We start from the raw sequence: 57,671 nt of genomic DNA on the forward strand, positions 1-57,671 counted from the left end.
GGCACGTCCGCGGCCCTGATCGAGTTCCACACCTCGTCGAGTCCGAATATCTCGGTGGCGGCCGCGAACGCGCGAATGGCATCGGTGCCTGCCGCACCCGAATCCTCGGTCAATCTGTAGGGGAACGTGATGCCGCCGCAGTCGATGGCCTCGTTGGCCAGCGTCGTGGCCACCAGCTGCCGCCGGAGCGGATGTGCGGTGATCGCGTCGGCATACGGCTCGCGCAGCGGCTCGGGGAAGTACTTGGGTAGCCGCGGAGCGAAGACGTCGCTGTCGGGGAGTTCGCTGTCGAGCAACTCCGCTTCCAAAGCCAACTTCACGTGAGCCATCAACGTCGCCAGTTCCGGCGAGGTCAATCCTCGGCCGTCCTGCTTGCGACGCCGCAGGTCCGCCTCGGTCGGTAGCGCCTCGAGCTCTCGGTCGAGTCCGCGGCGCACTTCCAGATCCTCGATCACCCGACTGTGCACGGTGACCAGGCTCGGTGCGTCGAACCTCGATGTGCCGAGCAGCTCGTTCTGCATGATGTTGTCCCACAACACCAATCTGCCCACCTCGTCGGTCATGGACGCGAGCAGCTCGTCTCGATCCTCGCGCGCCAGGTTGCCGTTGGTGATGGCCGTTTCCAACAGGATCTTGATGTTGACCTCGTGATCGGAGCAGTCGACACCCGCCGAGTTGTCCACGGCGTCGGTATTGATCTTGCCTCCGGCAGCGGCGTATTCGATGCGGCCCAGGGCGGTGGCTCCGAGGTTGCCGCCCTCCCCCACCACTGCGGCGCGGACGTCGATTCCGTCGACCCTGACCATGTCGTTGGCCTTGTCGCCGACCTCGGCATTGGTCTCGGTCGATGCCTTGATGTACGTGCCGATTCCGCCGTTCCACAGCAGATCGGCCGGGGCCCGAAGGATTGCGTTCACCAGCTCCGGCGGAGACAGCGCGTCCACGGAATCGCCCAGCCCCAGGGCGGCACGTGCAGCCGCACTGATCGGGACGGACTTACGGGTCCGTTCCCACACTCCACCGCCCGCACTGATGAGCGAGGTGTCGTAGTCCGCCCACGACGACCGCGGCAGTGCGAACAACCGCTCCCGCTCGGCGAACGAGGACTCACGCTCGGGGTCGGGATCGAGAAAGATGTGCCGGTGATCGAACGCGGCGAGCAGGCGAATGTGCCGGCTGAGCAACATGCCGTTGCCGAACACGTCTCCGCTCATGTCGCCGACACCGACGACGGTGAAATCCTGGCTCTGCGTGTCGATTCCGAGCTCGCGGAAGTGGCGTTTGACGCTCTCCCACGCACCCTTGGCGGTGATGCCCATGGCTTTGTGGTCGTAGCCGGCCGAACCACCGGAGGCGAAGGCGTCGCCGAGCCAGAAGCCGTACTTCGCGGCCACGTCGTTGGCCATGTCGGAGAACGTCGCGGTGCCCTTGTCCGCGGCAACGACGAGGTAGGTGTCGTCTCCGTCGCGGCGTACGACGCCGGTGGGAACCGTCACCGTTCCGGTGGCACGGTCGAGATTGTCGGTGATGTCGAGCAACCCGGCGATGAACAGCCGGTAGCAGGCCTTGCCTTCCTCGGCATGGGCCTGACGATCTCGATCGGCGTCACCGGTCACGACGGGGGGCCGCTTGACGACGAATCCGCCTTTGGCTCCGACCGGCACGATGACGGCGTTCTTGACCATCTGGGCTTTGGCGAGTCCGAGGATCTCGGTCCGGAAGTCCTCACGTCGATCCGACCAGCGCAGTCCGCCGCGGGCCACGGCCCCGAACCGCAGGTGCACACCTTCGACGCGGGGTGAGTACACGAAGATCTCGAACTTCGGCTTCGGCTTGGGCAATTCGGCGATCGACTGCGGGTCGAACTTGAGCGAGAGGTACTCGCGATGTTCGCCGTCGACTCCCACCACGAAGTAGTTGGTTCGCAAGGTCGCGCGAATCAGCTCGAACATGCTGCGCAGGATTCGGTCGGCATCGAGGCTGACGACCTCGTCGATCAGCTCCCCCAGCTGGGTGCCGATCGACTGCGCGTTCTCCTCCGAGCTCGCCTCGGGATCGAACTGCGCCTCGAACAACCCGACCAACAGCCGAGCGGTGCGCGGATGCGTCAGCAGCACACCTTCGATGTTGAACTGACTGTAGGGAAAACCGGCCTGGCGCAGATACTTCGCGTAGGCGCGCAACACCACGGCCTGCCGCCAGTGCAGGCCCGCGCGCATGACCAGCTCGTTGAACCGGTCTGCCTCGGCAGCGCCGCTCCACACCGCCGCGAACGCGTCGGTGAACCGATGCTGCACTCGGCTCTCACGATCGGCGGTGCCTGCCTCGGACAATTCCGCATCGATGTCACCGTCGATTGCCGAGCGCAGCATCTCGCGCGAGGCGGAGAGCCCGAAATCGTATATCCAGCAAGACATTCCGTCCGGCCGAACCACGGGGTACGGTCGTTCGTCGTCGACCTCGACGCCGAGGCTCTGCAGAATGGGCAGCACCTGCGACAGCGAGACGCCCGCGCCGCCGATGTACAACGAGAACCGCCAACTGCCAACGGCGGACTGCTCGTTGCGGTAGAGCTGCATGTCGATCGACTCGGCACCGAGCCCTTCGAGGCGCGCGATGTCGGTGACCGCCCGAGCCGGACTGAAATCCTGCTTGTAGGCCTCGGGGAACGCCTCGGTGTACCGCTGAATCCGCAGCGGGTCGACCGTACGGTCGAGCGAGACTGCGTCGCCTAGGGAATCCTCCCAGGTTCTGGTGGTCTCGGTCAGCGCCGCCTCGATCCGGGTGATGTCCTCGGCGTCGAGCTCCGTCGACGCCGTTCCCGGTGCGCGACGGACGGTCACGTGCAACAGCGCCAGGTCCGATTCCGTCACGCGCGCTGTGTAGTCGAGAGAGGTACCGCCGAGTTCGCGGAGCAACCGATCCTGGATGGCGAGGCGCACACGGGTGGTGTAGCGATCGCGCGGCAGGTACACCAGGGCGGAGACGAAGGAGCCGCTGGCGTCGGGCCGGACGAACAGTTTGACCTTGCGCCGACGGCCAAGTGCCAGAACAGCACTCGCGGTCTCGAACAGCCAGGCCGCAGAGGTGGCGAACAGCTCCGAGCGCGGCATCGACTGCAGCACTTCGAGCATCGCCTGACCGGAGAACGACCCGAGATCGTGGCCTGCGCGGGCGATCACCGATCGAACCCGACGCTCGATCACCGGAATGTCGAGCACGTTCTCGTGCAGCGCCGTGACGGTGAAGACGCCGACGAAGCGGTGCTCGGCGGAGTTCTCGTTGTCGAGAACACTCACGAAGTAGGGGTAGACCGCGCGGTGCACCGTGGCCGGACTAGCTCCCTGCGTCAGGGTCACCAGATCGCGCTGACCGAGGGGTTCCGAGCCGTCCACGTCGTGCGCCGCGTCGCGCAGGACACCGAGACTGCTCGACTCGTCGCCGGTGGCCGTCCGTGCGCCGTCGACTCCGTCGATCCGGTAGCGGCGGTAGCCGAGGAGCGTGTAATGGCCGTCGCCCAGCCAGCGCAGCAACGCGGCGGCGTCGCGATGATCGACGGCGATGTCGGACTCCGGATCACCGGCCCGCTGGGCCGCTCCGTCGAGAAGATCGGCGACTTCGGCCTGCACCCGACGCATTCGATCGGTGTCGCCGACCACCTGACGCACGTCGGCCAACACCCGGCGCGCCTCCGACTCGACGCGGGCAAGCGCGTCCTCGGACGTGGCGGGATGCAGCTGAACGTGAATCCAGGATTCGCGTCGACCGTCGGCGGTCAGGCCCGTCAGCTTGCCGTCGGCGTCGCGGGCCACCGAGAGGATGGGATGAACCACGTCGGTGTACTCGATGCCGAGTCGGGAGAGCAGCGAGATGACCGATTCGACGAGGAGCGGCATGTCGTCGGTGACGATCTGCAGGTAGCTGCCCGCGGCCCGATGGGCGGCAGAACTCGACTCACTCGGTCGGTGAACCGCCACGTTCGCGGTCTCGGGACGCCGCTGCGCGGCCAACCGGACGTGCCGATGAAAGGACGTGGTGTCGGGGCTGTGCGCGGACGCTCCGACGGCCGTCGTGTCCACGTGCTCGAAGTACTCGGCACGCAGGGTCGCCAGCTCGGCCAGGAGTCGGTCGTCGAGCCCGTCGGCCCAATCGTTGTCGGGCAGGTCCAGCGAGCGTGGCATGGTGTTCGAGTACTCCCTCGTGAGGATTTTCCCGACGCCCGCCGATCGCCGGTCGTCGATGACTACTCGACCTTAGTGTCGAACACCCCGTTACCGCAGTGACCTCGCAGACCCGGCGCGTGGCGAACTGCGCGACGGCTCTATTCGACGTGCAGGTACTCGGTGAGCAGTCCCCGCTCGTGCTCGTCCAGAGGACGCGACGACGAGGTGGCGAGATCGAATGCGACCATCGTCGCCTCGGCATCCGCGCACACTTTTCCGTCGCGGTCGGTCACCACGTGCCGGACGCCGTAGGAGGTGGTCCCGATACGCGTGACCCACAGCTCGATCGTCAACGGTCCGGAGTCGTCGAGAATCGGGTGCAGAAAATCGGTGACGAGCTTTCGGACCACGGCCGCACCCCGTTGCTTCGAGCCTCCCAGGACCGCGTTCAGAAACTGAACGCGGCCTTCCTGGAGGTATTCGACGAAGCGGGTGTTGTTGACGTGGCCGAGGCGATCGGAATCTCCCCACCGCACCTGGAGCGTGCAGGTGAAGGTCTTTCCTGCCACGTCAGTCCCTGGTCAGCTTCCGGTGTGTGACGCGATGCGGACGGGCCGCGTCGGGTCCGAGGCGTTCGACCTTGTTGGCCTCGTAGCCCTCGAAGTTGCCCTCGTACCAGTACCACGCGGCTTCGTTGTCGCCGAAGCCACCTTCCCACGCCAGGATGTGTGTGCAGGTGCGGTCCAGGAACCACCGGTCGTGCGAGATGACCACGGCGCAACCGGGGAATTCCTCGAGCGCGTTCTCGAGCGATCCGAGTGTTTCGACGTCGAGGTCGTTGGTCGGTTCGTCGAGCAGGATCAGGTTGCCGCCCTGCTTGAGGGTCATCGCCAGGTTCAGACGGTTGCGCTCACCACCGGACAGAACTCCTGCAGGCTTCTGCTGATCGTGACCCTTGAACCCGAACGAACTGATGTACGCGCGGGACGGGAACTCGGAGTTGCCGACGGTGATGAAGTCGAGGCCGTCGGAGACCGTCTCCCACACCGTCTTCTTCGAGTCGATGCCCGACCGGTTCTGGTCGACGTAGCTGAGTTTGACCGTCTGTCCGATCTTGACCTCACCGCCGTCCGGCTCCTCGAGCCCGACGATCGTCTTGAACAGAGTCGTCTTACCGACACCGTTGGGGCCGATGACGCCGACGATGCCGTTGCGGGGCAACGTGAACGAGAGATCCTTGATCAGTACGCGGCCGTCGAAGCCCTTGTCCAGGCTCTTGACCTCCACCACGACGTCGCCGAGGCGCGGCGGGTTGGGGATCTGGATCTCGTCGAAGTCGAGCTTCCTGGTCTTCTCGGCCTCGGCCACCATCTCGTCGTAACGAGCCAGACGAGACTTGCTCTTGGCCTGACGCGCCTTGGCACCGGAGCGAACCCAGGCGAGTTCGTCCTTGAGGCGCTTCTGCAGCTTCTGGTCCTTCTTGCCCGATACCTCGAGGCGTTCGGCCTTCTTCTCCAGGTACGTGGAGTAGTTGCCCTCGTACGGGTACAGGTGTCCGCGGTCGACCTCGGCGATCCACTGCGCCACGTGGTCGAGGAAGTACCGGTCGTGTGTGACGGCGAGAATTGCACCCGAGTACGCGGCCAGGTGCTGCTCGAGCCAGAGCACGCTCTCGGCGTCGAGGTGGTTGGTCGGCTCGTCGAGCAGCAGCAGGTCCGGCTTGCTCAGCAGCAGCTTGCACAGCGCCACGCGACGCTTCTCACCACCGGAGAGGTTGGTGACGGGCGACTCGGGCGGCGGGCAGCGCAGCGCGTCCATCGCCTGTTCGAGCTGGGAGTCGATCTCCCAGGCATCGGCGTGGTCGAGCTTTTCCTGCAGCTCGCCCATCTCTTCCATCAGCTCGTCGGAGTAGTCGGTGGCCATCAGCTCGGCGATCTCGTTGTACCGCTTGAGCTGGACCATCGTCTCGCCGAGGCCGTCCTCGACGTTCTCACGAACGGTCTTGGTGTCGTCGAGGACCGGTTCCTGCATGAGGATGCCGACCGAGGCACCGGGAGCGAGGAACGCCTCACCGTTTCCGGGCTGATCGATTCCCGCCATGATCTTGAGGATGCTGGACTTACCGGCGCCGTTGGGGCCGACGACGCCGATCTTCGCTCCCGGATAGAAGCTCATCGTCACGTCGTCGAGGATGACTTTGTCGCCGTGCGCCTTGCGCACCTTCTTCATGGTGTAAATGAATTCAGCCATGACGCCCAGCTTATCGGTGCGAGCGAGTCTCCGGCACCACCGCCCGAGGGCGCAGCCGCCGTCCACACCCGATCGTAGGTTCCGATGCAGCGCGGACGGCGGGTCCCGGGAGTGCGTCAGGCCGGAACGGACTCGCGCACGTCGTCGTCGATGCGGTCGTGATCGCGATCCTCATCCGCGTCCACGGGTTCGGTCGCTCCCGGATCGCCGTCCGTCGCAGCGTCGGATGCCACCGCTCGCGTTCGGTGGATCGAGACGTTGCAGCGCGCGAGATCCGGTCCGACGGCACTGGCCCGCATCTCGAGATCCGCGCGTTCGACTCCGTCACGATTGGTGTACTCGTTGGTGCGTAGCTGTCCGTAGGCGATGATCGGGTCGCCCTTCATCAGCGACGCCCCGACGCCGCGCACCAGGCGACGCCAGCACGTGACCGTCAGGTAGAGGGTTCCACCGTCGGTCCATTCGCCGGTGTTGCGGTCCTGCCGTCGGGCGTTGCTGGCCATCCGGAAGCTGAGGACCTCGTCGCCGGTGGGCGTGGAGCGCTTGACGGGATTGGTGATGACTGTGCCGACCACGGCGCATTGTGCTTCGTACATGCTGTCTTCCCCTCGATCGATGTCGCGTGATTGCGATCGAGTTCGAGACTGCTACGCGGAGAACGTCCGTGGTGAACGAGTCGGCGAAATGTGGACAACTGCCCGGTCTGTGGATGAACGGCCGGAATCGGGGTCCGTGCGAGCCGAGAATGTCGGGGAGGTGTGCTAGTCGGGAATTTCGGCGTACGTGTGGCCGTCGAGCACGGGAACCACGCGGCCCGCAGTGAGCGAAGCTACAAGCGCCGCAGTCGAATCGGCGTCCGGCACCGCAACGGTCAGTACCGCGCACGCGCCGTAGGAGGTGCCGACCACCAGGACTCCGTGCCCCCGCAGTTCCGATTCCACCCGGCCGACCTCGGCGTGATCGAGTTCGAGCGTCATGATCTCGCGTCGCTCCCGGGTCAGGAACGTCGCTCCGGACAGGGCCTCGGTCACCGCGCCGCCGTAGGCACGCGCCAGTCCGCCGGTGCCCAGCTTGGTTCCGCCGAAGTATCTGCTGACGACCGCGACGACGTTGGTCAGGTGATGGCCGCGGAGCACGTCGAGCATCGGTGTACCTGCCGTGCCACCGGGTTCACCGTCGTCGTTGGACCGCTCGACTCGTTGTGCCTCTCCCGCGGTGTCGACGCGCAGGTCGGTGGACGACGCGTCGACGATGAACGCCGAACAATGATGTCCGGCAGCAGGATCGGCCTTGCGAGCTGCGGCGATCACCGCCCGCGCCTCCGCTTCGGTGCTCGCGCGATCGACGACGGCGACGAACCTGGACTTCTTGACGTCGGTCTCGCACTCGACGCGGCTCGCGATGGTGCGCAGTGGGGTCACCCGGTCACTCTCATGCAGCCACACTGTCCACGACATCGTCTGCGGCACGGACCAATTGGGCGTACATGCCGTCGTTCTCGAGCAGGGACTCGTGGGTTCCGACCTCGCGAACGACGCCGTGGTCGAGTACTGCGATGCGGTCCGCGGAGCGCACAGTGGACAGTCGATGCGCGATGAGGATGGTCGTTCGCCCCTCCATCAGGCCGTCGAGCGCGGTTTGCACTGCGCGTTCGGTGCGATTGTCCAGAGCACTGGTCGCTTCGTCGAGCACCAGGATCGGCGGGTTGCGCAGCACCGTTCTGGCGATCGCGATGCGCTGCTTCTCACCGCCCGAGAAGCGGTACCCGCGCTCGCCGACCATGGTGTCGTAGCCGTCGTCGAGGCCGTCGATGAAGTCGTGGATCTGCGCCGTGCGAGCCGCCGCGACGATCTCCTCGTCGGTGGCGTCGGGTTTGGCGAATCGCAGGTTCTCTCGAATGGTGGCGTGGAACAGGTACGTCTCCTGGGAGACGACGCCGACCAGGTCCGCGATCGTCTCCGACGCGAGCTCCCGCAGATCGATGCCGTCGATGGTCACCGTTCCGGCCGTCGGATCGTGCAGCCGCGCAACGAGATAGCCCAGGGTCGTCTTACCGGATCCGGTGGCACCGACCAGGGCGAGGGTGCTTCCGGCCGGGACCTCGAGGTCGATGTCGCTCAAGGTCGGAACCGTCGCCGCGGCGTAGGTGAAGTCGACACCGCGGAACGCGACGTCGCCGCGGACGGTCTCCCTGGGCAGTGCCACCGGGTGGGCGGGCTCGGCCACGTCGATCGGCAGATCGAGGTACTCGAACACGCGACCGAACAGGGCGAGCGAGGCCTGCACCTCGACACCGGTGTTGAGCAACTGCATGGTGGGCCGGAACAACTGGGTCTGCAGAGCGGTGAACGCGACGAGGGTGCCGATCGTCAGCGCGCTCCCCTGCCCGATGGTGATGCCGGCGAACCAGTACACCAGTGCAGGCATGACGGCGAAGCTGATCTGGATGGTGGCCATTCGCCATTTTCCGGCCATCATCGCCGCGAGTTCCACGCCCGCGACCTCGTGGGACCGGGCGGCGAACTTGTCGGTCAGAGCCCGGGCGGAACCGGTGGTCTTGCCCAGCAGAATGCCGCTGACCGACAGTGATTCCTCGATCTGCACCGACAGGTCGCCGAGCAACTTCTGTCGTTTCGTGGAGATCTTGCGCCGCTCGTCGCCGATGCGGCGGGCGACGCGGACGAAGACCGGCAGGATGATCAACGAGAACGTGGCGAGCTTCCAGTCCAGCAGGAAGAGTGCGACCACCGTCGCGGCAACGGTCGTGGCGTTCTGCGCGATGGACGTGGCGGTGTTGGTGACCACCGATTGCATGCCGCCGATGTCGTTGGCGATACGTGATTGGACCTCGCCGGTGCGGGTGCGCGCGAAGAACCCGAGGGATTGGCGTTGCAGGTGCGAGTAGACCTGGACGCGAAGATCGTGCATGAGTCGTTGACCGACGCCGTTGGACATCCAGGTCTGTACGACGCCGAGAGTGTTGGTGGCGACTGCAACTCCGATCATGCCGAGTGCGATGAAGCTGACGAGCGTGACGTCGCGGTCGGGTATCGCATGATCGAGGAGTTCGCGAAGAAGCAAGGGGGACGCGAGCGCGATGATCGCGCTGACGACGATGATCGCGCTGACGGCGGCGATCTTGCGGCGGTAGGGCGTGAACAGAGCCAGGACTCGGCGCACGGGTGCTGGATCGGACGCGAGGAGAGAACGTTCGGGTCGGCTTTCCAAGTAGACCTCCGTGGTAGCTGAAGTGCGGGGTCACCGAAGTGATATGCAGAGGCTACCTCACTATGAGGTAACCAGCAACCGTCGCTATGATCCGTTGCATGGAAACCGGACACTCGCCCAACCTGAGCGATTCGTTCATGGCCGTTGCGCGGCGCATCCGACGCAGCCACATGGCTGCGTTGGAACCGTTCGGCCTCAATCCTTCGCAGAGCCGAGCCCTGCACGTGTTGGCGCGCGAGCCCGAGTCCGTGCGACTACGCGATTTGGCCGAACACCTGCGGATCGTGGCGCGGTCGGCCACCGACATCGTCGACTCGCTCGAGGCGGCGCATCTGGTGACGCGGCAACAGGATCCGAGCGATCGGCGAGCCGTCCTGGTCGAGTTGACCGACACCGGCCGTGCGCTGCTGGACCGGATCGACGACGCACGCCGTCAGGTGTCCTCGGACATGTTCGACGGCCTGGAGCCTGCGGAACGCGTCGAGCTGAACCGACTGTTGAGCAAGATCGCCGAGACGGACTGACCCGAAGGCCGATCAGCGCTCGCCGGTTCGATCGCGTCGAGCGAGCTCGGCGAACATCGCATTGTGCGCGGCCAGATCGGCATCGTGATCGCGCTCGGCGGCGCGGTCACCACGCCTGGCATCCCGATCGTCGCTGCGGGACCACTGGATCAACAGCGCCAGCATGACGAGCACCAGCGGAACCTCGCCGGTGGCCCAGGCGATACCGCCGCCGAGCTTCTGATCCCCGAGTAGGTCGGAGTTCCAATCCAGCCCGAGCGTCCGGTAGAACCAGGCACCCATCACGGTGTTCATACTCATCAGTGCCACTCCGAAGAAGGCATGGAACGGCAGCGAACCGAACACGACTGCGAGTTTGGTGACCGGAGCGATCTTGCGCGGAGACGGATCGACGCCGATGACGGTCCAGTAGAACAGGTAGCCGCTGAGCACGAAGTGCAGGTTCATCAGCAGGTGCGCGCCGTGACTGTCCAGTACCGCTCCGAAGATGCCACCGAGGTAGAGCACGTAGAAGCCGCCGACGAAGATCAGCGAGGCGACGAGCGGATGGGTCAGGAACTGCGAGATTCGACTGTGCAGTCCGAGCAACAGCCATTCACGAATCCCGGGAACGCCGTCCTTGCCCGCCGCGGGCAGCACCCGCAATGCCAGCGTCAACGCACCACCGAGCGCGAGGAGGACCGGTGCCAGCATCGAGAGCATCATGTGACCGGTCATGTGCACGCTGAACACGGCCGTGGAGTAGCGACCGATTCCCGAGGACGTGCTGATCAGAAGCGTCAGGCAGCCCAGGACCCACGCCACGGTACGGCCGACGGGCCACGCGTCGCCGCGCAGCCGCAGTCGACGAACGCCGATCAGGTACACCACGGCCATGACGATGGCAGCGGTACCGAAGATCAGATCGAAGCGCCAGTCCAGCGCCATCCGCGCGAACGTCGGCGGGCCGCTGAGGTCGTATCCGAGTGCAGCCTCTGTCGGCGTGAGATCGGGGTCGATCTCGGCGGGAGGCGGTGTGCGGCCGAGCCCGACGGCCAGTCCGATGGTCGCCGCGAGGACCAGCACCTCGGCTCCGGCGAAACGAAGCAGCGGCCCGCGGGCCGAGGGATCGGCGACCAGGGCCGGTAGTGCGCGGCGACGCTGCATCCAGCCGAAACCGCCCAGCACGATCAGGGCCACGATCTTGCCCACGATCAGCAGGCCGTAGATGGTGGTGAACAGGTCGGAGATCGATACCCGAACCAACGCGTTGATGACGCCACTGATGCCCATCACCACGAAACAGACTCCGGCGATCGTAGAGAATCGGCGAGCCGCGACATCGGCATGCGCACCGTGCCTGCGAACGTGTGCCAGCAGCGCGAACAGTCCGCCCGCCCACAGCGACGCGGCTCCGAGGTGCAGGATCAAGCTGTTGGTGGCGATGTCGTGCGATCCGCCCGCCGAGGAGTGGCCGCTCAGCGCGATCGGAAGCAGCGTCGCCAGAGAGAACCCGAGCAGTGCGGGAGTCCAGGCCCACCGCAACACCGTGCGCGACGCGATGGCGAGCACAACGGCCATGATGGCGGTCCAACGCCAGGCGCTGGCGATCTCCACCTGGTCGAGTGCGACCCACAGGTTCGCCGGCTTGATGGCTTCGGTGAAGGGCTGCCCCGAGGTGTCGGAGAGTGTCAGCGGCACGAGGAGCAACGCGCAGACGGCCCAGACGATCGAGGCGACCGAACCGGTCCGCACGGCGCGGTACCCGTCGACGTCGAGCACGCCGTTCTTCTGCGGCGGTACGAGGAACGCGGCCAGCAGGAACGATCCGATGGCGATGACGGCGGCGATCTCGCCTATCGCCCGTAGGGCGGGTAGACCGTAGGTCGTGGCCGGGCCCGGGTCCGGTATTCCGAGCAACACCAGGGCGTCGGACGCGGAGAGCATCACGATGAGTGCGGCAACCACACCGGCGATGACGCCTGCGGTGACGAACACCGTGGTCGTGGCCGAACGCGGATCCACATCCGCCCGGACATCGTCCGCCTGCAGTTCGGCGGTCGAGGGTTCGGTCTTCTCGAGATCCGGTGTTGCCATACCACCAGAGTAAGAGGTGATCGGCGGTAGTCGAAACGCGAGTCCTACACAGCGTCGTACTTGCCCGTGCTCACGGCCTCGGTCGCGTCGTGGTGGATGCGTCCGCGTCGGGCGCGCAGCGGTTCACCGGTACCGCCCCAACGGTGGGCGATGATCTCCGCGGCGATCGATACCGCTGTCTCCTGCGGCGTCCGCGCCCCGAGGTCGAGCCCGATCGGACTGGCCAGACGAGTGAGTTCGGTCTCTGTCAGACCCGCCGCACGCAACCGAGCCGTGCGGTCGTCGTGGGTACGGCGTGATCCCATCGCGCCGACGAACGCCAGAGAGGGGATGCGCAACGCCACTTCGAGCAGCGGCACGTCGAACTTGGGGTCATGCGTCAACACGCAGACGACGGTGCGTTCGTCCACCTCTCCCGCCGCGAACTGCTCGGACAGATAGTCGTGCGGCCACGCGACCACGACCTGCTCGGCGGCGGGGAACCGCTGCGGAGTCGCGAAGACTGCCCGTGCGTCGCAGACGGTGACGCGGTAGCCGAGAAATACGCCCTGCTGCGCCACCGCGGCAGCGAAGTCGATGGCTCCGAACACCAGCATCCGCGGCGGCGGAGCGTGGCTCGAGACGAACACCTCCATCCCCTCCCCTCGTCGCTGACCGTCGGGGCCGTAGGTCAGAACAGCCGAACGGCCCGCGGCGAGAAGCCCTTTCGCATCGTCGGCCACGGCGGCATCGGCCCGCGCGCTGCCCAGCGAGCCACGGGTGCCCGATTCTCCGACGACGATCCTTCGGCCGAGCCGTTCCGGATCGGAGTGTGCGACGACGGTGGCCACCGCCACGGGCACGTTGCCGCGAACGTCCGCGACGAGAGCCTCGAATTCGGGAAACGTGTGCCGAGAGATCCGCTGCACGAAGACGTCGAGCGTTCCGCCGCAGGTGAGTCCGACGGCAAAAGCGTCGTCGTCGGATATCCCGTATCGCGTGAGGACGGGCGCGCCGGAATCCATCACGTCCTGTGCGAGCTCGTACACCGCACCCTCGACACAACCGCCCGAGACCGATCCGGCAACGGCACCGTCCGAACCGACGACCATCGACGCACCGACCGGACGCGGAGCCGAGCCGAAGGTGCGAACCACCGTCGCGACCGCTGCCACGTCGCCGGACTGCCAGCTGTGCAGTACGTCGTCCAAGATGTCGTGCATCGAACCTCCTTCGGCACAGGTCGGAAGGATTCCGAGAACACCGGCTCCCCTCAGGATGCCAGCTCGCCCCGTGCCTGCTTCGACGGCACGGGCGGAAAGGTACACTCGTCAACCGTGCTCGAGCGGGTCCACCCCGCACGCGCCAGCCTCCGTAGCTCAGGGGATAGAGCAAGGGCCTTCTAATCCCTTGGTCGCAGGTTCGAATCCTGCCGGGGGCACACTCTGACCAGCACGAACACGTGACGCCTCGGCCCACTGTGGTTGACTCGACGGTAACGAAGGGTCACACGTGCATCAGCTCACTCTCGGAGTCCTCTCACGTTCACGCAAGCCGAATGAGCGGCGACTGCCGATTCATCCACTTCATCTCGATCGCATCGATGCCGACATCCGAGCCCGCATGTTTCTCGAATCCGGCTACGGCGAACCGTTCGGAATCTCCGACGAACATCTGGCCACCCAGGTAGCGGGCATTCACACGCGCGACGAACTCATCGCTCGCTGCGATGTGATCCTGCTGCCGAAGCCGCAGGCCGAGGATCTCGCCGCGCTTCGCCCCGGGCAGACCCTGTGGGGTTGGCCGCACTGCGTCCAGGATCGAGCCCTCACCCAGATCGCCGTCGAACGCAAACTGACGCTGATCGCGTTCGAGGCCATGAACCACTGGACGCAGGACGGCTGGTTCAATCTCCATGTGTTCCACAAGAACAACGAATTGGCCGGCTACTGCTCGGTGCTGCACGCACTGCAGCTGATCGGTTCCACGGGCGATTACGGCCGACGGTTGCGTGCCGCGGTCATCGGTTTCGGGGCCACGGCCCGCGGTGCCGTCACCGCTCTGAACGCGCACGGCATCCACGACGTCGACGTCCTGACACAACGCGGTGTCACGGCCGTCGGGTCGCCCATTCATTCGGCCAACATCGTGAACTTCGATCTCGACGACGCCGATCCCCGACGAAGCCGAGCTCTCACGCCCGAGGGACGGGTGCCGCTGTCCCAGTTCCTCGCCGACCACGACGTGATCGTCAATTGTGTTCTGCAGGACACCAATGCACCGTTGACGTTCCTGACGAACGACGATCTGCCCACTCTCGCACCGGGCACCCTCGTGGTCGACGTCTCCTGCGACGAGGGAATGGGCTTCGAATGGGCCAGACCCACCTCGTTCACCGATCCCATGTTCACCGTCGGCGACAACGTCAAGTACTACGCCGTCGACCACAGCCCGTCCTATCTGTGGAACTCGGCCACCTGGGAGATCAGCGAATCGTTGCTGCCGTATCTGCGAACCGTCCTCGACGGCCCCTCGGCCTGGAGCCGTGATGCCACCATCGAGCGATCGATCGAGATCAGGAGCGGCGTCATCGTCAACCCCAATATCCTTGCGTTCCAACACCGCAGTGCGGAGTACCCGCACACCGCCGCATGAACGAGGACGCAGCGTCGATCATCGGCTGGACCGAGGACGGTAGCGAGCGGACGTCTCGCTGGCAGTCCGAGAACGGCGCTCCCCCACCGCGCGTGGTGCGGATCGTGAACGATTCGACCACCGCCGACGTGGCGTACAAGATGGCCACGATCGGTGAGGCGTTGTTGTGGCGCGGCGATTACAACAACGCACGACAGCTGTTGACGGCGATGACCCGGCGGGTACCGGCAGCGAAACACCTGCCGGACGCGTCGGGTGCGGAGCGGTTCCATCTGCACCGCCAGTATCAAGCGCGACGTGCGCGAGTGCTGGGAATGCTTCTGGTGGAACTCGATTCGGATGTCCGTCTCGATCTCGGCCGGGCACCGGACGTGCGGGCGGCCGTGACGGACGCTCTCGGCCCGGACGCCGCGCCGTGCGTGCTGTCGTTGCGCGAACTGCTCGGCATGGTCGGCGCACACGAGTGGCGACGCAAGGGCGTCTTCGTTCCGGCGCTCGACGCCTCGATCCATCCGCACTACGGAGTCTTCTCCCCTGTCCGCGGCGAGTACGTTCGGCTCGTCGCCGACGCCCCGCTGCCGGACACGGACCGAGCGTTCGACATCGGCACCGGCTCGGGCGTGCTGGCTGCGGTACTCGCCCGGCGCGGGGTGACCTCGGTGGTCGCGACCGACAAGGATCCGCGGTCGGTCGCGTGCGCACGAGCCAACATCGATGCTCTCGGGTACGCCGATCGAGTCGAGGTGGTGCAGGCCGACATCTTCCCGTCCGGCCGCGCGGGACTGATCGTGTGCAATCCGCCCTGGATCCCCACGAAACCGACATCGGGCATCGAACATGCGGTGTACGACCCCGGGTCTCGAATGCTCAAATCCTTCCTGAGCCGGCTCCGCGGGCACCTGACGCCCGACGGTGAAGCATGGCTCGTGGTTTCCGACCTCGCCGAACTGCTCGAATTGGTCACTCGCGCAGACCTTCTCACCGCCATCGACGCTGCGGGTCTGGTCGTCGTCGGCCGCACCGACACCACCCCGACGCACTCACGCGTCTCTGACAGCTCCGATGTGCTGCACGAGGCGCGCTCGCGCGAGACCACGTCGTTGTGGCGGCTGCGCGCACGCTGAGCGTGGACACACGACAGCGCCGCCCGAGTGATGCTCGGGCGGCGCTGTGTGGTCTTGTACCGCTCTACCGTTCGCGGGTCTCGAACTCACCGTTGATCACGGTGCCCAGCGGGGCGTCACGCTCCGCCTTCTTCGCGGCCTCGCGCATCTCGATTCCGTCGGTGATCAGGTCACCGATTTCACGAGTGACGTCGCGGACGGCTCCGGCGATGATCACCACGATCCGGCCGACGTGAGTCGCGGCAGATTCGGTGAATTCCTGCACGGTGTCCTTGTTGCGCTCGAACTTGCCTACCAACAGGACCGCCCCCTTCGAAGTCGTCACGCTGCGCTGGTCTTCTTACGCTCGACGATAACACCGGCCGGAGCCGCCGATCCCGTGAGCGAATTGGGCAGCGCGAGCTTGAAGATCTTGCCCCACACGGTGCCGATCTGGTGGAAGAAGCCGCCGGTGTTGTACGGCAGATCGTACTTCTCGCACAGGGCCTTGACCTCGGGCGCGATCTGCGGGTACCGATGCGCAGGCAGGTCGGGGAACAGATGGTGCTCGATCTGGTGCGAGAGGTTGCCCGACATGATGTGGAACAGCGGGGTGCCCTCGATGTTGGCCGAACCCAGCATCTGGCGCACGTACCACTCGCCGCGGGTCTCCTCTGCGGTCTCTTCCTGGCTGAACGTCTGAACTCCGGTCGGGAAGTGTCCACAGAAGATGATCGAGTAGGTCCACACGTTGCGGATGAGGTTCGCGGCCACGTTACCTACCACGGTCGAGACGAAGAACGGCCCGGTCAGCGCCGGGAAGATCACGTAGTCCTTGAGCGCCTGCTTGCCCGCCTTGCGCCACATGCCCTGCAGCAGCGGCTTCACGTCGTGCCACTTGCGCTTGCCCGCCACGATGTTCTCGGTTTCGAGGTCGTGCAGCATCACGCCCCACTCGAAGAACGTCATCAGCAGGAACGCGTAGACCGGGTTACCGAGGTAGTACGGGTTCCACTTCTGCTCCTGGTCCATCCGCAGCACGCCGTAACCGATGTCGCGGTCCATGCCCACGATGTTGGTGAAGGTGTGGTGCATGTAGTTGTGCGAATGCTTCCACTGATCCGCCGGGCAGACGGTGTCCCACTCGAACACCTCGGAGTTCAGGCCGGGCTCACGCATCCAGTCGTACTGGCCGTGCATGACGTTGTGGCCGATCTCCATGTTGTCCAGGATCTTCGCAACACCGAGGGCACCGACTCCGGCCAGCCACGCAGGCGGCAGGAAGGGCAGGTACATCAGTGCGCGTCCGGTGATCTCGAGTCCGCGCTGGGCCTTGATGATCTTGTAGATGTATTCGCGGTCCTCGTCGCCGAGCTTGGCGACGGTGCGGGCGCGCAGATCGTCGAGCTCGCGGCCGAGTTCCTGGACCTGTTCGTAGGTCAGCACGGTCGGCTCGTCCGGCAACGTCTCGTTGCGGCGGAAGGGAAGGACTGTGGTGGGCAGGATCGAGAGAATCGTTCCGAGCATCTGCTGGTCTCCAATTCGATCGGGTCGAGATGGGTCTGGACTGTCGGTCTCAGGGGTGGATCTAGATGTCGATGTCGACGTCGCCCACGGCAACGGACACGCACAGCTGGATCTTCTTGTCGGATTCGGTGTCGGTCTCACCGGTCTTGATGTTCTTGGTGCAGCCGGACTTCTTCACCGAGGTGCAGGTGAAGCAAATTCCCATCCGGCATCCGTTCGCCGGTGAGAGGCCCGCCGCCTCGGCCTGTTCGAGCAGCGTCTCGCCGTCGTTCTCCGAGGACACATCGCTGCCGGAGAACGTCGTGATTCCGGTGACGTCGTCGCTGACGGTGGCGAACGAGGGCGTGAACTCCTCGAGGTGCAGCCGCTCGCTCAATCCTGCGTCGTCGAAGAACGACGTCACGCCCTTCATGAGCCCAGGAGGTCCGCACAGGAAGGTGTCGGCCTCGGCGAACCACGGGGCCACTGCGTCGAGATGTTCCTGGCCGAAGAACCCGTACAGGTCGCCGCCCGTCTTCTGCTCGGTGTACGCGAAGACGATGTTCACGTTCTCGTGCTCTGCAGCGATCTTCTCCAGGTCCTTCTTGTACGCCACGTCGTTCTCGGTGAACGCGTAGTGCAGGAAGGTCAGGTCGCTGCTGTACCCCTCGTCCAGCAGCGACCTGAGCATCGACAGCACCGGCGTGATGCCGCTGCCACCGCTGATCAGCAACGTCTTCGCCGGGCGTGGTTCGGGAAGCTCGAACGTGCCGTCCGCCTGAGACAGGCTGACCACCAGACCGACGTGCGCGTTCTTGTGCAGGTACTGCGAGACCAGCCCCTCGGGATGCGCCTTGATCGTCAGTTCGATCCGGCCGTCCGCGCGGTACTGCGAGCAGGCAGGCGAATAGCAGCGGGTGTGACGAACACCGTCGATCACGACGCCGACCTGAACGAACTGGCCGGCCTTGAATCCCTTCCACTGACGCGTGGGGCGGATGGTGAGAGTCAACGATTCTTCGGTGGACCGGTGTATCGCAGTGACCTCACCGCGCAGGTCTCGAACGGTCGTCATGGGATCGACCAGTTCGAGGTACCGGTCGAGCGCGTGGGGTGTGGCCATGGCCTCGAACAGGGAAAGAAGCGAGAACTTGCGCAAACCCGAGGTCCGCGGCGGACGTTCTTGAAGCGTCATTCCATCCTCCCTAACCGGATCGAAACCTACGACCCATTCAGTGAACGATTGTGCACTAACATGAGTGTGGCAGAGCGACACCGGTACCTGTCAACGTTTATGTGACAGCCGTTACAGAGCGAATCGACCGTTCCGTGGGTGTCGGGGAGGAACCGGAAGGGAGATCACAGAATGCGCGCCCATAAACTGGACGTTGTGACAGAACCGGGGACCCGTGCCGAGCGCAAGGAACGCACGCGTCAGGCATTGATCGAGGGCACCCTCGACCTGCTACGCGAGCGCTCTTTCGCCAGCGTCAGCCTGCGTGAGGTCGCCCGATCCGCCGGCATCGTCCCCACCGCGTTCTACCGACACTTCGCGTCCATGGAGGACCTCGGCGTCGCGCTCGTCGAGGACAGCATGCGCATGCTGCGGCAGATGCTGCGCGACGCTCGACGCAACCCGAGCGCCACGACCGCCACCGAATCCTTCGGCATCCTGGTCCGCCAGGTTCGTACCCACGAGGATCAGTTCCGATTTCTCAGTCGTGAACGGTACGGCGGCGTCACCGAGGTGCGGCGCGCCTTCGCCACCGAGCTACGCCTGTTCGTCAGCGAGCTGACCATCGACCTCTCCCGCATGCCCGGCCTCGAGCAGTGGGACGTCGCCGACCTCGAGATGACGGCCGACCTACTCGTCTCGACGATGCTCACCGCGGTGGTCGGACTGTTGGAAATCGACAGGCCGGGTAGTCAGAACGAGAAGGACCTGATTCAGCGGACCGAGAAGCAAATCCGCATGATCATGCTCGGAATGAGCCGATGGGAACCACGACGGGCTTGACCGTTCGAGAACGAGACGGCCGCGAAGGGATGTTCATGACCGAGGTACGAGTCGGCGAGTACGTGTTCGACGTTGCGATATCGGGTCCGTCGGACGGTGTTCCGGTGGTTGCACTGCACGGCTTTCCGCAGACCAACGCGTCGTGGACCGCGGTGACGCCCGGCTTGGTGGACGCAGGCTGTCGTGTGATCGCCCCGAACCAGCGGGGCTACTCCCCCGGTGCCCGCCCGATCGGTGTCGAGCACTATCGCATCGAACGTCTCACCGGCGACGTTCTCGGCCTGCTCGACGCACTCGAGGAGCCTTCGGCGCATCTGGTCGGACACGACTGGGGTGCGGTGGTCGCCTGGCACGTGGCGGCCGAGCATCCGGACCGCGTGCGCACGCTCACCACGGCGTCGGTCCCGCATTCGGCTGCATTCAACTGGGCCATCCGTCAGGATCCGGATCAGCAGGAGCGGTCGCAGTACTTCGGCCTGCTTCGGGAGCCGGAGAAGGCCGAGCGAGTTCTGGTGGAGAACGACGCGCAGCGTCTGCGCGCGATGTTCGGTGCCGAGAGCCTCGACGACGAGTACGTTCGTCATCTCACCGTCCCCGGGGCGCTGACGGCCGCATCGAGTTGGTATGCCGCGATGACCAGAGAGTTCGCGAACCTGCCGCCGGTGACCGTGCCCACCACATACGTCTGGAGCAACGGCGACACCGCCATCGGTCGAGCGGGAGCGGAGCGCTGCGGCGAATTCGTCGATGCACCATACCGATTCGTCGAACTGGACGGCATCTCGCACTGGATCCCTGAGGAAGCCCCACGGGAACTCACGGCCGAGATCCTGGCCCGTATCGACTCCGTTCAGACCTGATCCGGAGCCCGCACCTTCAGCAACGCCAGCAGACCGGCAGCGAGAACGATGATCAACCCGGCGATACCCGCGCGGTCGGCGTCGAACATCCACACGAACAGGCCGAACAGAGACGGTGCGAGGAACGACGCGGCACGACCCGTCGTCGCGAACAGTCCGAAGAACTGACCTTCTCGTCCCGGCGGAGCCAACCGGGCCAGGAAGGTGCGAGCGGACGACTGCGCTGGTCCGACGAACAGGCACAGGATCAGCCCGAAGATCCAGAACATCGTCGGTCCCGAGACGAACAGCAGAACGGTTCCGGCCGCGATCATGGACGTGAGCGAGAAGACGATGACCTTCTTGGGTCCGATTCTGTCGTCGAACCGCCCGGCGACGATGGCACCGAGGCCTGCGATGACGTTGGCGGCGACGCCGAACAGCAGAACGTCACCCGCACCGATGCCGTAGACACTGACGGCGAGAACGGCCCCGAAGGTGAAGACACCTGCAAGTCCGTCTCGGAACAGTGCACTGGCGATCAGGTAGTACACGGCGCGCCGGTCTGCGCTCCACAGCTCACGGACATCGCGAAACAGAACACGGTACGAGGCCGCGAACCCGGCTTCGGCGGCCTTCGGATCGGCGACGGCTCGCGGCACTTCGGGAACGGAGAACATCACCGGGACGGCCGAGACGGCGAACCACACGGCTGCGAGCAGCGCGACGAGTCGGATGTTGAGTCCACCGTCGGTACTCAGACCCAGAACCCCGCGGGTGTCGCCGTCGCCGGCGATGAAGCCGACGTAGCACAGAAGCAGCAGTACGATTCCGCCGAAATAGCCCATGGACCAACCGAACCCGGATACCCGGCCGATGTTCTCCGGCGTGGAGACCTGCCGCAGCATCGAGTTGTAGGGGATGCTGGCCAGCTCGAACATGATGGACCCGAGACCGAGCAGCAGCAGGCCCAGCCAGAGATAGTGGTAGTCGTCTCGGACGAAGAACAGGCCTGCCATGGCGACGACCGTCAGCGTGGTCAACACTCCGAGCAGCCACTTGCGTTTGCCACGCGCGTCGAAGTATTGCCCGCAGACCGGTGCGAGGAGCGCGATCACAACGCTGGACACGGCAATTGTCCAACTGAACCAGGTGGTGGCCGAGATCGAACCGGGTAGGTCGTCGCCGACTGCATCGGTGAGATACACCGAGAACACGAACGTGAGAACAACGGCGTTGAACGCCGCCGAGCCCCAGTCCCAGAACCCCCAGGCGGTGACCTGCTTGCGCGTTGTGGCGACTCCGACGACAGCGGCCTCCGGCTGGGTTCCCATGTTTGCCAACACTAGTCCGCGTCGGACTCGCGCCCAGGTGCACCTAGTTGCATAAGCACCGCGTTGCATACATACTCTCGGGTGTGGCTTTGGAACACGCGATCCTGGTTTCCCTGACCGAGCTCAGCGGCTCGGGATACGAGCTCGCCCGTCGCTTCGACAAGTCCATCGGGTTCTTCTGGAGCGCAACGCATCAGCAGATCTATCGGACTCTGACGAGAATGGACGGGGCCGGGTGGATCACCGGCGAGGCGGTCGCGCAGGACGGCAGGCCGGACAAGAAGGTGTACTCCGTCAGCGCTGCGGGCCGGGCCGAACTCGACCGCTGGATCGCCGCGCCGACCGACCCCTCGCAATTACGCGAGGAGCTGGCCGTCAAGATCCGCGGTGCGGCCAACGGCGACATCGAGGCTCTCAAGGTCGAGGTCGCCCGCCATCGCGATGTACATGCCACCCGCCTCGACGTCTATCGACTGATCGAGAAACAGGATTTTCCGGCTCCCGCTGCCCTCACCGGCACCGCGCTGCATCAATATCTGGTGCTGCGCGGCGGAATTCGCGTCGAAGAAGGATTCACCGAGTGGTGCACCGAGGTATTGGAGAAGCTGTGACGATCGAGCAGACCGCTGGCCCGTATCCGATTCTGTTGTCGCCGTTGGATGTCGGCGCAACCACGCTGAAGAACCGCGTGATCATGGGATCGATTCACACCGGCCTCGAAGATCGCGCCCGCGACACCGGCCGATTGGCGGCCTACTTCGCCGAGCGTGCCCGCGGCGGAGTCGCACTCATCATCACCGGGGGTTATGCCCCCAATCGCACCGGCTGGCTGTTGCCGTTCGGGGCCAAGCTGACCAATCGCATCGAAGCCCGCCGACATCGACGGATCACCGATGCCGTGCACCGCGAGGGCGGCAAGATCGCACTGCAGATCCTTCATGCCGGGCGCTATTCCTATCAGCCGCTGAGCGTCTCGGCGTCGTCGATCAAGGCCCCCATCAACCCTTTTCGGCCCAGGCGACTGACCTCGCGGGGCGTCCGCTGGCAGATCCGCAACTTCGTGCGCTGCGCTCGGCTCGCCCAGAGCGCCGGATACGACGGCGTCGAGATCATGGGCGGTGAAGGCTACTTCATCAACCAGTTCCTCTCCGAGCGCACCAACAAGCGACGAGACGAGTGGGGCGGTTCGGCGGAGAACCGCCGGCGAATGGCCGTGGAGATCGTGCGACAGACGAGGGCAGCCGTGGGCCCGGACTTCCTCATCGTGTTCCGGCTGTCGATGGCCGACCTGGTGGAACAGGGCCAGAGCTGGAACGACATCGTTGCCCTGGCGGAGGATGTCGAGGCTGCAGGCGCGAACATCATCAACACCGACATCGGCTGGCACGAGTCGCGAGTGCCGACCATCGTCACCTCGGTACCACGGGCTGCATTCGCGGACATCACCGGCAAGCTCGAGAAGCACGTGGCCATCCCCGTCGCCGCGTCCAATCGCATCAACATGCCCGAGATCGCCGAGAACATCCTCGCCCGCGGCGACGCACAGTTGATCGCGATGGCCAGGCCGATGCTCGCAGATCCGTTCTGGGTCGAGAAGGCCGCGACCGACTCGGCGGACCGGATCAACACCTGCATTGCCTGCAATCAGGCCTGCCTCGACCACGCGTTCGTCCACAAGAAGGTCTCCTGCCTGGTCAATCCTCGTGCCGGACGTGAGATCGACCTGCAGCTGCTGCCGACGAAGAAGACCAAGAAGGTCGCGGTCGTCGGAGCCGGACCCGCAGGCCTGGCTGCCGCACTCAATCTCGCGCAACGCGGACATGCCGTCAGCTTGTTCGAGGCCAGAAGCGAGATCGGTGGACAGTTCGGTATCGCGCGGCTCATTCCCGGCAAGGAGGAATTCGCCGAGACCATCCGGTATTTCTCGAGCGCACTGCGCTCCGCCGACGTCGCAGTGCACCTCGACACCAGGGTCACCGCCGCAGAACTGATCGCGGGCGAGTTCGACGAGGTGGTACTCGCCACCGGCGTCACTCCTCGGATTCCGAACATCCCCGGCATCGAGCATCCGTCGGTGCTGTCGTACGCAGAACTGGTGCGCGACGGCAGGCCCGTCGGCGATCGGGTCGCGGTCATCGGTGCCGGCGGAATCGGTATCGACATCTCCGAGTTCCTCACCACCGACGCCTCCCCCACGTTGGATCTGAAGGAATGGAAGCAGGAGTGGGGCGTCACCGAGCCCGAGGCCGCGCCGGGGGCGTTGACGACTCCGGTGCCCGCACCGTCTCCGCGTGAGGTGTACCTACTGCAACGCAAGCCGGGACGCATCGGGGCCGGGCTGGCGAAGACGACCGGTTGGGTCCATCGCGCTGCGCTGAAAGCCAAAGGTGTGCATCAGCTCTCGGGCGTCAACTACGAGAAGATCGACGACGCGGGGCTGCACATCTCCTTCGGTGACAAGCACGAACGGTCGCGCGTTCTCGAGGTCGACACCATCGTGATCTGCGCGGGCCAGGAGTCGGTACGCGACCTGGTCGACGAACTGAAGGCCGCGGGGACCACCACACACGTCATCGGCGGTGCGGACGTCGCAGCGGAGCTCGACGCCAAGAGGGCCATCGAGCAAGGCACCCGGCTCGCGGCCACGATCTGATCTTTTCCGCTAGCCTGTCTCACCGTGAGCCTGCCCAAGCCCAGTCCAGATGCCCGCGCCGTCGTCACCGGAGCCTCCTCCGGAATCGGTGAAGCCCTGGCCACCGAACTCGCCGTCCGCGGACATTCCCTGATCGTGGTGGCCCGACGCGGCGAGCTGCTCGAGGCGTTGGCTGCCAAGCTCACAGCCGAGCACGGCGTGACCGTCGAGGTGCGTCAGTCGGATCTGTCGAATCGTCAGCAGCGACAGGAACTGGTCACCGAGCTGGCCGAGCGCGAGATCTCGATCCTGTGCAACAACGCGGGTATCGCGACGTTCGGACCGGTGGCCGGTCTCGATCCAGCGTACGAGCGCGACCAGGTCGAGCTCAATGCCGTTGCGGTACACGACCTCACGTTGGCCGTCATGCCCGGCATGATCGGCCGCGGAGCAGGTGGCATCCTCATCACCGGTTCGGCGGCAGGCAACATGGCCATCCCCAACAATGCGACGTACGCCGCGACCAAGGCCTTCGTCAACACGTTCTCCGAATCGCTCCGCGGTGAGCTCGCGGGCACCGGCGTCAACGTCACCCTGCTGGCTCCGGGACCGGTCCGCACCGAGACACCCGATCCGGCCGAGGCCTCGATCGTGGACAAGATGGTTCCCGACTTTCTGTGGATCGACAGCGCCTACACCGCGAAGCTGTCCCTCGACGGCCTCGCGAAGAACAAGATGCGCGTCGTACCGGGACTGCTCAGCAAGGGCATGTCGGCGGCCGGGCAGTACAGCCCGCGTAGCATCTCCGCTCCGATCATCGGCAGCTTCTACAAGAAGCTGGGCAACTGATCTCAGCGCCTGCGGCGACGTCCGGTTCCGAAGATGCTGCGCGAAATTTCCCGCCCGGCAGCCGAGGCGGCCGAGCGGAGAAAGCTCTTGACGGCAGGGTTGCCCATGATGCGCTCGGCGGCCGACGGGCCGTCCGGCTCGCTCGGCGGTAGATCCGGCAGATCGGCCGGCAGCGGCGGGATGTCGAACTTCTCGGCCGGAGCGGGCGCGTTGGCCACCCGAGCGTTCATCCGCTCGTAGGCCGACTCACGATCGACCGTTTCCCGGTACTTCGCGGACAGTGTGCTCGACGACGCGGCCGCCGCGATGGCGTCGTTGCCGATGGTGTCCATCAACGAGCGCGGCGGGCGAATCTTGGTCCAGGCCACGGGCGTCGGGGCACCTTTCTCCGAAAGCACCGTCACGATGGCCTCGCCGGTACCCAAGGACGTCAGTGCCTTCTCGAGGTCGTAGGCGTCGGTCTTGGGGTACGTGCGCACCGTCTTGTTCAACGCCTTCTGATCATCGGGTGTGAAGGCGCGCAGTGCGTGCTGAATTCGCGCTCCCAACTGGGAGAGAACGTCGTTGGGGACGTCGGTGGGTAGCTGCGTGCAGAAGAAGACGCCGACCCCCTTCGAGCGGATGAGCTTGACGGTCTGCTCCACCTGCTGCAGAAATGCTTTCGACGCGTCGGCGAACAGCAGGTGCGCCTCGTCGAAGATGAAGACCAGCTTGGGTTTGTCGACATCGCCCACCTCGGGCAGCGTCTGGAACAGGTCGGCCAGCACCCACATCAGGAAGGTGGAGAACATCACCGGCCGTGCTGCCTGCGCTCCGAGCTCGAACAGCGTGATGACGCCCCGTCCGTCCGGCCCGACTCGCAGCAGGTCCTCGGTCTCGAGCTCGGGCTCGCCGAAGAAGGTGTCGCCGCCGTCTGCTTCGAGGTTGACCAGCGCGCGCAGAATGACGCCTGCGGTTGCCGAGGAGACGCCGCCGATGCCTTTCAGGTCGGCCTTGCCCTCGTCGCTGGTCAGGTGCATGATCACCGATCGCAGGTCCTTGAGATCGAGCAGGGCGAGCCCCTGAGAATCGGCCCAGTGGAAGATCAAGCCCAGGGTGGATTCCTGAGTGTTGTTCAGCCCCAACACTTTACTGAGCAGAATCGGCCCGAAGGCGGTGATGGTGGCGCGGACCGGTACCCCGACTCCATCGGTGCCGAGCGAGAGAAACTCCACCGGATGGCCGGTGGGAGCCCAGTCCGCAATACCGGTGTCCGCTGCTCGGCTGCGAATCTTCTCGTTGTCCGCTCCTGGCTTCGACAGCCCCGACAGGTCACCTTTGACGTCGGCCATGACCACGGGGACGCCTGCGGCGCACAGCTGTTCGGCAATTCCCTGCAACGTCTTGGTCTTTCCGGTTCCGGTGGCTCCTGCCACGAGGCCGTGTCTGTTCAACGTGGCCAACGGGATTCGGATGCGGGCAGACGGATCGGTGACGCCGTCCAGCACCACGGTTCCCAATTCCAACGCGGCACCCTCCGAGGCGTATCCGGCGGCGATCTCGGCGGCTCTGCCGGTCGATGCCTGCGGCTGCCCCTTTTCCGCAGCCAGCGCTTCGGCTTCGGCGGCGTCGGCGGCGGCCAGCGCTTCGGCTGCGACCCGTGCTGCTTCGACGGCAGCGGCTTTGGCTGCCTTCGCCTTCTCTGCCGGGCTGAGCGTAGGTTCCGGCTGCGTCGGGTCGACTGTCATGTCCGCGTCCTCCATGAACGTGTGCTGATGCTGATCTGGCTCGATCGCCACCGCAAACCCTAGTGGCATCGCAGCTCGCACTAGTGTGGTGCGAGTGCAGGACAAACTCGTGTGGATCGATTGTGAAATGACCGGCTTGGACCTGAGCAAGGACAAGCTGATCGAAATTGCGGCGCTTGTGACCGACAGTGAGCTCAACATCCTCGGGGAGGGTGTCGACATCGTCATCCACGCCGACGACGACGCGTTGGCGAACATGCCTGCCGTCGTCACCGACATGCACGCCAAGTCGGGCTTGACCGACGAGGTGCGGGCGTCGACGGTGACGCTGGAGGAAGCCGAGCAGCGCGTTCTGGCGTACATCAAGGAGCATGTCCCGGTGGCCGGGACCGTTCCACTCGCAGGAAACTCGATCGCGACCGATCGCGGATTCATCTCCCGCGACATGACCGCGCTCGACACCTACCTCCACTACCGCATGATCGACGTGAGCTCCATCAAGGAACTCTCCCGCCGGTGGTACCCGCGGATCTACTACGGACAGCCTCCCAAGGGCCTTGCCCACCGGGCTCTGGCAGACATCAAGGAGTCGATCAAAGAGCTGAAGTACTACCGCCGCACGGCATTCGTGGCGCAGCCAGGGCCCTCTACCAGCGATATCGCCGCAGTCGTTCACGATCTCGACACGCAAGCAGGGGCGGATTAGCAACCCGGGATTCAACCCGCTAGTATTGTCGACGCTGCTGATGGAGAGCCCGAAACGGTTCTGCTGATGCGCACATGGTGGGTGTAGTTCAGCTGGTAGAGCACCAGGTTGTGATCCTGGGTGTCGCGGGTTCGAGTCCCGTCACTCACCCCATACGAACAAGGCCGGTCTCCTCGCGAGACCGGCCTTTTTCGTGCGTCCATCACCCAGCCCAGAGGGCCGCCCCGTCACCCCCCACATCCACCCTGACCTCGAATTACGTTGTTGTAATTCAACTTTCAGGTTTCCTGTGGGGTTAATGTGACGTACGGTTACCAATGGCACTTTTGGGGAAGAAAAGTACCAATGTGATTCATGTGTTTTTTGCTACGTGAGTTCAGCGTGCCCCGAAGCGTCACCGAACATGTTCTTACGTTCTGCGCGCACCCATCCGACGGTGCGCGGAGGACGCAGACGAGGAGGCTTTTCGTGGGTCGCAGAATGCACAGAGTCATAGCGGGTTCGATCTTGTCGGCAGCACTGTGCATCGGCACAACCGGCGTGCTCAGCCCGGCGGTGGCCACCGCTCAACCCACGATCGAACTACCTCAGATCCCCATACCGCAGCCCGATGCGCAGCAACGGGCCGCCATTCTCGCCGCCGTTCTCGACGCCACCGGCGTGCTCATCAATCAGGTCGCAGCCATCGTTCTGGACAGCGACGTTCTCTCTGCACCCGACGTCGCCGACGCACCGTCCACGGCAGACCTGCCCGAGATCGAACTCCCGACCGCGCCGCCGACCGTTGGACTGGGCGGAGCGGTGCTCCCCATCGACGCGGGCAAGTACCGCATCAGTTCGGGCTACGGCGGACGCAACAACCCGACCGGTAACGGAGCGCAGTACCACCAAGGCGTGGACTTCGCCGCAGACAGCGGAACGCCCATCCACGCGGTGACCGGTGGAACCGTCGTTCAAGCCGGAGACGCAGGCGACGGCTACGGCAAGCTCGTCCGAGTCAAGAGCGGCAACACCGAGACCTACTATGGCCACCAATCCAGCATCGCCGTCGCCGTCGAAGACGAAGTGGCACCGGGCGACGTACTCGGCGCAGTCGGCAGTACCGGAAATTCGACCGGACCGCATCTGCACTTCGAGGTACGCAACAACGGTTCGAGCATCGAACCGGTGGCGTACCTGAAGACCCTGGGTATCGACCCGTCGTTGTACCAGACTCGCGACCGTAGCTGATGCGGCCGGGCCGGGTCCGAGATCAGACGGTGGTGGCGTTCCCGGCTTTCCACTCGTCCCACGGGATATTCCAGTCACCGAGGCCGTCGGTACCCGACAACGTTCCGCCGACGGTGTTCTTCACGACGACGATGTCGCCGCGCTTGGTGTTGTCGTAGACCCACTTCGCGTTGGTGGGACTCAGGTTCAGGCACCCGTGCGACGCGTTGGAATAACCCTGCTGTCCCACCGACCACGGTGCGGAGTGGAAGAAGATGCCGCTGTAGGACATTCGCGTCGCCCAGTCGACCGGAGTGCGGTATCCGCTGGACGAATTCACCGGCACGCCGTAGGTCGACGAATCCATCACGAGATGCTCGAAGCGGTCGCCGATGATGTAGACCCCGTTGTCGGTGGGGGTGCTGTCCTTGCCCATCGACGTCGGCATGGTGATGACGTCCTGGCCGTTGACGTTGAACGTCACCTGCTTGGTGTTGTCGTCGGCGGTGGCGATGACGGCGTCACCGATCGTGAACGACGTCGTGGCGTTCTCCTGGCCGAAGATGTCGTCACCGAGATCGCGCCCGTACACGTTCACCGCCACGTCGACCTTGGTGCCCGGCGCCCAGTAGTTCTGCGGACGCCAGCGAACTTCTTTGTTGTTGACCCAGTAGAACGCGCCCTCGACGGCGGGCGTGGTGGTGACGGTGATCGCGTTCTGCGCAGCGATCTTGTCGGTGATCGGTTCGTCGAACTGAACCGCGACGGGCTGCCCGATACCCACGACGTCGCCGGGGTTCGGCAATACGTAGGGCTTGGTGAAGTTGCCGGGTTGGCTGGTGGTGAAGCTCGATACGGTGCTCGACGCTCCCCCGAGTCCGTATGCGTCGGCCTGAACTCGGTATTCGCGGTCGTAGCCGAGCGGTTCGGTGTTGGTCCACGACAATCCGTCGGGCGAGATCGCACCCGAGACCGGCTCGCCCTCCGGGTTGAGCATGGTCACCGAGGACAATTTGCCGTCGGCGACCGAGACGGTCACCGGGTCCGCCGGCGAGAATCCGACGGCACCGTCGAGAACGCTGGAGGTCAGCTTCGGCTTCATCAGCTCGGTCATCGGGTTGGAATCGATCGGCACCGACGGTTCGGAGATGTCCGAAGCAGAACTACATCCCGACAGGACTGCCACCGAAGCAACCACTCCCAACGCGGCGATGACGAATCCGCGATACACCCTCATGAACCACACCACTTCCCACTTCGTGCCCGACCGGGACGATTGTGCCAGCGAAGAATCGGACACTCCACTCGACAGCCCGTTCGATGAGTAACGTTCGAGTACCAATCGCAGACCGGGAAGTTCGTGTTACCTCACGTCCGCCTCCTGCGTTCCTCGGGGCCGCATCACCGCCCCCAGCGGAGCACGGTGAGGACAACGTCATATCCGGCTAACTGAGGTGTAATGACGGCGCACCCTGGGCCGGGCACTGTGGAATGCATGGTCACCACGGTGAAGACACTCTGCGCGTACTGCGGCGTGGGATGCGGCATGGTGCTCGAGGTCGGCGGCCCATCCCTGACCTCCGATACCACCACGACCAGGCCTGTCGTCACCAAATCCGTCGGCGACAAGTCTCACCCGGCCAACTTCGGCCGACTGTGCACCAAGGGAACCACCACCGCGGACATGCTCGCCGGACCCGGACGGCTCGAGAAGGCTCGGATCCGGCACCGCCGCGGCGAGCGCCCGGAGAGCACGGACACGTCGGTGGCGATCAACGACACCGCCCGGCGGCTGCGAGCGATCATCGACGAACACGGTCCCGATGCGCTCGCGCTGTACGTCTCGGGGCAGATGTCGATCGAGGCCCAGTACCTGTCGAACAAATTGGCCAAGGGTTTCATCGGCACCAACCAGATCGAGTCCAATTCCCGACTCTGCATGGCGAGCGCGGGAACCGGATACAAACAGTCGCTCGGTGCCGACGGCCCGCCTGGATCCTACGAGGACTTCGACCACGCCGACGTCTTCTTCGTCATCGGCTCCAACATGGCCGACTGTCACCCCATTCTCTTTCTGCGGATGATGGACCGAGTCAAGGCAGGCGCGAAGCTGATCGTCGTCGACCCCCGTCGCACCGCCACCGCGGACAAGGCCCACCTGCACCTGCAACTCGAACCGGGTTCGGACCTCGCGCTGCTCAACGGTCTGCTCGCGCTCATAGTCGAGAACGGCGACATCGACCCCGAGTTCATCGCGGAGTTCACCGACGGGTGGGACGCCATGCCGGAGTTCCTCAGCGACTACACCCCGGAGAAGGTTTGCGCCGCAACCGGTCTCGCCGAGCAAGACCTGCGGGCCGCCGCCGCGATGATCGGCGGCGCAGAGAACTGGATGAGCTGCTGGACTATGGGCCTGAACCAGTCGACGCACGGAACCTGGAACACCAATGCGCTGTGCAACCTCCATCTGGCGACCGGTGCCATCTGCAGGACCGGTAGCGGCCCGTTCTCACTGACCGGTCAACCGAACGCCATGGGCGGACGGGAAATGGGATACATGGGCCCGGGGCTGCCGGGACAGCGAGCGGTGGTCAACGACGGCGACCGCGAATTCGTCGAGGACCGATGGGGCGTTCCGCGTGGAACTCTGCGCACCGATGTCGGCGGCGGAACCATCGAGATGTTCGCCAAGCTCGCTGCCGGTGAGATCAAGGCCTGCTGGATCATCTGCACCAATCCGGTTGCCTCGGTGGCCAACAGAACGACGGTGATCGACGGTCTCGAGCGCGCCGAGTTGGTCATCACTCAGGATGCCTTCGCCGATACCGAAACCAACGAGTACGCCGATGTGATGCTGCCCGCTGCGTTGTGGACGGAAGCGCACGGAGTGATGGTCAACTCCGAACGCAACCTCACGCTGTTCCAACCGGCGCTCGAGGCACCGGGCGGTGCGCTGCCGGACTGGAAGATCATCGCCGACATGGCGTGCGCGCTGGGGTACTCCGATGCCTTCACGTATGCGAGCGCCGAGGAGGTGTTCGAGGAGATCAAGCAGTTCTGGAATCCGAACACCGGCTACGACATTCGCGGAGTCACCTACGATCGCCTACGCGAAAGTCCCATCCAGTGGCCGTGTCCGCCCGACGCGTCGACCACCCGGCACCCGATCCGTTACCTCAACGACGGGGTCAGCCAACGACGACGGGTGGCCGAGGACGGTTCGATCCCCGCGTTGTCCTTCCCCACCCCGAGCGGTCGCGCTCAGTTCTTCGCCAGGCCCAGCATGATGCCTGCGGAGATGCCCGACGACGACTACCCGTTTCTGCTCAACACCGGGCGCCTGCCGCACCAATGGCACACCATGACCAAGACCGGCAAGGTCGCAAAACTGAACAAACTCGATTCCGGGCCCTTCGTCGAGGTGCACCCACACGACGCCGATCGGCTCGGTCTGATCGACGGCGACAGCGTCGAGGTCGCGTCCCGCCGAGGCCGAGCCGTCCTCCCTGCCGTCGTCACCGATCGAGTGCTCCCGGGCAGCTGCTTCGCACCCTTCCACTGGAACGACGAATTCGGTGAGTATCTCGCCATCAATGCCGTCACCAACGACGCCATCGATCCGTATTCTCAACAACCCGAGTTCAAGGCGTGCGCTGTCACGCTCACGAGAGTTGTTGCAGCCCGATCACCCTCACCCGCGGACGACGAGCATTCCCACGATCCGGTCGATGCACTCGCCACGATCGTCGGCCGCCCTGCGGGCCCTTCGGAACCCCTGACCACCATCGAGCAGCGTTACATCGCAGGACTTCTCGACGGTCTGGGCAGTGAGGCGGGCCGCAGCGCCGCCGGAACGCCCACCCTGCCGTCGCAGACTCCCCTGTCCCCCGAGACCCACGCATGGCTCGACGGCGTTCTCGCAGGACTGTTCTCGCGTAGGCCCGACACCGACGGTGCTGTCTCCGGCGTATCGGCCGATACTGCTGATCCAGGCGGTCGCCCGGTGCTGCTGCTCTGGGCCTCGCAGACCGGCACCGCCGAGGAGTACGCCCAGTCCTGCCTGGCCCACCTGCGGGGAGCCGGTCTGACGATAGCCGAACACTCGATGGATACGTTCACCGTCGATCGTGTGCCCGCCGAGGCCGATGTGCTGATCGTCAGCAGTACCACCGGTGACGGCGAAGCGCCCGACAACGGTGCGACGTTCTGGGACAGCCTCGCCGCCGAGTCCGCGGCGACGCTTCCGGGAATCCGTTATGCCGTACTCGCTTTCGGGGACTCGAGCTATGCGGACTTCTGCGGCCACGGACGCAGGATCGACGAGCGTCTCGCCGAGCTGGGTGGCCGGCGACTGCTCGAGCGCGTCGACTGCGAGCCCGACTACGAGAGCGAGGCGGCGGCGTGGCTCGATGCGGTGGTCGATCTGCTTCGGCGCGATGACGACACCACCATCGAGGAAGCACGGGTGGAGTCTGCCCGCACCGTTCCGCAGACCCGCGCGGAGCCGGAGCGGTACAGCAAGAAGTCACCGCTGGTGACGACTCTCGTACGAAATCGGGTACTGACCGCACGCGGATCGGTCAAGGATGTCCGTCAGTTCGGATTCCATCTGCCCGACGGCACGCTCGAGTACGAGGTAGGCGACGCGCTCGGAGTGTGGCCGCGAAACAGCGATGCCTATGTCGACGAGTGGCTCGACGCCACCGGCCTGGACAGCGATGCAGCCGTCGACCTCGCCGGACACGGCTCGATGTCGCTGCGCACGGCGCTGAGCCGCCACCTCGAGATCGCCCGTGCAACACCGGATCTGCTGAAGTTCGTCCATCGACGGACTGCGGACGACGATCTCGAGGCGATGCTGCATCCCGACAACAAGCATGCCCTGTCCGACTGGATGTGGGGTCGTCAATCGATCGACGTGCTTGCTGCACACCCGGTTCGAGCCTCGGTGGACGACTGGCTGGGAGTTCTGAAACCGTTGCAGCCACGGCTGTACTCGATCTCGTCGAGTCCGAAGGAGAACCCCAACGAGGTACAGGTGACGGTCTCGGCGGTGCGGTACAACGTGCACGGAGTTCCGCGACGTGGCGTGTGCTCGACCTACCTGGCCGACCATGCGTCGAACCACGATGTGGGAATCTTCGTGCAGAAGACCTCGCACTTCAAGCCGCCGGACGACCCCACCACCCCGATGATCATGGTGGGCCCGGGTACCGGCGTCGCCCCGTTCCGCGCCTTCCTGCACGAGCGTCGCGCACTCGGGCACACCGGCCACAACTGGCTGTTCTTCGGTGAACAGCACGCCGACACGGACTTCTACTATCGCGACGAACTGACTGCGATGCTGAGCGACGGGTCGCTGAACCGCCTGGACGTCGCCTTCTCGCGCGATCAGAAGGACAAGGTCTACGTCCAGGATCGGATGCGCGAGCACGGGGCCGAGCTGTGGAACTGGATTCACCGCGGTGCCCACTTCTACGTGTGCGGCGATGCGTCCAGAATGGCGAAAGACGTGGACGCCGCGCTGAAGGGCGTGGTGGCACAACACGGCAAACTCGCTCCCAGCAGTGCCGAGGCCTACGTCAAAGCCCTTGCCGCAGAGAAGCGATACGTACGCGACGTCTACTGAGTCGATGGAACCGTGCGGGTGAGGAACTCGATCTGATCAGCCACCACTCGCTCGAACGCCTCACCCAGGTAGATCTCGAAGTGACCGGCGTCGTAGGTCTTGATCTCTCCCTGCGGTGCCGTACGCGCGTAGCGCAGAGTGGCCTTCGCCGGCGCAACCGAGTCCGTTTCGCAGACGACGAACAGGATGGGGCACCGAACGTCCTTGGCCCGACGCCCGGGCCGGTGCCGCACGATATGCAGCGCAACTCTCGCTGCGACTCGATTGTGAAAGGTCTCGTCGGCGTCCGGCGCGAGTGCCAGGTAACCGTCGTAGCTGTCGGGTGAGGTCATCAGCGCGGTCGTCCCGGGTCGTCCGGCTGTGTTCACCATCAGCGGCGGTCGACCGATCACCGAACCTGCCAGGTCACCCAGTGCCCGGCCGGACAGCTTCATCGATGTCCAGGTGTTCGACGCGAGTCCCGAGGCAATTCCGTCGGTGAACGGACACTGCGAGATCACTGCCGCGACCTGCTGGTCTCGGGCGGCGGCGACGATGACGTGACCACCGCCGAACGATGAGCCCCACAACACGATTCGGGAGTTGTCCACATCTGCACGTGAGCGGGCATGAGCAATAGCCGAGGCCCAGTCCTGCAATTGCGCGTCGATGTCGAGCAGCTGTCGTGGCTCGCCGCCGCTGGACCCGAAGTAGCGATAGTCGAATACCAGGCAGGCGTATCCCGCGGCGCGGAAGCGCTCGGCATAGGCGTCGAGCCGCATCTCCCGAGTTCCGCCGAGGCCGTGCCCCATCACGATCACCGGAGCCGGGCCGGTGTCCCTCGGAAGATAGAGCCACGCCGCGCAGGCGTCACCGTGAGAATCGAACGTGACATCGATGCGATCTGGGATCGAGCCCCCCGGCTGCGAATTCATGCGCAGACAATAGCTCACCAGGTCGAAGCAATGGCCGAGAGTCGGTCGATCAGCGTCCGGAGTGCTCGGCGGCGTAGGCGTCGACGCGTCCGTAGGCGATCTTGGGCGTCCAGTCGCGCTGCACCAAGCCGAAGTTCTGCTCGGTGTCTGCTGTGTCGGTGCCGGCGTCGCGCAGGCTGTACACGTAGGCCGGTCCGAGCCAGTCGTTGCCGAGGACGGCATCGAGAACGATCCCTATGCTGTCCGCTTGCACCTGCTCGCTGACACTGTTGGGTGCGGTCCCGGTTGGCGCACCGAACTCGGTGATCCAGATCTGCTTGCCGCTGTCGCCGCCTGCGATCATGGTGTCTCGCATGGACCACATCTTCATGGCGGTGTTCCACGACGCCGTGTCCGGGTCGTTGGGTAGGTACGGCCACGTGTACGGGTGAACGTTGAAGGCGTCGAAGTACTTGTTGGATCCTTGCGCGTACATCTTCGACAGGAACGTCGTACCCGCGATGTTGCCGTCCTTGTCCTCGGAGGGTGCCATCCCGCCTGCGAGCACGGTGGAATCGGGTTGTACTTGCTTGATCGCCGTGTAGGTCGCTCGAAGCAGCGCCGAATAGGCCGCCACATCGGGAACGGGCTTGAAGAACGTCACGATGTTCGGCTCGTTCCACACTTCCCATATCTTGATTCGGCTCTGGTACCGCTGAACCACGGTCTTGGCGAACGCAGCGAAGGTCGCAGGGTTCGCAGGACGGGAGTGCGAATCGTTGACGGCACCGGCTACACGTGCCCATCGCGGTGTGTACGCGACGATGCCGTGCACGCACATCCCGTGGGCCACAACGGCATCGATCACCCGATCCGTTCGGCTCCAGTCGAACCTGCCCCGCGTCGACTCGATGGCAGACCAATCGATGTCGAGACGAACCGCGAAGGACCCCGCGTCGCGGGCGAGCGTCAGTTCTCGATCCAGATCCGTCGGAGACAGCGCACCTATCGAAGCGCCCGGTGACACTCCGATCCGAACGGCATCCGACTGCCGCGAACACGGCGGATTGTCCCCCGGTACCTGTTGCTCCCGCAGGACGGATGCGGCCGCCGGCATCGACCCGGCAGCCAGGGACAACAACACGACTACAAGCGCGGTTGCCGCTCGCCGCGGTGAACTCGGTTTCATCGGCAGATGTTAGCAACCTCGGTGAATTCGAAATCGAATACCGGCAATATTGCTTCGCAGCTGGGTTTGTCTCGGTCCTCGGCCGCAGAACCACGCCGAAAACCGAATTATGGAATGCAGTGACTCGGGCGTCGGTGAGACGTCACGGCCTGTACTACCATCTGGACAATGACAACAGGATTTCCCGGTTTCGACGACCGCCTGAACGAGTTGCTGGCCACACAAGCGGAGAAGTCGGGTCTGTCCCCCGAGGCATACATTCGACGCGCTGTGGTCGATCAGATCGTGCGAGAGCTGTCCGAGGATCCCGATTCCGAGGTCGGTGCGCTGCTTCGAGTTCTACAGGAGGGCGTGGACAACGGTGTCGACCCGATCGAGGCCACCCGAGTGTTCGGCACCCCGATCGACGACCCGGACAGGCTTGCCGCAGTGACCCGAACGGGCTTGATGGACACCGACTCCGACGCCGGGTACGACCGGGTCGTCGCCATGGTGGCCGATGCCCTCAGCGTTCCGTCGGCTGCGTTCTCGCTGCTCGACGACAAACGTCAGTACTTCAAGAGCGCTCTCGGGCTGCCTGCGGAACTCGGTGGCGCGCAGGAGGTTCCTCTCGACGGATCGATCTGCCGCTACGCGATCGACCTCGGACAACCACTCGTCGTCGAGGACGCACGGCTCAACGACATGCTCAAGGATCACCCGTCGGTGCAGGGCAACCTGCTCGTGTCCTACCTCGGAGTCCCGCTCACCGACGACGAGGGCCATTCAGTCGGAACCCTCTGTGTATGGGATCAGCAGCCCCGTCAATGGACTACCGGCCACGTACAGATACTGCAGGATTTGGCGTGGATCATTCGCGAGCGAATTTTCGAATAACCGGCGAAATACCCATCGGGTATTAGCATTTTTCGGCCCACAACCGACTTCGAGTTTTTTTGACAAGTCGACCGGGTTGCCTCTTTCGTCCCGGTATACATTAAAAGGGATATTCGGGACCACCGATCCGAACTAGCCACCGGAAGTAGATGTGCCCAAAACCCTGGATTCATTGCGCACCAGCTCTCGGGCTGCCGAGGCGGACACAGTCGTAGACTCTCGAACACTCGTGGATCGACTCCGAGTCGATCCGTGGCACTCGGCGATCACCGTGGCCGTCGACGTCCTCGCTGCTGTCGTGGCCGTGGCTGCAGCACTGCTGTGGTATTCGGGGAGTCTCACCGAGACCGGCTGGCTGCCATGGCTTTTCCTGCCGCTCCTCGTCGGCATCCTCGCCGCCAAGTCGATGTATCGCCGCGGACTCCGGCGCAACTTCCTCGACGAGATCGGGCCGGCCGAAACCGCCGTCGCATTCGCATCACTGGCGTTGATGGTCTCGATGTTCGTGGCCGACACCGACTATCGGCCGAGTGCCGTCGTACTGCGAATCTGGGTGGCGAGTGCCGCGACGATCGCCGTTGCTCGCTTGATCCGTGTCGTCGTGCAGCGGTTGATTCGAACCAGGTACGGCTCCGCCGCACCGACCATCGTGTTGGGCAACGATCCGATTGCCCACCAACTCGTTTCACGGACACGGCAATTCCCGGAGTACGGTCTGCTTCCGGTCGGTTACGTGGGCGAGGCACCGGTCGCCGACCTGTCCTCGGCGGGCGACCCGGCCGATCTGCCTCACCTCGGAGTTCCGAGCAACTTCGAGACCATCGCTCGCAGAACGGCAGCAGAAGAACTGATCGTCGCGTTCGCACCGACGGAGGATCGGGAGCTCCTCGGTGCCATAAGGACAGCGCATCGACTCGGCATGCGAGTGTGGGTGGTGCCGAGGCTGTACGACGCAGTAGGTGTCAACGCCCGCGTCGAGCACATCGGCGGTCTGCCGTTGATGGTGCTACCGCACGTGAACCCCAAGGGGTGGCAGTTCGCACTCAAGGGAGTTCTCGATCGGGTTCTGACCGCGTTCGGCCTACTGCTGCTCTCCCCCGTCTTCCTGACGCTGATGCTGCTCGTGCGCCTGAGTTCCCCTGGACCGATCTTCTTCAAGCAGGAGCGAATCGGGCGCGACGGATTGCCGTTCGATTGCCTGAAGTTCCGTTCCATGCGGCCTCCCCGTGCCTCCGACGCCGAGTTCGAGCGGAAGGCCGGTGACGCGCCCGGCGGCGTCGAAGGTGTCGATCGACGAACGCGCGTGGGAAAGATCATGCGACAGACCTCGATGGACGAACTTCCGCAGCTGCTCAACGTCCTTCGCGGCGACATGAGTTTGGTCGGTCCGCGGCCGGAGCGCCCCGAGTACGTCGACCTGTTCGAGATGCAGATCCGTCGGTACGGAGAGAGGCATCGCGTGAAGGCAGGTGTTACGGGATGGGCACAGGTGCACGGCCTTCGCGGACAGACGTCCATCGCCGACCGCGCCGAGTGGGACAACTACTACATCGAGAACTGGTCGGTGTGGCTCGATGTCAAGATCCTGTTTCTCACGGTTCTCGCCGTTCTGAAGCGCGCCGAGGACTGATCGTGGTCTACGCCGAACACGACCGCGTTCGGGGCACCGCGTGATCACGTACGTCGCGCTCGGTGTCGGCGCAGCGCTGGTGCTCGCGCTGGGCTGTGCGGTGGCCTCGGCGATCTACCGTCGGCCACAGCGCGGGGTTCTCTTGCTGGCCGGACTTGTTCCACTGCACGGACTTCTGGTTCTCGTTCCCCTCCCCGGGATCGTATCGGGCTGGAAGGAGGGTCTCGTCGTCTTCACGGTCCTGTGCGCGTGGTTGCGTCGACCACGGCACGTCCGCGGCTCGTCGCCTCGAGTGTTCGTGCCGTGGTGGCCGGCCGCTGCGGTCTTCGTCGTGTTCGGCAGCGTGTCGGCGTTCGCCACGTACGGAGTCGTGGGCGTGTTCGGCATCAAGGTCACCTTCTTCTACATCCTGCTGGTGGTCGTCATGTGGCTCGCACCGTTCGACGACACCGATCGGGACCACCTCGTCTCCGTTCTCATGGGCATGGGCGTGTTCACGTCGGCGGTCGGCATAGCGCAACTGGTGGCCGGTCCCGCCGCACTGGTGTCGCTGGGGTACGAATACGGCACGCAGGTCCGAACATCGGGCGGACTGCTGCGTACGTTCAGCACGTTCAATCTGCCGTTCCCCTTCGGCCTGTACGTGATGTTGGCGTTGCTGGTCGGAGGTGCGGTAGCGCTGGCCGATCCGCGTCGGCGGCGAAACCTGTTGTTCCTCTGCGCGACTCCGATGATGGTGATCGCGATGTCCAGCTCGATCGTGCGAGGCGCGATCCTCGGACTCGCCGTCGGGGCCGTCTACTTGATCGCCGTGCGTTTCCGCTACCTCGCCGCGCCGTTCGCGCTGGCGGCAGTGGCCGTCGCCGTCACGGTCCCCTTCGTACCCAAGATCACGTCGGTCTTCTTCTCGTCGAGCAGCCTGGGTCAACGCGGCGACGGCTGGGCCAACATCATCGCCAGCATTCTGGTTCATCCAGTCGGGACGGGGCTGGGATCGAGTGGGTCTGCAGCAGACCGCATTTCCACCGCAGAGGGTCAGGCGTTCACTCGATCCGGACTGTCGACCAACTATCAACCGGACAACTACTACGTCAAGGCGCTGCTCGAACTGGGGCCGATCGGCCTCTGGGCCGTCGTGGCGCTGTTGGTGACGTCGTTGCTGTGGTGCACCCGCCTGTCCCGGGCACTACCGGGTAGCGACGGTGCGCTCGCCCTCGGAGTCGGTGCGTCGATCGTCGCCGCGATGTTCGCCAGTCTCGTCTCCACGTATTTCGAGATCTTTCCGATCGATGTCTATTTCTGGCTCTTGTTAGGAGTGGTGGGATGCGCAGCAGCGCAACACGAATCGTTTTCGGGGCGCTCGCCCTCCGACCGGGCGGAAGCGGCGTACAGACCTACATTCGCGAACTCCTGAACGAGCTCCCACATTGCCTACCGGGTACCGATCTCGCCGCGTGCGTGCAGCGCGACGCCGTCGGCGATCTTCCACCCTCGGTCGCGGCGATGGAGAGGCCGGTCACCAGCGGTGCGGCTCGCGCTGTGCTCGGTGCCCTCCCCGTCGGTCGTTGCGATGTGGTGCACGGCCTCGACGTCGACCTGCCGTTCCTCACCAAGGCCTTCACCGTTGCGACGGTGCACGACCTCTCGGTCATCGACATGCCGTCGGCTTCCAGTCGATTTCGCGCACTGGGTGAGCAGAGACTGGTACGGCGCGCACTGCGTCGCGCAGATCTGCTCATCGCGGTCTCGCAGTTCACCGCCGATCGAATCAAGGCGGTCAGCGGGCGCGACGCCACGGTGGTCGGCCTGGCACCCGCAGCGTGGGCTCGCGTCCCCAGCGAGGGCCGGGTGGACGCCGTTCGACGCAAGTACGACTTGCCGGACCGTTTCGTCATGCAGGTCGGAACGGTGGAGCCTCGCAAGAACGTTCAGCTGGTGGCGGACGCAGCGGAGAGTCTCGGACTACCGTGCCTGTTGGCCGGGGCCGGCTCCACCGGCCCCCACGCCCCCCGCAATTCACAGGGGCTCGGGTACGTGGACGTCGAGGATCTGCCCGGCCTCTACGCTGCCGCGACCATCACTGCGTACGCCTCTCGGTACGAGGGCTACGGACTCCCGCCCGTCGAGGCGATGGCCTCGGGCGGCGCGGTCGTCGCCAGTGCCGTCGGTGCCCTCCCCGATGTCGTCGGCGACGGTGCCGTTCTCGTCGAATCGGAGAACGTGGACGACTGGGTACAGGCGATGAAACCCATCGCTTTCGACGGAGATACCCGCGCAGCCCTCGTCGACGCGGCAGCCGTGGCAACCCGCGAGATCAGCTGGCGTCGAACGGCAGAGCTCACCGCCGGCGCATATCGAGCCGCAGGCGTGGTCTGATGGCCGAGGACCTCGCACTCGACGGCACCGAGCAACCTCCCGACTACCGTGCAGTGGCCGCGGATCCGAAGGCCGCTGCCAAGGCCACGATTGCCGTCCTGATCAGCCGAGTGATCATCGCAGCCCTGGGATGGGCAGGCAGCGTCGTGGTCGCGCGGTCCCTCGGACCGGACGATTGGGGTCAGTTCAGCTTCGTCTTCGCGCTGCTCGGCTTGATGTCCGTCGTCACCGATCTGGGTGTCGGACGCGTCGTGCTGGCGAAGTTGATGGACGACGATCCCGAGGAGATCGGTCGAACGGCATCGTCGTTCCTGGCTCTGCGGACCGTCCTCGGGCTGCTGGGGTACGTGCTGGCCGTCGCATACGTTCTCCTGCTGCAGTATCCGAGCGAAGTGGTTCTCGCCACGGTCGTGGGTGGACTGGTTGTCGTGTTCGCCACGCCGGGCCACGCCCTGAGCGTCCTCTTCCAGAGCCGTCATCGCCTGGTCCTGGTGGCCGTCGCCGAAAGCGCAGGCCAAGCACTCCAATTGGCCTTGACCGTCCTGGCGGCCGTGCTTGCCCCCACCCTGCTGATCTTCGTTCTCCCGGCCGTGGCCAACGAAGTGTTCAAGTTGGTGACCAAGGGCTTCGGCATCGGCAACCGTTCCATGGGTCTGCGACCGTCACGGCACATCGAAATCCGTCGCTGGGGGCCCTATCTGAAAGAGGCCGTACCACTGGCGATCGGCTTCGCTCTCACCATCGCCATGCTCAAGATCGACATGTTGATGCTGAGCCTGCTCGACACGTTCGAGGCCGTGGGACTGTACTCCATCGGCTACAAATTCTCGGACATGATCGACACCTTCGTGTTGGCCGCGGTGGCACCGATCAGCACCCTGCTCGTCGCGTCGTGGCCCCACGACACGACAGCATTTCGAGCGCGCACACGTTCGGCTGCACTGCTGTTCGCACTGTTCGGGGCGATGGCTGTCGCGGCGTTCGTACCGTCCGCCGAGCCGCTGATCGGCTTGCTGTACGGCGACCGTTTCGTCGACGGAGCGCACGCAGCCCGTCTGCTCGTGATCGGCGCTGCGCTGATGTCGTTGGTGATGCTGGGCATTTTCGTGCTCGCATCGGCCGGAATGCAGCGACACTACCCCGTGGTGGCGTTGGTCGGCCTGGCCCTGAACGTCGGGTTGAACCTCGTTCTGATCCCGCGAATGTCGTACGACGGAGCTGCAATCTCCACGGTAGCGACGATCGGAACCACGCTCGTCCTGCTGTGGGCAGTGATCGCGCGGAGTATGCCGATTTCCAAACTGTTTCCTGTGCGGTCGATTTCGGTCGTCGTCGTGATCGCGGCAGCTGCGACGGTCGGCGGCTGGTTCCTGGTGCAGTACCACCCCGGCTTGTGGCTGCTCGTCTCCGCTGCGGCGGCGCTGCTGGTCGCGATAGTGCTCTACGCGCTCGTCGCGATCGGACTCGTCGAGTCACCACTGCCGGGAGCGGCAGAGAAAGGACGGCACCGTGCGCGATCCGAGTGAGAACCACGGAAACAACGGACACATCGCCCGATTCGGGCGGCTCGGTCCGGACTCGAAGTTCGGTTTCGCGATCGCAACAAATCACCGTGCTTGTTATTCCAATGTTGTTGATGTGCAATTTCATTCACGGGCGGCACGGCTACGCGACCGACACCCGACCCCGGCTATCATCGAGCCCGTCGGCTCCACGAACCGCCGAAGCGGTACATCCGCTCGCATCAACGACGGAAGGATATGCGGTTGATGTCCGTCCACGATGCCGTACACCGAGGCGACGTACCCCCACCCATCGACCTGGCCGGCCATATGCGTGAGCTGGGCCGAGCATTTCTGCCAGCCCTCGTCATCGCGCTGCTGGTCGGTGCAGGGGTGTTCTACCTCAGGAGCGAACTCACCGACAAGCAGTACGCCGCGTCGGTCGTCACCGAGATCGAACCGGCCCAGACTCTGGTTCCCGGTGACGCGTTCATCGAGCAGATGCGCGCGCCGTTCATGGAACTGGCAACCGATCGCAGTGTTCTCGACGAGGTACTCGCTCAGGTCGATTCCGATATGGACGCAGCGGAACTCGCCTCGAGCGTGGAGCTCTCCCCCGGCACCTCGCCTGCACTGCTCATCGTGACGGTGACAACCCGATCTCCCGAACTCGCCGCGGATCTGGCCGAGGCGATGGTGTCGACCATGGCAAGCACCAGCACTGCCAATGCAATTCGCGACTCCGGCGATCGTACGAGCGATGCACAGTCCGCAGTCGACGCGCAACAGGCTCGAATCGATGCCCTGGCACCCGACGATCCGAGTCGGCCCGCGGCCGTCTCCGAGCTGGCCGATCTGCGCGCCCGCCTGAGCGAGGTTCAGGCCACAGCGGGCGGAGATCGACTCGTCGTGCTGTCGAACCCCGAACGGAGCACCACTCCGGTATCGCCGAAACCGGTCTCGGAGGCACTCGTCGCAGCGCTCGCTGCTCTCATCGTCGCGGCCGAACTGATCGTGCTGCTCCGAGGACGCCTCGGACGCAAGCCCTCTCGCTCCTGGGCCCGTCGGGTCTCGCGCAAGTACGGTGCACACTTCGACCCGAAGTCGGGCGATACGGTGCCGCCTGCCGTAGCTGCGCGGATCGCTGCGCTCGAACGCGGCGACCGGACTGCCTCGAGAGGCGCTCGACACGCTGCTCCCAAGGGCGAGAGCGTGATCGTCCTGTTGGTCGGCGAGGGTGCCGTGTCGGAGTCGGATCACGATCAGGACCGGACAACCGAACCTCGCCGAGCCACCGCAGAATTCGGCGTATCGGACCCGTGGTGGCAGCACATCGACGTGGGTGACGTCGAGACCGTGGTGGTGCTGGTTTCGAAACGCGGACGAGACAAGAAGGCGGCTACCGCCGCACTGCGGCTGCTCGACGACTTCGACATCCCCGTACATCTGGTCCTGCAGAGCGGTAGGTCGACCCGACGGGTGGAACGGACCGCACAGACGATCGCGCCGGAAGGCCAGAGACATGCCAGCTGACAGAATTGCCGTCGTACACGAAAGATTTACCGAGATTGCCGGATCCGAGCACGTCATCGAACAACTTGCTCTGCACTGGCCTGCGGCCGAGGTGTTCGCACCGATCTCCCGGCCGTCAGGGGTACCGGCCGGAATCAGTCGCGAGCCGCACACGACCGGACTCAATCGGGTGTACAACGCGTTGGGCCAACGGTCGTACGCGCCCGTTCTTCCGCTGATGCCGCTGGCCTTTCGCCGAATGCCGCTCACCGGTTTCGATGCCGTGGTCGTCAGCCACCATGCCTTCGCTACCCAGGCCGTGTTCGCCACCGACTCCCCGGTGATCGCCTATGTACACAGCCCGGCACGGTGGGCCTGGGACCCCGAGTTGCGCGCAGGCGAGGGTGGCGGTCGAGCCGGAGCGGCGATACTGACGGCATTGTCGGCCGTCGCACGTCGATGCGAGATAGCCGCCGCACCGAAACTGACCACCGTGGTGGCCAATTCGAGTGCAGTTGCGCGTCGTATCGACAACTGGTGGGGGCGCGACGACGCAGTGGTTGTCCATCCTCCCGTCGACACCGAGGGATTCACACCGGATCCGTCCGTCGAGCGAGAGAACTTCTTCCTGCTCGCGGGACGCCTTGTCCCCTACAAGCGTCCGGACATCGCGGTCCGCGCTGCCGCCGAAGCCGACGTTCCCCTCGTGGTGGCAGGAGACGGTCGCGCGATGAACGCCTGCCGAGAACTTGCCGGACCCAAAACGACCTTCTTGGGACGAGTCTCACACGAGAAGCTTCTCGAACTGCACCGCACGACGCGAGCCCTTCTGATGCCGGGCGTAGAGGACTTCGGGATCGTCCCCGTCGAGTCCATGGCAACCGGAACACCCGTCATCGCCCTGGGCGACGGCGGTGCGATGGACTCGGTGGTACCCGGGAAGACCGGGGTGCACGTATCTCCAGGCTCCGACGACGACGTGATCGCCGGATTCGCCGAGGCCATGCGCTCCTTCGACCCTGCGGACTACGACCGCGCCGCCATCCGTACGTGGGCGGAAGGCTTTTCTCGCGCCAACTTCCGCAGTCGAATGCAGGAGGTCGTCGATGCCGTCCGCTGAGCACCGCTACCGCGCGACTGCGCTGGATCGAGTGTTCGCCGACACCCGGATAATCACCGCTGTCGGTCCGGTTCGTGGTCTCGACGTCGGACGTACGAGACGAACGCTCACGGCCGCCGAACAGACCGATGCCGAGGCACACCTCGCACTGGAACCGCGGTCGTACACTCGGCATTGGCGCTACCGCACCGACATCGCAGGTGACAACGTCACCGCGAGTACCGGCCCCACGAACGACCTGGGTCGGATGCTCACCGAGATTCGATCCCGAGACGGCAAGCGCAGCCCGCTCGACGTGATCGTGTTCGACGACCATCTCGCCATCGACTACTCGCACGGAATCGGAGATGGCCAGATCGGCGTGATGATGTTGGCGGCATTCTGCGACGATGCCGACGGGACACTGGTTCCCGGGCTCGCGTCAGGATTGCCCGCGAGTTCCACGTGGAAAGCATTGTGGCGTCACTATTCTCGGAACCCCAAGACCATCTTGGACTTCCGTAGGCTGCGCGGACGCCATAGACCCGAGGTCGACGACGGGTCTGCTCCCCGCCAAAGAATCGAGAACTGGGAAACCGCGAAAGTCAGCCGTGCCGGGTACATGAGCCGAGCACGGGTGGACGAACTCAAGCACTGGACGGCCGAGAACATGCCGGGTGCGACAGCCGCGTCGATCTCGATCGCGCTCTGGAGCGCGGCACTGCGCGCAGAAGGCGTCGACGTCGCCGAGCACATCATGGTCTTGTTCAACAGTCGACGCTACCTCGATCCCGCACAACAGAATTCGCACGGGAACTTCGCCGTCGGTATTCCACTTCACCTGCCGTCGGGCACGACACCCGTCGCTATCGCTACGGCGATGCGTGAGGTGATCGAATCCGGTTGGCCCATAGCGGTACTGGGGATGTCGCAGCTCCGCGACATCGCAACGCGAGTTCGGTCGTCCGGTGGACCGCAGGTCGACGATTCGGTCGTCGACGTTCCTGGGACATTGAGGTTGGCCGTCAGCGACCTCGGGCGAGTGCGAGTGTTCGATCACCTCGACTGGGTCGACGACGGCAGGCCACCGCAGATGGCCGCATCACTCGAACCGGACGGCCCGGACGGCTGCACGATGCTCATTGCCGAGATTGCCGGTGGGCGGACCTACACAGCATCGTTCTGCAGCAAGATGATCGACGTCGCGGTCGTCGATTCAGCGCTGCAGAGGATGTGCGGAGACCCCGTCGCTCTACTGCACCATGCCTGACGAGTCACGAGTTCGCTTTCGCGAACCACCCTTGCCACACAGACGGGCCAACACATGACCGACGAGTCGACCGTGCTCTTTCTGGCCCACACCGGACAGGTTTCCGGTGCGGAGAAGGTGCTGCTCAATTTGATCGACGAGGCCGAGCGCCGCGGCCACAGAACTGTGATCGCCTGCCCCGCGGGACCATTGGCGCGTCGCCTGCCGAGCGGAACCCGGCACATTCGGATCGACGAACTCGGGCTCGGGGGTGAGCACGGTGCCGCACGCGGTATCGCCGCGCTGCGCCTGCTCGGAAGGTGGATCGGTGCCGCACGCGCAGTGCGCTCCGTCGTGCGCGCACCCGACACGACAACTGTCGTCAATTCCCTGTTCGCGCTCCCGGTCGCACGATTGTGCCGGCCGACCCGCGGTGCGTCCTGGCTCGTTCACGACACCATGAACTCTCTCAAGCAGCGCGTGGTGGTTCGATTCTCCCGCCCGGCAATTCGGGTCGCGGTGTCGGTCTCGGAAGCAACGGCCGTTCCGCTCCGCGCGGCAGGCCTTCCGGTGGTGGTGGCACACAACGGAGTGCCGTGGCCGGTGACCCGTTTCGGCGGCGAACTTCACACCCCACCGGTGGTCGGCATGTTGGCGTTGCTGACACCATGGAAGGGGCACCGAGTTCTCCTCGATGCCGTCGCCACACTCCCCGGCATCCGAGTCGAGTTGGCCGGCGGAAGCTTTCCCGGCGATCGCGACTACGTATCGGAGCTCCACGAACGTGCCGCCGAATCGGACCTCGCCGGCAGGGTGGAGTTTCTCGGGCACACCGATGCAGAGTCCGCACTCCGCAGGTGGGATGTCGTGATTTCGGCCAGTACGTCCCCGGAGGCCGGTCCGTTGTCGGTACTCGAGGCAATGTCGCACGGGCTGCCGGTGATCGGAACGGATCACGGCGGTACCCACGAATTTCTCTCCGACGGCGCGGGGGTACTGGTCGAACCCGGTGACTCCGCGGCTCTGGCCGAGGCGATTTCGACCGTCATCGGTGACGCGGATCGACGGCGCCGACTCGGTGACAGCGCTCGCTACCGCGTGGCCAGTCGCCACGACATCGGCGAAACGCTTCCCGAACTGTTACACCGGCTGATCGGCTGAACGCCGCTTCGATCGCTGAACGCATCAGCTGGTGAAGTGCAGAAACATGATCCTCGTCACGGTCGCGTGTGATTGAATCCTGAAGCGGTCGACGGAAGGGGACACACGTGACACGCGCTTCGTACCGGCCGAACGAGCACTATCACTGGGGTGTCGGAGTAATGGCCTCCCTCGCGCTGACCACGGGGGTCAAACGGGTCGTCTCGGCTGCGAGTCTGGCCATGGCCGTCGTGGTGACCCTCGAGATGGCATTCGGTTACGGTGCCACCACCCCGATCCCGTCGATAGTGCAGTGGACGTGCATGATCGCCGCGTACATCATGGGCGCATTCTGGTGGTTCGGTCCATGGCCGACGCTCCGGCAGGCCTTCGCGTTCGTCGTCATCGCCGATATCGCGATTTTCGGGGCCACCATCACCGCGGACTTCGAGCCCGAGGTGACACTCGGAAAGTGCACGTTTCTCATACCCCTCGGCATGCTGGCCGGTTTCCTCTTCGACAAATGGAGGCTGGCCGCACACATAGCGCTGTGTGTGCTGGCTACCTCCATCGTCGCGGTGTACATCGTGGTGGACAGAGGTGTCGACACGTTCGTCGCCGTCGTCCTGTGGGCACCGATCGTGGTGACTCTCACCGGCTTCGTGCTCATCTTGCAGATGACGAGCCAATCCATGCGACTCGAGTTCGAGTAGTCGAGCTCTGTTCGATCAGAACGTCAGCAGGACCTTGCTCGAACGCGATGCATCCGCCGCCAGCGCGAATGCGTCGAGCGCCTCGGTGACGGGATATTCGGCCGTGACGACCGCTCCGACGTCGAGGGAACCGTCGGCCAATGCCTCGATGACGTCGTCCATCTCGTCGTTGAAACGGAAGGAACCGACGAGGTCGATCTCACGCGTGATCGCCAACGACACCGGAACCGGCTGATCACCGGCCGGGGGTAGCCCCACCATCACGACGCGGCCGCCGCGCATGGTGCCGTTGATCGCCGACGCCAGACCGTTGTGATTACCTGAGCACTCGAACGTGACGTCTGCCTCGACGGAGGCGATCGCCACGCCGTCGCGAGCATCGATCGTCCGGTGCGCACCGAGTGCACGTGCCACTTCGAGCGAGTAATCCTGCAGGTCGACCGCGACGATGTTCGCCGCACCCGCCCGCGCGGCCACCGCCACGATGAGGGCACCGATCGGACCGGTCCCGACGACGAGGACAGTTGCGCCCCGAACGGTTCCGGCGCGTTCGACAGCGTGCCAGGCCACGCTCGCGGGCTCGGCCAGCGCCGCGATTCTCAGATCGAGTCCTGCCGGCAGGGCTCGGAGCATTCGCGTCGGGACGGCGACGTGTCCGATGAACAGCCCGTCGTTGTGCGGTACCTGTGCCGCGCTGCCCATGTACCGACAGCCGGGCGACAGGTTGGGGCGATCGGCCGGGTATTTCGCGCCCGTTCCGCCGGGCGTGGCCGGATGAACGGTCACCGGGGTGCCTTCGACGGGACCGCTGCCGTCCTCGGCACGACGAACCACCGTTCCCGATGCCTCGTGGCCCAACCGCATCGGCGCTTTCAACACCGACTGACCCGCAGCACCGTGCTGCCAGTAGTGCAGATCCGATCCGCAGATCCCGCCGTAGGCGATGGCGATGATTGCCTCGTCCGGTGCCGCGGGTGTCACTGCGACGGTGTCGAGACGCAGATCGTCGGCGGCATGGGCGACCAGGGCGACGGTCTTCTCGGGAATGCGCGGTACTTCGGTCATGGTGGTACTCGTCCGTCCGTTCTCGTTCATCGGGTGACAGCCTCCTCCGAGGTGAGCAGGTCGAGCTCGTCTCGGCGCGGCATACCCTCCCAGTCGCCGGGGACCGTGCACGCGAAGGCACCCACGGTCGTCGCCGTTCGCAGCCGCTGGTCGATCGGTGCATCGACGAGCCGTTCGGACAGATAGCCGGCCACGAAACCGTCCCCTGCGCCGACCGAGTCGACCACGTCCACCGGCACTGCAGTGCAGACGTATTCGGTGCCTCGGGCCCGTACCAGTGCACCGCGGTCGCCGAGCTTGATGACGGCCTCGTCCGTGCCGAGCTCGCACAAACGTTCCGCCAACTCGGAGGCAGTGCCGTCACCGACGGCGATGGCTGCCTCCTCGGTACCGGCGAACACGATGTCGGCCTGCTCGATGATCTGCCGATACACCGGTGCCGCTTCGGTTCTCGTCCACAGTGCCCGGCGATAGTTCAGGTCGAAAGACACCGCGATGCCGCGCTCGCGGGCTCGCTCGACGTAGAACAGCGTCGCTTTGCACGCCGTATCCGACAATGCCGGGGTGATTCCCGTGACGTGCAGCGCCCTGACTCCGTCCCAGAGTGTCTCCGGGATGTCACCGATACGGAAGCGTGAGCCTGCACTCCCCGCTCGGTAGTACCAGACCCGAGTCGAAGTGGAAGTACGGCGTTCCTTCACCATCAGGCCGGTGGGTGCATCGGGGTCTCGAACGACGTGTGCGTCGAGTCGTTCGGCGTGCAGTTCCCTGGCCACCCGGTCACCCAGGCTGTCCGAACCCACTCGGCCCACCCAGGTGACCGGAACTCCCAACCGCCGCAGTGCTATTGCGAAATTCGTCTCGGCTCCCCCGATACCCAGCCGCATCGTCGAGACGTGTGCGAGTGGACCGAGGTCCTGGGCAGTGGTCAAAGCCATGGTTTCGCCGAAGGTCAGTACCGACACTGCAGATCAAGCCTTGACGAGTACAGGATCGGTGGCGTTGGCCGGATCGGTCAGGTCTCTGTCGCGGGTTTCCGGAGCGAACGACGCGGCCACGAGTACCGAGATCGCCATGATCATCATGTACACGGCGACGGGAACCCAGGAGCCGGAGAACGCGGTGATCAGAGCCGCGCACAACAGCGGAGCGATGCCGCCGCCGAACACCGAGGCGAACTCGCGACCCAATGTCACCCCGGCGTAACGGTATCGGGCACCGAACATCTCCGGGAAGTAGCTCATCGTGACGCCGACTGCTCCCTGGCATGCCAGGATGAATCCGATGATCATCACCAGGGTGATCAACGTGTGCGAGCCGGTGTTCAGCGCCATGAAGGTCGGGACCGGCAGAACGACGAGCAGGCTGACGATGCCGATGTACACCGGCTTGCGACCCACCTTGTCCGAGAGCCATCCGAAGCCCCAGGCCGCGATACCGCCACAGATAGCTCCGATCAGCAACACCTTCGGGATGAACGTGGGGTCCACGCCGACGTCGTTCTTCATGTACGAGGCCATGAACACCTGGTACGTGTAGGACTGTGCACTGATGCCGACGGTCATGAACATGACGATGAACAGCGGCCGCTTTCCGTTGGCGTACACTTCCTTCACCGGTGCCTTCGGGCGCTCCTGGGCCGCTTTGAGCTCCTGGAAGACCGGAGACTCGTTGAGCTTGCGCCTGATGATGAACGCGGCAACGGTGACCAGAATGCTGCTGAGAAACACCATTCGCCAGCCCCAGGACATCAGTTGGTCATCGGGGAGCAACTGGGCCAGAATCCAGGCGATGGCTCCGAGCGCGGTGCCGAGTGCCGCTCCGGTCATGACGAGGGCAGCCAATCGGCCACGTTTGCCGATTTCCGCAGTCTCGGTGAGAAGCGTTGCGCCACCTGACTGTTCGGCTCCCGCTCCGAAGCCCTGAAAGAACCGACACAGTACCAGCAACACCGGGGCAAGTAGGCCTACCTGTTCGAATGTCGGCAGCAGCCCGATGGCCATCGTTGCTCCTCCCATCAGCATCAGGGTCGCCACGAGCACCCATTTGCGACCGAGGCGGTCACCGTAGCGAGAGAAGAACAGCCCGCCCAGCGGACGAGCAAGGAACCCGACGGCGTACGCGCTGAAACTGGCGATGATGCCCGCGGCCGGAGAGATGTTGGGAAAGAACAGTTTGTTGAAGATCAGCGCAGATGCCGTGCCGTAGATGACGAAATCGTACTGTTCGAGCGTGGTGCCGATGAGGCCGGCCCACGCCGCGCGTCGTACCGCGGTCGGATCATGCTTGGCCGGAGCGATTCTCGGAGAATCCGATGGTTCTGTGGTCGTGTCCATGGTTGTCCTCGGGTGAAGTTACGGCCTGAGCCGAAGGAAGGAAGGAAGAAGGAAGGAGTCAGTCGAGTGTGGTCCGGGATGCTGTGACGACAGGGCGGAGCGAAGAACTCCCCGCTTCGACGGCTGCTGCCATCGGACCATGACGGACAACAGTATTCATCAAATCCGCTGTGCGTGTGATGAATTCGGGATACTCGGCCAGTTCGACGGGGAGGATGTCGCCGCGTTCGAGAACCGATCGAACGACATCTTCACTGGACGCTGCCGAGGCGGCAAGTCCTGCCAATCGCGCACGTGCTGGGTCGGCCATTGCACGTGCGTGCGGGCCGGGATCGAAACCTTCGGGAGGGCACACGCAGCAGAGATACGCGGCCAGGGTCAACGAGAGATGTTGCGGTACAACGCCGTTGCGCAGGTGATACAGCACGGGGGTCGGGATTCTCTGCGCCAGCTTCGCCGAGCCGTCGGAACCGACCTGTGCCGTTCTGTGGCCCAGAGCGGAATTGGACCACCGTACGAACAGCTGAGCGATGTAGTCCTCGATGTCCACGTCGCCCGGAACGGGCACGGTGGGGAGGTATTCGTCGACGAGTACCGCTCGCGCCGCGGCCTCGACGAACGGCCGTCCGATCGAATCCGGGATGGTCGCGCGACCGTCCAGAGCGCCGAGATAAGCAATGAGAGAGTGCGTTCCGTTGAGCAGCCGCACCTTCATGAGCTCGTAGGGTTCGACGTGCCGAGCGAATACGGCACCGCCGGCCTCCCACCGCGGACGACCTGCGACGAAGTTGTCCTCCATCACCCACATCGTGAACGGCTCGGCCGGGACGGCGATGGTGTCCACTGCACCCAACCGGGCAGTGGACTCTGCGTCGTACGACTCGCTGCTGGACGGGACAATGCGATCGACCATGGAGTTGGGGAACGTCACCGACGTCGCCAACCAATCGATCACGTCGTCGGCACCGCAGCGGGTGAGGAACTGGCGCACGAGAGCCGCCGTGCGGTCCCCGTTACCCAGCAGGTTGTCGCAGCTGGCCACCGTGATCGGAGTTCCGTGACTTCGAGCCCGCACCGACAACGCTCGCGCGAGCTGTCCCACGGTCGTCGTCGGCGTGTCCGGCTGGGCCAGATCCTGCTGCACTGCAGTCGATTCGAGATTCAGTTCACCGGTCAGGGGCGAGAACGTGTAGCCGAGCTCGGTGACGGTGATCGAGACGATCCTGACGTCCGGGTCGGCAATGGCTCGGACGACGGCCGCGGGATCGTGCGCGGCAACCATGACTCCGGTATGCGCTCCCGGCACACTCACGCGCGAGCCGGACGGAGAGATCTCTACGACCCCGTAGAGCAGGTCCTGCGCGAGCATGGCATCCGTGATCGTCCGAGATCTGTTGGCCACACCCAGAATTCCCCAGCGTCCGCCGTCCTGCGCCAGCGCGGCCGCGGTGTACACGGCCTGGTGTGCGCGGTGGAAGTTCCCCAGGCCCAGGTGCACGATTCCGGTTCCGTCCGGCCGCGTGGGGGCGAGCCCCGAGCCGGCGAGTGCCGAACGGGACAGTCTCGCTTCACTCATCTCGTCACCAATCCGTCATGGAACCGTCGAGGCGACGCGCAACCGGTAGATACGCGGGTTCGTACGGATACCTCGCCGCCAACGATTCGTCCATGTCCACGCCGAGGCCAGGCGCATCACCCGGGGTGAGATAGCCGTCTGCGAACGACCATGCGTGTGGGAACACTTCGTCGACCAGCGGGTCGTAGCCCATGAATTCCTGAATTCCGAAGTTGGGCGTCGCCATGCCCAGGTGCACACTCGCGGCGAGGGTGATCGGCGAGACATCGGACGGTCCATGGGGTCCGCAGCGAACCTGGTGCACCTCGGCGAGCGAGAAGATCTTGCGCACATGACTGATGCCGCCGGCATGCGCGATGGCGACGCGAATGAAGTCGATCAGCTTCTCGGAGATCAGCTGCTGGCAGTCCCAGATCGTATTGAACACTTCACCGATGGCGAGCGGAGTCGTGGTGTGTTGGCGCACCAGCCGCAGGGCGCTCTGGTCCTCGGCGGTGGTGACGTCCTCGAGCCAGAACAGATCGACGTCCTCGAGCGACTTGCCCAGTCGCGCAGCCTGTTGCGGAGTCAATCGATGGTGCGCGTCGTGCAACAGTTTCAGTTCGGATCCGACGTGTTCACGTACCGCTGCCAGTACGCCGGGGACATGATTGAGGTAGGCGTCGGTATCCCACACTTCCTCGACCGGAAATGCACCGCGCCCAGCAGGTTCGTATCCCTGCGCCCCTCGGTGCACGCCGTACACCGAGTCGAGACCGGGAACTCCCGACTGGGCACGCACGGCGCGAAAGCCCTGTGCCCGACGCCGGTCGACCGAGTCGATCAGTTCCGCGGTGTCCCATCCGGTGGCATGGGTGTACGAGAGGATGCGATCCCGGACGGCTCCGCCCAGAAGTTGGAAGACCGGCTGCCCCAGCGATTTTCCCTTGATGTCCCACAGTGCGAGGTCGACTGCCCCGATCGCGGCCATCGTCACCGATCCGCGTCGCCAGTAGACACCGCGGTAGAGGTACTGCCAGGTATCCTCGATGCGCGCCGGATCTCGGCCGATCAGCAACGGCGCGACGTGATCGCGTAGGTACGACGCCACCGCGAGTTCCCGGCCGTTCAACGTTGCGTCGCCGTAGCCCACGACGCCGTCCGCGGTGGTCACCTTGAGGGTGACGAAGTTGCGGGTGGGGCTGCAGACGATCACGTCGGCAGCGATGATCCTGTCGGTCACGAGATCACTGCCTCTGCCATGAAGTTCTTGCCGGCAACGATATTGATCAGTGGTTCGTGCGCTGCGAGTCGACCGATGTTGGCGGTGATGTCGTCGACTCGGCCTTCGAAGGTTTCGCCGGTGATGCCGGACGAGTGGGGTGTCATCAGGATGTTCGGCAACGTGTGGAACGGATGCGGCGATGGTGCACCGACACCGTCCGCAGACGGGTAGTCGTACCAGACGTCGATGGCGGCTCCCCCGAGCGAACCGGTCGACAACGCCTCGAACAGCGCATCCTGTTGGACGAGTGGTCCGCGTCCGACGTTGATCAGGACCCCCTCGGCTCCCAGGGCCGCAAGTTCCGTGGAGCCGATCATTCCGGTGGTGCGCTCGTTCAGTGGTGCGGATACCACCACGACGTCGGCCTCGGTCATCAGGGCGGAGAGGCGGTCCGTCGAGGCAGCCCAGGTCAATCCGTTCTCAGCGGCGTCGACCGAACCGCTGCCCGTGACCGCGATACCGGTGCAGCCGAATGCGCGCAGCAGTGCCCAGGACTGCGCGCCGATGTGGCCGAAGCCCACGAATCCGACGGTCGCCGAACCCAGTGAGCTGGACTGCCGAAGCGTCCGGTCGTAGACCGGCGACGCCCATCGGTCTTCCCGCAGTTGCCGGTCCTGTTCGAGGAATCGGCGGCGTAGCACAACCGCGGTGGCGGCAACGTACTCCGCGATCGACCGCTCGTGGTGAAAGGTGTTGGCCACCAGTGTCTGCGGGCTCAGAGCATCGAAGGCCACGCCGTCGGTGCCGGCTCCGGCGACGTGCACCAACCGCAGCTTGGGCGATGCTTCGGCCAGCGCGGCCGGGAACTTTCCGCCGACGTACACGGTCGCGTCGGCGACGTCGGCGGCAATCGCATCGACGTCGAAGTTCTCGTGCCACGACAGGGCGACGTCGGAGGAAATCCGATCCTCGAATCGGGCGCGATGGGGCAGCAGGTACGAATCTGCGATGACGACCTTCACTTCGATTCGTCCTTTCCCGGAACGAGAGTGCGTGTGTGGACGGGGCCGGACGAGGCACGGACCACGAGTTGGGTGGGGAGATGGATGGTGCGCGCGGGCGAATCGGGCTCGGCTGCGCGTTGGAAGACCAGGTCGGAGCTGACGAGACCGGCGCGACCCATCGGCACGCTGATGCTCGTCAGAGCAGGATGCGCCAGTTCGGCAAGAGGTGAGTCGTCGATGCCGACGACGCTGAGATCCTCGGGAACCGCCAGGCCCATCGACCGGACTCCGTTCATGACTCCGATGGCCATGGGATCGTTGTGGGTCATTACCGCGGTGGCCCCCGTCGCGACGACGCTGGCGGCGGCGGCGTGACCACCCGCAAGGGTTTCCTGCTGCCAGCCCAGCACGTCCAGCACGATTCCTCGTGCGGCACAGAACTGTTCGACGGCGTCGACACGTCGCGCGTTGGACCAGGATTGTGGCGATCCCTGGACGTACGCGAGGTGCGAGTGCCCCAGAGCTGCCAGGTAGTCCACGGCTTGCCGAATTCCGTCCTCCGAATCGGCGACGACGCAATCACATTCGTCCGAGGACCGGTTGACGAGTACGAGCGGGGTGTCGCCCGCCAACTGAACGATGTCCTCTGCGGGCAGGCGCGGCGCACAGACGATCAATGCGTCGACTCGCCCCTGCAACTCCCCGATCACCTCACGCTCACGGTCGGCGCTTCCGTCGGTGTCGGTCAGGACGATGGTCTGCCTGCGATGCCAGCCCTGGGCCTGGGCAGACTTGACGAAGCTTGCGAAGACGGTGTGGCCGATGTCGGGTACCACGACCGCGACGGTGGTCGCCGCAATGCGAGTGTCCGACGATCGACCCGAGGCGGCGACGTAGCCGATGTCGTCGGCGACCGCGATGATCCGGGCGAGTGTGTCGGCACCGATACGGTCGGGATTGCTGAACGCGCGCGATGCCGTCGACAGGGATACGCCTGCTTGCTGTGCCACCTGCGTGAGCGTTGGTGCCATGGTTCACCTCGGGGGTTCGTTGTGATGCTGAGCACAACGATTGCAGATGTTGCGCAAACTTGTCAATACCTTGCACAAGCCCTTCCGTGTCGACCGCGCGGCGGACTTTGACAGACTCCATGGACCGCTTCGTCGACGAGCAGGAGATTTCACGGTGCGTACATTCCCCCTCCCCCACACCGGAACAGAAGTCTCGAGCATCGTGCTGGGGTTCATGCGCATCACCGACGTGGACGACGACCGGATCAGGAGGTTGGTGGACACTGCCCTCGATGTGGGCGTGACGGTGTTCGATCACGCGGATATCTACGGCGGTGCCCCGCACACATGCGAGAAGCGATTCGGCGACGCGGTGACACTGACCCCGTCGCAGCGTGAGGCCATCAGCATTCAGAGCAAGGTCGGTATCCGCGACGGCTGGTTCGACTTCTCCGAAGAACACATCGTCACCACGGTCGAGGCGTCACTCGCAGCCCTCGGTGTCGATCACCTGGACACACTTCTGCTGCACCGACCGGACGCACTCGTCGAGCCCGGGGAGGTCGCAGCAGCGTTCGATCACCTGCACGAGTCGGGCAAGGTCCTGGGCTTCGGCGTCTCCAATCACACACCCGGCCAGATCGAGTTGCTGAAAACCGCTGTGAAACAACCGATTCTCTTCGATCAAGTACAGCTGAGCATCGTGCACTCGCCGTTGATCGCGTCAGGGCTGACCGCCAACATGGGCACCGAGGATCAGTCGATCGACCGCGACAACGGTCTGCTGGACTACGCGAGAACGCGCGGCATCACCCTGCAGGCATGGTCACCGTTCCAGAGCGGGACGTCCTCCGGAGTGTTCGTGGGTGAC

General features: G+C 64.8%; 45 protein-coding genes and 2 tRNA genes (2 of these 47 running past the window's edge). 24 read left to right on the forward strand and 23 right to left on the reverse strand.

All coding sequences use genetic code 11. From position 1 onward, the window contains the following. The 6 genes from CH274_RS14335 to CH274_RS14360 form a co-directional block, all read right to left on the reverse strand. A protein-coding gene (locus CH274_RS14335; RefSeq protein ID WP_094657816.1) for an NAD-glutamate dehydrogenase crosses the window boundary here: on the reverse strand, window positions 1-4,181 show its 5' portion. The gene continues 658 nt to the left of window position 1, outside the view; 4,181 of the gene's 4,839 nt are visible here — the first part of the coding sequence; the start codon lies at window positions 4,179-4,181; its stop codon lies beyond the left edge, outside the window. Window positions 4,182-4,321: 140 nt separating this feature from the next. Next, complete coding sequence (locus tag CH274_RS14340; RefSeq protein WP_045194574.1) at window positions 4,322-4,732, reverse strand: acyl-CoA thioesterase; 411 nt, start codon at window positions 4,730-4,732, stop codon at window positions 4,322-4,324. A 1-nt stretch (window position 4,733) separates the two neighbouring features. Continuing rightward, window positions 4,734-6,413 carry an energy-dependent translational throttle protein EttA gene (ettA, locus tag CH274_RS14345; RefSeq protein WP_032394612.1) on the reverse strand — a complete coding sequence of 560 codons (1,680 nt, stop codon included), beginning with the start codon at window positions 6,411-6,413 and terminating at the stop codon, window positions 4,734-4,736. 116 nt (window positions 6,414-6,529) lie between these two features. After that, window positions 6,530-7,009 carry a single-stranded DNA-binding protein gene (locus CH274_RS14350; RefSeq protein WP_094631065.1) on the reverse strand — a complete coding sequence of 160 codons (480 nt, stop codon included), beginning with the start codon at window positions 7,007-7,009 and terminating at the stop codon, window positions 6,530-6,532. A gap of 165 nt (window positions 7,010-7,174) precedes the next feature. After that, window positions 7,175-7,834 (reverse strand): IMPACT family protein, encoded by a 660-nt coding sequence (locus CH274_RS14355; RefSeq protein ID WP_254924272.1) that lies wholly within the window; start codon window positions 7,832-7,834, stop codon window positions 7,175-7,177. Between the two features lie 10 nt (window positions 7,835-7,844). Further along, on the reverse strand, window positions 7,845-9,593 hold the full coding sequence (locus CH274_RS14360; protein ID WP_094657817.1) for an ABC transporter ATP-binding protein: 1,749 nt from the start codon (window positions 9,591-9,593) through the stop codon (window positions 7,845-7,847). A gap of 146 nt (window positions 9,594-9,739) precedes the next feature. On the opposite strand from CH274_RS14360, the gene CH274_RS14365 reads away from it, so the two are divergent. Further along, complete coding sequence (locus CH274_RS14365) at window positions 9,740-10,165, forward strand: MarR family winged helix-turn-helix transcriptional regulator (RefSeq protein ID WP_254924271.1); 426 nt, start codon at window positions 9,740-9,742, stop codon at window positions 10,163-10,165. A 12-nt stretch (window positions 10,166-10,177) separates the two neighbouring features. On the opposite strand, the gene CH274_RS14370 is transcribed toward CH274_RS14365, so the two are convergent. Together CH274_RS14370 and CH274_RS14375 are read right to left on the reverse strand one after the other, a co-directional pair. Beyond that, entirely contained in the window at window positions 10,178-12,241 is a 2,064-nt protein-coding gene (locus CH274_RS14370; RefSeq protein WP_179275742.1) for a cytochrome c oxidase assembly protein, read from the reverse strand. 44 nt (window positions 12,242-12,285) lie between these two features. Beyond that, window positions 12,286-13,443 carry an XdhC family protein gene (locus CH274_RS14375; protein ID WP_094658038.1) on the reverse strand — a complete coding sequence of 386 codons (1,158 nt, stop codon included), beginning with the start codon at window positions 13,441-13,443 and terminating at the stop codon, window positions 12,286-12,288. A 145-nt stretch (window positions 13,444-13,588) separates the two neighbouring features. Between CH274_RS14375 and CH274_RS14380 the strand changes: the two genes are divergently transcribed. The 3 genes from CH274_RS14380 (at window position 13,589) to CH274_RS14390 (ending at window position 15,999) form a co-directional block, all read left to right on the forward strand. Then, a tRNA-Arg gene (locus CH274_RS14380) sits at window positions 13,589-13,661 on the forward strand. Window positions 13,662-13,732: 71 nt separating this feature from the next. Beyond that, window positions 13,733-14,875, forward strand: a complete 1,143-nt coding sequence (locus tag CH274_RS14385; RefSeq protein WP_094647508.1) for a N(5)-(carboxyethyl)ornithine synthase — start codon at window positions 13,733-13,735, stop codon at window positions 14,873-14,875. Beyond that, window positions 14,872-15,999 carry a methyltransferase gene (locus tag CH274_RS14390; protein WP_094657818.1) on the forward strand — a complete coding sequence of 376 codons (1,128 nt, stop codon included), beginning with the start codon at window positions 14,872-14,874 and terminating at the stop codon, window positions 15,997-15,999. Before CH274_RS14385 ends, CH274_RS14390 begins: the two co-directional genes overlap by 4 nt. A 64-nt stretch (window positions 16,000-16,063) precedes the next feature. Here CH274_RS14390 and CH274_RS14395 read toward each other — a convergent pair whose 3' ends face one another. The 3 genes from CH274_RS14395 to CH274_RS14405 all read right to left on the reverse strand — a co-directional run bounded on the left by CH274_RS14395 (window position 16,064) and on the right by CH274_RS14405 (window position 18,679). Beyond that, a complete protein-coding gene (locus CH274_RS14395) occupies window positions 16,064-16,297 on the reverse strand; it encodes a hypothetical protein (protein ID WP_032394788.1) in 234 nt (77 codons plus the stop codon). Window positions 16,298-16,320: 23 nt separating this feature from the next. Beyond that, the gene (locus CH274_RS14400; protein WP_032394619.1) at window positions 16,321-17,505 is read right to left on the reverse strand and encodes a fatty acid desaturase family protein; all 1,185 of its coding nucleotides are present in this window, start codon (window positions 17,503-17,505) and stop codon (window positions 16,321-16,323) included. A gap of 61 nt (window positions 17,506-17,566) precedes the next feature. Next, complete coding sequence (locus CH274_RS14405) at window positions 17,567-18,679, reverse strand: ferredoxin reductase (RefSeq protein ID WP_094657819.1); 1,113 nt, start codon at window positions 18,677-18,679, stop codon at window positions 17,567-17,569. A gap of 171 nt (window positions 18,680-18,850) precedes the next feature. Between CH274_RS14405 and CH274_RS14410 the strand changes: the two genes are divergently transcribed. Next, complete coding sequence (locus CH274_RS14410) at window positions 18,851-19,501, forward strand: TetR family transcriptional regulator (protein ID WP_254924267.1); 651 nt, start codon at window positions 18,851-18,853, stop codon at window positions 19,499-19,501. 29 nt (window positions 19,502-19,530) lie between these two features. After that, the gene (locus CH274_RS14415; RefSeq protein WP_094657820.1) at window positions 19,531-20,361 is read left to right on the forward strand and encodes an alpha/beta fold hydrolase; all 831 of its coding nucleotides are present in this window, start codon (window positions 19,531-19,533) and stop codon (window positions 20,359-20,361) included. Here the strand turns inward: CH274_RS14415 and CH274_RS14420 are convergent. Continuing rightward, the gene (locus CH274_RS14420; RefSeq protein ID WP_094631044.1) at window positions 20,352-21,674 is read right to left on the reverse strand and encodes an MFS transporter; all 1,323 of its coding nucleotides are present in this window, start codon (window positions 21,672-21,674) and stop codon (window positions 20,352-20,354) included. The genes CH274_RS14415 and CH274_RS14420 overlap by 10 nt on opposite strands. A gap of 83 nt (window positions 21,675-21,757) precedes the next feature. Between CH274_RS14420 and CH274_RS14425 the strand changes: the two genes are divergently transcribed. Genes CH274_RS14425 through cmrA form a run of 3 tightly spaced genes read left to right on the forward strand, consistent with a single transcriptional unit; the run spans window position 21,758 to window position 25,155 of the window. Continuing rightward, window positions 21,758-22,285 (forward strand): PadR family transcriptional regulator, encoded by a 528-nt coding sequence (locus CH274_RS14425; RefSeq protein ID WP_027497612.1) that lies wholly within the window; start codon window positions 21,758-21,760, stop codon window positions 22,283-22,285. After that, window positions 22,282-24,327 carry an NADPH-dependent 2,4-dienoyl-CoA reductase gene (locus tag CH274_RS14430; RefSeq protein WP_179275743.1) on the forward strand — a complete coding sequence of 682 codons (2,046 nt, stop codon included), beginning with the start codon at window positions 22,282-22,284 and terminating at the stop codon, window positions 24,325-24,327. The genes CH274_RS14425 and CH274_RS14430 overlap by 4 nt, the downstream gene beginning before the upstream one ends. A gap of 24 nt (window positions 24,328-24,351) precedes the next feature. Continuing rightward, entirely contained in the window at window positions 24,352-25,155 is an 804-nt protein-coding gene (cmrA, locus tag CH274_RS14435; RefSeq protein ID WP_032394622.1) for a mycolate reductase, read from the forward strand. Between the two features lie 2 nt (window positions 25,156-25,157). Here the strand turns inward: cmrA and CH274_RS14440 are convergent, their stop codons facing one another. Further along, window positions 25,158-26,882: a helicase HerA-like domain-containing protein gene (locus CH274_RS14440; protein ID WP_094658040.1), complete on the reverse strand. Its 1,725-nt coding sequence runs from the start codon at window positions 26,880-26,882 to the stop codon at window positions 25,158-25,160. A 94-nt stretch (window positions 26,883-26,976) separates the two neighbouring features. Here CH274_RS14440 and orn point away from each other — a divergent pair, with 94 nt between their 5' ends. The 3 genes from orn to CH274_RS14455 all read left to right on the forward strand — a co-directional run bounded on the left by orn (window position 26,977) and on the right by CH274_RS14455 (window position 28,818). Beyond that, entirely contained in the window at window positions 26,977-27,588 is a 612-nt protein-coding gene (orn, locus tag CH274_RS14445; protein ID WP_094658041.1) for an oligoribonuclease, read from the forward strand. A gap of 77 nt (window positions 27,589-27,665) precedes the next feature. Continuing rightward, window positions 27,666-27,741, forward strand: a tRNA-His gene (locus tag CH274_RS14450). 315 nt (window positions 27,742-28,056) lie between these two features. Continuing rightward, the gene (locus CH274_RS14455) at window positions 28,057-28,818 is read left to right on the forward strand and encodes a M23 family metallopeptidase (protein ID WP_094657821.1); all 762 of its coding nucleotides are present in this window, start codon (window positions 28,057-28,059) and stop codon (window positions 28,816-28,818) included. A gap of 22 nt (window positions 28,819-28,840) precedes the next feature. Here CH274_RS14455 and CH274_RS14460 read toward each other — a convergent pair whose 3' ends face one another. Then, a complete protein-coding gene (locus CH274_RS14460; RefSeq protein ID WP_094658042.1) occupies window positions 28,841-30,034 on the reverse strand; it encodes a L,D-transpeptidase in 1,194 nt (397 codons plus the stop codon). Window positions 30,035-30,292: 258 nt separating this feature from the next. Between CH274_RS14460 and CH274_RS14465 the strand changes: the two genes are divergently transcribed. Then, on the forward strand, window positions 30,293-34,426 hold the full coding sequence (locus tag CH274_RS14465; RefSeq protein WP_094657822.1) for a bifunctional nitrate reductase/sulfite reductase flavoprotein subunit alpha: 4,134 nt from the start codon (window positions 30,293-30,295) through the stop codon (window positions 34,424-34,426). On the opposite strand, the gene CH274_RS14470 is transcribed toward CH274_RS14465, so the two are convergent. Continuing rightward, the gene (locus CH274_RS14470) at window positions 34,420-35,340 is read right to left on the reverse strand and encodes an alpha/beta hydrolase (RefSeq protein WP_094657823.1); all 921 of its coding nucleotides are present in this window, start codon (window positions 35,338-35,340) and stop codon (window positions 34,420-34,422) included. The genes CH274_RS14465 and CH274_RS14470 overlap by 7 nt on opposite strands. Window positions 35,341-35,389: 49 nt before the next feature. Then, on the reverse strand, window positions 35,390-36,508 hold the full coding sequence (locus tag CH274_RS14475; RefSeq protein ID WP_094631039.1) for an endo-1,4-beta-xylanase: 1,119 nt from the start codon (window positions 36,506-36,508) through the stop codon (window positions 35,390-35,392). Window positions 36,509-36,676: 168 nt separating this feature from the next. On the opposite strand from CH274_RS14475, the gene CH274_RS14480 reads away from it, so the two are divergent. The 10 genes from CH274_RS14480 (at window position 36,677) to CH274_RS14525 (ending at window position 48,605) form a co-directional block, all read left to right on the forward strand. Beyond that, on the forward strand, window positions 36,677-37,384 hold the full coding sequence (locus CH274_RS14480; protein ID WP_094631038.1) for a GAF domain-containing protein: 708 nt from the start codon (window positions 36,677-36,679) through the stop codon (window positions 37,382-37,384). Between the two features lie 229 nt (window positions 37,385-37,613). Continuing rightward, the gene (locus CH274_RS14485) at window positions 37,614-39,014 is read left to right on the forward strand and encodes a sugar transferase (protein ID WP_256993575.1); all 1,401 of its coding nucleotides are present in this window, start codon (window positions 37,614-37,616) and stop codon (window positions 39,012-39,014) included. Window positions 39,015-39,054: 40 nt separating this feature from the next. Next, entirely contained in the window at window positions 39,055-40,428 is a 1,374-nt protein-coding gene (locus CH274_RS14490; RefSeq protein ID WP_094657824.1) for an O-antigen ligase family protein, read from the forward strand. Then, window positions 40,338-41,390 (forward strand): glycosyltransferase family 4 protein, encoded by a 1,053-nt coding sequence (locus CH274_RS14495; protein WP_032394629.1) that lies wholly within the window; start codon window positions 40,338-40,340, stop codon window positions 41,388-41,390. Before CH274_RS14490 ends, CH274_RS14495 begins: the two co-directional genes overlap by 91 nt. After that, window positions 41,390-42,916 carry a flippase gene (locus CH274_RS14500; protein WP_094657825.1) on the forward strand — a complete coding sequence of 509 codons (1,527 nt, stop codon included), beginning with the start codon at window positions 41,390-41,392 and terminating at the stop codon, window positions 42,914-42,916. Before CH274_RS14495 ends, CH274_RS14500 begins: the two co-directional genes overlap by 1 nt. A 243-nt stretch (window positions 42,917-43,159) precedes the next feature. Continuing rightward, window positions 43,160-44,425: a hypothetical protein gene (locus CH274_RS14505; protein ID WP_094658044.1), complete on the forward strand. Its 1,266-nt coding sequence runs from the start codon at window positions 43,160-43,162 to the stop codon at window positions 44,423-44,425. Continuing rightward, complete coding sequence (locus CH274_RS14510) at window positions 44,415-45,524, forward strand: glycosyltransferase (RefSeq protein ID WP_032394631.1); 1,110 nt, start codon at window positions 44,415-44,417, stop codon at window positions 45,522-45,524. The genes CH274_RS14505 and CH274_RS14510 overlap by 11 nt, the downstream gene beginning before the upstream one ends. Further along, window positions 45,511-46,773, forward strand: a complete 1,263-nt coding sequence (locus tag CH274_RS14515) for a hypothetical protein (protein WP_256993576.1) — start codon at window positions 45,511-45,513, stop codon at window positions 46,771-46,773. The genes CH274_RS14510 and CH274_RS14515 overlap by 14 nt, the downstream gene beginning before the upstream one ends. Before the next feature lie 54 nt (window positions 46,774-46,827). Next, a complete protein-coding gene (locus CH274_RS14520) occupies window positions 46,828-47,913 on the forward strand; it encodes a glycosyltransferase family 4 protein (RefSeq protein WP_032394632.1) in 1,086 nt (361 codons plus the stop codon). Between the two features lie 107 nt (window positions 47,914-48,020). Then, window positions 48,021-48,605: a hypothetical protein gene (locus tag CH274_RS14525; RefSeq protein WP_032394633.1), complete on the forward strand. Its 585-nt coding sequence runs from the start codon at window positions 48,021-48,023 to the stop codon at window positions 48,603-48,605. 15 nt (window positions 48,606-48,620) lie between these two features. Here the strand turns inward: CH274_RS14525 and CH274_RS14530 are convergent, their stop codons facing one another. From CH274_RS14530 to CH274_RS14560, 7 genes are read right to left on the reverse strand one after another with little or no spacing between them, the layout of a single operon-like run. Then, window positions 48,621-49,670, reverse strand: coding sequence for an L-idonate 5-dehydrogenase (locus CH274_RS14530; protein WP_256993577.1), 1,050 nt, complete (start codon window positions 49,668-49,670; stop codon window positions 48,621-48,623). 26 nt (window positions 49,671-49,696) lie between these two features. Beyond that, window positions 49,697-50,635 (reverse strand): sugar kinase, encoded by a 939-nt coding sequence (locus tag CH274_RS14535; protein WP_094657827.1) that lies wholly within the window; start codon window positions 50,633-50,635, stop codon window positions 49,697-49,699. Between the two features lie 6 nt (window positions 50,636-50,641). Beyond that, window positions 50,642-52,006 carry an MFS transporter gene (locus CH274_RS14540; RefSeq protein WP_094657828.1) on the reverse strand — a complete coding sequence of 455 codons (1,365 nt, stop codon included), beginning with the start codon at window positions 52,004-52,006 and terminating at the stop codon, window positions 50,642-50,644. Window positions 52,007-52,064: 58 nt separating this feature from the next. Then, the gene (locus tag CH274_RS14545; protein ID WP_094631032.1) at window positions 52,065-53,582 is read right to left on the reverse strand and encodes a mannitol dehydrogenase family protein; all 1,518 of its coding nucleotides are present in this window, start codon (window positions 53,580-53,582) and stop codon (window positions 52,065-52,067) included. Window positions 53,583-53,586: 4 nt separating this feature from the next. Continuing rightward, window positions 53,587-54,804 (reverse strand): D-mannonate dehydratase ManD, encoded by a 1,218-nt coding sequence (gene manD / locus CH274_RS14550; RefSeq protein ID WP_094657829.1) that lies wholly within the window; start codon window positions 54,802-54,804, stop codon window positions 53,587-53,589. After that, window positions 54,801-55,808, reverse strand: a complete 1,008-nt coding sequence (locus tag CH274_RS14555; protein WP_094657830.1) for a 2-hydroxyacid dehydrogenase — start codon at window positions 55,806-55,808, stop codon at window positions 54,801-54,803. Before CH274_RS14555 ends, manD begins: the two co-directional genes overlap by 4 nt. Beyond that, entirely contained in the window at window positions 55,805-56,821 is a 1,017-nt protein-coding gene (locus tag CH274_RS14560; protein ID WP_094657831.1) for a LacI family DNA-binding transcriptional regulator, read from the reverse strand. Before CH274_RS14560 ends, CH274_RS14555 begins: the two co-directional genes overlap by 4 nt. Before the next feature lie 154 nt (window positions 56,822-56,975). On the opposite strand from CH274_RS14560, the gene CH274_RS14565 reads away from it, so the two are divergent. Further along, window positions 56,976-57,671, forward strand: partial view of an aldo/keto reductase gene (locus tag CH274_RS14565; protein ID WP_094631029.1) — the 5' portion only. 234 nt of this gene lie beyond the right edge of the window; only the first 696 of its 930 coding nucleotides appear in the window; its start codon is at window positions 56,976-56,978; its stop codon lies off the right edge, out of view.

This window comes from Rhodococcus sp. 06-418-5, assembly GCF_002258285.1.
GTDB lineage: Bacteria > Actinomycetota > Actinomycetes > Mycobacteriales > Mycobacteriaceae > Rhodococcoides.

What these genes read in the sequence shown, in the direction of transcription:
- ettA (WP_032394612.1), bottom strand. Translation starts at nt 6,413, where the DNA reads ATGGCTGAATTCATTTACACCATGAAGAAGGTGCGCAAGGCGCACGGC.
- CH274_RS14350 (WP_094631065.1), bottom strand. Translation starts at nt 7,009, where the DNA reads ATGTACGAAGCACAATGCGCCGTGGTCGGCACAGTCATCACCAATCCC.
- CH274_RS14365 (WP_254924271.1), top strand. Translation starts at nt 9,740, where the DNA reads ATGGAAACCGGACACTCGCCCAACCTGAGCGATTCGTTCATGGCCGTT.
- CH274_RS14370 (WP_179275742.1), bottom strand. Translation starts at nt 12,241, where the DNA reads ATGGCAACACCGGATCTCGAGAAGACCGAACCCTCGACCGCCGAACTG.
- CH274_RS14375 (WP_094658038.1), bottom strand. Translation starts at nt 13,443, where the DNA reads ATGCACGACATCTTGGACGACGTACTGCACAGCTGGCAGTCCGGCGAC.
- CH274_RS14390 (WP_094657818.1), top strand. Translation starts at nt 14,872, where the DNA reads ATGAACGAGGACGCAGCGTCGATCATCGGCTGGACCGAGGACGGTAGC.
- CH274_RS14400 (WP_032394619.1), bottom strand. Translation starts at nt 17,505, where the DNA reads ATGCTCGGAACGATTCTCTCGATCCTGCCCACCACAGTCCTTCCCTTC.
- CH274_RS14405 (WP_094657819.1), bottom strand. Translation starts at nt 18,679, where the DNA reads ATGACGCTTCAAGAACGTCCGCCGCGGACCTCGGGTTTGCGCAAGTTC.
- CH274_RS14410 (WP_254924267.1), top strand. Translation starts at nt 18,851, where the DNA reads ATGCGCGCCCATAAACTGGACGTTGTGACAGAACCGGGGACCCGTGCC.
- CH274_RS14415 (WP_094657820.1), top strand. Translation starts at nt 19,531, where the DNA reads ATGTTCATGACCGAGGTACGAGTCGGCGAGTACGTGTTCGACGTTGCG.
- CH274_RS14420 (WP_094631044.1), bottom strand. Translation starts at nt 21,674, where the DNA reads ATGGGAACCCAGCCGGAGGCCGCTGTCGTCGGAGTCGCCACAACGCGC.
- CH274_RS14440 (WP_094658040.1), bottom strand. Translation starts at nt 26,882, where the DNA reads ATGACAGTCGACCCGACGCAGCCGGAACCTACGCTCAGCCCGGCAGAG.
- CH274_RS14460 (WP_094658042.1), bottom strand. Translation starts at nt 30,034, where the DNA reads ATGAGGGTGTATCGCGGATTCGTCATCGCCGCGTTGGGAGTGGTTGCT.
- CH274_RS14465 (WP_094657822.1), top strand. Translation starts at nt 30,293, where the DNA reads ATGGTCACCACGGTGAAGACACTCTGCGCGTACTGCGGCGTGGGATGC.
- CH274_RS14470 (WP_094657823.1), bottom strand. Translation starts at nt 35,340, where the DNA reads ATGAATTCGCAGCCGGGGGGCTCGATCCCAGATCGCATCGATGTCACG.
- CH274_RS14475 (WP_094631039.1), bottom strand. Translation starts at nt 36,508, where the DNA reads ATGAAACCGAGTTCACCGCGGCGAGCGGCAACCGCGCTTGTAGTCGTG.
- CH274_RS14480 (WP_094631038.1), top strand. Translation starts at nt 36,677, where the DNA reads ATGACAACAGGATTTCCCGGTTTCGACGACCGCCTGAACGAGTTGCTG.
- CH274_RS14495 (WP_032394629.1), top strand. Translation starts at nt 40,338, where the DNA reads ATGCGCAGCAGCGCAACACGAATCGTTTTCGGGGCGCTCGCCCTCCGA.
- CH274_RS14500 (WP_094657825.1), top strand. Translation starts at nt 41,390, where the DNA reads ATGGCCGAGGACCTCGCACTCGACGGCACCGAGCAACCTCCCGACTAC.
- CH274_RS14505 (WP_094658044.1), top strand. Translation starts at nt 43,160, where the DNA reads ATGTCCGTCCACGATGCCGTACACCGAGGCGACGTACCCCCACCCATC.
- CH274_RS14510 (WP_032394631.1), top strand. Translation starts at nt 44,415, where the DNA reads ATGCCAGCTGACAGAATTGCCGTCGTACACGAAAGATTTACCGAGATT.
- CH274_RS14515 (WP_256993576.1), top strand. Translation starts at nt 45,511, where the DNA reads ATGCCGTCCGCTGAGCACCGCTACCGCGCGACTGCGCTGGATCGAGTG.
- CH274_RS14520 (WP_032394632.1), top strand. Translation starts at nt 46,828, where the DNA reads ATGACCGACGAGTCGACCGTGCTCTTTCTGGCCCACACCGGACAGGTT.
- CH274_RS14530 (WP_256993577.1), bottom strand. Translation starts at nt 49,670, where the DNA reads ATGACCGAAGTACCGCGCATTCCCGAGAAGACCGTCGCCCTGGTCGCC.
- CH274_RS14540 (WP_094657828.1), bottom strand. Translation starts at nt 52,006, where the DNA reads ATGGACACGACCACAGAACCATCGGATTCTCCGAGAATCGCTCCGGCC.
- CH274_RS14545 (WP_094631032.1), bottom strand. Translation starts at nt 53,582, where the DNA reads ATGAGTGAAGCGAGACTGTCCCGTTCGGCACTCGCCGGCTCGGGGCTC.
- CH274_RS14560 (WP_094657831.1), bottom strand. Translation starts at nt 56,821, where the DNA reads ATGGCACCAACGCTCACGCAGGTGGCACAGCAAGCAGGCGTATCCCTG.